Raw genomic sequence first — 57671 nt, 5'->3', positions numbered from 1 at the left:
CTAGCGTGGTCAAATTAATACTGGAAAGACTATTATTGTTTCCAGCAGTAATCAGTGAACTTGAAGCGAGACTACGTCCTAAAACATCGTTAGTATTAGTCAAGCTAGCACCTAATTGTTCAATATCGCGTCTATTTCCTCCAGATATAGTAAGCCTACTTTTCTTATCGATAAGCCATTTACCTGCTATTCCATACTTAAATTGATTATCTCTAAAACCATAGGCTCCATAACCTTCTAATCTCCATAAGTCATTTGCAGAAAAATAGGTTCTTCCACCTAATCTAACTCGCATTCCTTCTACCTGATTAAAACCTAAAAGTCCAAAAACAGGTCCTATATCAAAATTATCTATCTCATAATATCCCGAGGCAAGAATAGTCCCTATGTTATATAGGCGCTTAAACTTTTTATTAGTCTTGAGCGTATCTAGCATAGTGTAGATTTGCTTTTCGTCTTTATTGAGTTTTTCTAGTCGGTTTTCATCCCAGTAGGCTTCATCGCGATCATAAATTTCTGGATCATAGTCGTTAACTCTACGTCTATAAAAATCTTCTTCTTTTTTAATATCAAATTGATAATTATCAAACAAGGTGGTACGTTTACCATAAATCCCCTTAGATTCTTCTTTCTTGTTAAGAGCAAAATCACTCATGAAATAATCCCTAGTGATAAGAAATAAACTGTCATTTAAAACATCATACTCTTGCTCGATGTATATTTCTTTTACCCAATTCACATTAGCACTTTTAGTCGCTTGTAAGTTGATTTCTTTTATTGCGTAGGAATCAGTAGCGACCCAGAAGTCGCCTTTAAAAGTCAACTCACCCTTACGACGTGGATAATAAACGATGTTGTATGCTTCTACTCCATCTACGATCGCAGTATCTCTTAGCACATAATTGTAGGTGTCTATTCCTGCTCTACCTACAGGACTTGTAAAGCTTTTGTCAAAAAATTTCAGGTAACGCTCGTAGACATCGATATCTGCATAGAGATCTTTTACAAAAGCTATAATGGTTTGATTATCTGAAAAACCAGAGTTCTTATTTGCCTTAATAACTTCTTTCTCTTTGTTAGATTCATTATCACCATATACTGATGCTAATGACTCATTTATAAATATAGGCAAATAGGTTTTTCCAGTTACTCGGCTAGTGTCGGCATAATTGAAAATGAACTCCATTCCTCTAAAAAGCTTAGAGTTGATCATGGCACTATCAATAGTGTTCATGTCAAATTCTAGTTTCTCATACTTATCATATTGATATTGTTTGAATTGAGACAGTCCATTTTTACGCCTATTTTCCCATACTTTACGCAATATATCGATGGCTGGATTATTCTTCTTTGAAGTTTTACCAGCATAAACGACAACGGCATCAAGCTCTGCAGTATCGGTTTGCAGGGTAACCTTCATATCTAGGTTCACCTGGCTTTCTAGCTTTACAATTTGCGTCTTGTAACCTACAAAAGAAAATTCCACTTCTTTATAAGTTTTATCTGATTGTAAGTAAAACCTACCATTATCATTAGAAATAGTTCCTTCACTAGAGCCTGGAAAAACCACATTTGCAAATGGAACTGTGTCACCAAAATCGTCATAGATCACGCCTCCTACTTTAGTCTGCGCAATAGAAATTGTTGTTAAAAACAGCAACCCTATCATAATAATGTGATGTGATCTCGCTTTCGCGAAAGCGGAACTCCTATAATTTTTCATAAACTTGTAATGCAAAAGTCAAATGTAGAACTACTCTACTTAAAGTTACTTGTTTAACTTTAAAAAAGTTGTGATATTATTAAAAATAAAAAAACCCATTTTTTTCAAAATGGGTTTTTTACTAATTTTTCTAAAAATATTACTTTCTATACATCACTTTTTTAACACCTTCTACGACATGAGAAGCATTAGGCAACCACTCTGCAAATAATGCTGGAGAGTATGGCGCTGGTGTATCTTGTGTATTGATTTTATAAATAGGTGCGTCTAGATAATCAAAAGCCTCTGCTTGCACCATGTGCGAGATTTCTGTAGATACATTACCAAATGGCCATGCTTCTTCAAGAATAATTAAACGGTTGGTTTTCTTTACAGATTTCAAGATAGCTTCTTTATCATAAGGACGCACAGTTCTTAAATCTATTATTTCGCAAGAAATACCTTCTTTCTCTAATTGGTCTGCAGCAGTGTATGCTTCCTTAATAATTTTACCAAAAGAGACAATAGTTACATCAGATCCTTCCCTTTTGATGTCAGCAACACCTATAGGTAAAACATATTCACCTTCTGGCACCTCACCTTTATCACCATACATTTGTTCTGATTCCATGAAAATTACTGGATCATCATCGCGTATAGCAGCTTTAAGAAGTCCTTTTGCATCATAAGGATTAGAAGGAACAATGACTTTAAGACCTGGCGTGTTTGCAAACCAATTTTCAAATGCTTGAGAATGAGTTGCTGCCAGTTGTCCAGCACTCGCCGTAGGACCACGGAAAACGATAGGACACTTGAATTGCCCACCAGACATTTGACGTATTTTTGCAGCGTTATTGATAATCTGATCAATTCCTACCAGTGAAAAGTTAAATGTCATGTATTCTACGATAGGACGACAACCAGTCATGGTAGACCCTATAGCTACACCAGCAAAACCTAACTCGGCAATAGGTGTATCGATAACACGCTTTTCACCAAACTCATCTAACATTCCTTTTGAAGCCTTGTAAGCACCATTATATTCTGCCACTTCTTCACCCATCAAATAGATAGTCTCGTCGCGTCTCATTTCTTCACTCATCGCCTCGCAAATCGCCTCACGAAATTGTATTGTTTTCATATATGTATGATATAAATAGTATCAAATAATAAAAAACAAAAATAACTTACATAAACTTAGCATACGAGAATTTTGAGGTAAAAAACACCAAAATAAGCTACTATTATTTTAACGAAATCGATCTAGTCATTAAAAAGCTAGAAATAGTAAGACTTCATCAATTTTTAAAAAAAGTAAAAACAATTAAATAATTAAAAATTAAACAAAATTTTATTATGCATGCATAGTTTATTATTTGTTTTTTCTGTATTTTCGCAAACGATTGAAAAAGAAATATAAAGACTCTAAAATATGAAAATATTAGTATGTATCAGCCACGTGCCAGATACCACTTCAAAAATCAATTTTACAGATAATGATACAAAATTTGACACTGCTGGTGTTCAATATGTAATCAATCCTAATGATGAATTTGGTCTTACACGCGCTATGTGGTTTAAAGAAAAACAAGGTGCCAGTGTAGATGTGGTTACTGTAGGTGGCGCAGAAGTAGAACCAACTTTAAGAAAAGCACTAGCCATAGGTGCTGATAGTGCAATAAGAGTAGATACTCCTGCTTTAGACGGTTATCAGGTGGCAAAACAGTTAAGCGCTGTTGTTAAAAACGGTGGTTATGACCTAGTCATTGCTGGTCGTGAATCTATAGATTACAATGGTGGAATGGTTCCTGGAATGGTAGCTGCAATGACAGGTGCCAGTTTTGTAAACACTTGTATTTCTCTAGAAATAGAAGGTGATAAAGCTACTGCGATACGAGAAATCGATGGTGGTAAAGAAACATCTACCGCGACATTACCTCTAGTTATAGGTGGACAGAAAGGTCTGGTAGAGGAAAGCGACTTAAGGATTCCTAACATGCGCGGTATCATGATGGCTCGTAAAAAACCATTGAATGTTGTGCCTGCGACTGAAGCTTCTTCAGAAACAAAGAGCGTTTCCTTTACAAAGCCAGAGCCTAAAGGCGCAGTTACATTAGTAGATGCCGATAATCTTGATAAATTGATTGACTTACTTCACAATGAAGCAAAAGCAATTTAATTCATAAGAATTCATATTGATCTCGCTTTCGCGAAAGCGGAATTACAAATAAAATATTAAGCAAACGTCCTGTTCATGGGCGCAAAAAATAAATTATATGTCAGTACTCGTATATACAGAATCAGAAAATGGTAGTTTTAAGAAAACTGCTTATGAAGTAGCCAGTTATGCTAAAGGTATTGCAGATATGATGGGAACAGATGTTGCCGCTATATCTTTTAATGCAAATGATGCTGGTGAATTAGGAACTTATGGTGTCAATAGACTTCATAATGTAAGTGATTCAAAATTAGATAAATTTAATGCTGCCGCTTATGCAAATGCAATTGCACAGGCTGCAAAAGCCGAAGGAGCAAAAGTGGTTGTTATAAGTTCTAGTGCAGATTCTAAATATTTAGGGTCGCTAGTAAGTGTTCATTTAGAGGCAGGTTACGTATCTAACGTAACAGAACTTCCTTCTAACGCTTCTCCTTTTACGGTAAAAAGAACTGTGTTCACTAATAAAGCATATTCTAATACAGAAATCACTACAGATGTTAAGTTGCTGGGTCTTTCAAAAAATGCTTACGGACTTAAAGAGAATGTAACTGATTGTGCCGTACAAGATTTTGCACCATCTATTGCAGATACAGATTTTAATGTTTCTGTTCAATCTGTAGATAAAGCAACAGACAAAGTAACCATTGCAGACGCTGAAGTAGTTGTAAGTGCTGGTCGCGGATTAAAAGGACCAGAAAACTGGGGCATGATTGAAGAGCTTGCAGACGTTTTGGGTGCTGCTACCGCTTGTTCTAAACCAGTAAGTGATTTAGGATGGAGATCTCATGGAGAACATGTGGGACAGACTGGTAAGCCAGTTGCCTCAAATCTTTATATCGCAGTAGGAATTTCTGGAGCTATACAACATCTTGCAGGTGTTAACTCTTGTAAAGTTAAAGTGGTAATCAATACAGATCCAGAAGCGCCTTTCTTTAAGGCTGCTGACTATGGTATAGTAGGTGATGCTTTTGAAGTTGTTCCTGCTCTAATAGAAAAATTAAAAGCTTTTAAAGCAGCAAATGCTTAGTGTTTTAATTATTAATTAAGAATTTCTTAGATTTAAGGCTGTGCAATAAGAGAAAAACCTCATTTTTGCACAGCTTTTTTTATTTCTAATCATTATACCACAATGAGTCTAAAGCGACTTAACATACGAGGCATTTCCTATAGCCAAACACAAAACGGCGCTTATGCATTAGTGCTCAAGGAAGTAGACGGATCTAGACAACTGCCTATAGTTATAGGTGCGTTTGAAGCGCAAAGTATTGCGATCGCTTTAGAAAAGGAATTGAGCCCGCCTAGACCACTTACTCACGATTTATTTAAAAGCTTTGCGCAACGATTCTCAATTGTTGTTAAACAGGTGATCATTCATAAATTAGTGGATGGTGTTTTTTACAGCAGCCTTATTTGTGAACGAGATAAGATAGAAGAAATTATTGATGCTCGTACTAGCGACGCGATTGCCCTTGCAGTTAGATTTAAAGCGCCTGTTTTTACTTATGAAAATATTTTAGAAGAAGCAGGAATCCAACAGCACATCAAACCAGATAAGGAATTAGTTGTTGAAGAATTTGATAGTGAAGAAATGATAGAAGAATTGATCAACGCAGCCACAGAAGAGGTAGATGATTATAGTAAATATAGCCTATCTGAATTAAACAATATGTTAGGTGAAGCGGTTTCTAACGAAGATTATGAACTTGCTGCTCAAATTAGAGACGAAATATCTAAACGATAACCTTACCAAAAACTATGAATTCTATTATCGCTAGATTTTTTGCTGCAACTATTTTTCTTTTTTTTACTATTCACGTTACCGGCCAGGAGAATACTCTTATAGAAGGAACCTGGATTTTTAACTCTTCTCAAACAGAAAGCAACTCATCTGAGACTGCTTATAGATTGGACAGTATCTCATTCCAACAACAAAACTATAAGTACTTTACTGGAGTGGACAGTTTAAATTCTCAAGGACGATTTATAGTACAAGGAGATTTTATAGCTCTTTATCCTAATGAAGTAGACTCACAATTAAACAAATTTGATTTAAAGAAAATTAACGGTGACAGTTTAATTCTTAAAAACAAAGATATTACCTATACATTTCTTTTAGAAAAAGAAGTTCTTCCTTCAAATAATATAGAAATTAAAAACGACCTTGGATTTAGTCTAGAAAGCTTTTACCGCGGCGTTATTGGCATCATTTTTATATTAGGATTATGTTTTTTACTTAGTAAGAACAAGAAAAAAATAGATTGGAGACTTGTAATAGTAGGTATCACATTACAAATAGTCTTTGCTATATCTGTTTTAAAATTTGAAAGCGTTGCATATGTTTTTGATGCTATATCTACTGGTGTGGTAAGATTTCTAGCCGTAAGTGAGGCTGGTGCCGAGTTTGTTTTTGGGAACTTAATTGATGCAAACAATAGTTGGGGTTACATATTTGCTTTCAAAGTGTTACCTACCATTATATTCTTTTCTGCATTTACCTCGTTATTATACTATTTAGGGATTCTTCAAAAAGTAGTTTACGTTCTTGCCTGGATCATGAGCAAAACCATGCGTTTAAGTGGTGCAGAATCGCTAGCTGCAGCTGCAAACATTTTTATAGGCCAAACAGAAGCACCGCTTGTGGTAAAACCGTACCTAGAGAAAATGACAAAATCTGAAATTTTATGCCTGATGGTAGGTGGAATGGCAACAATCGCTGGTGGAGTTCTTGCTGCATTTATAGGATTTCTAGGAGGAGAAAGTGAAGCCCAGCAAATCTTATTTACAAAGCATTTACTTACAGCCTCTATAATGAGTGCACCGGCAGCAATTGTGATCGCAAAAATGCTTTATCCAGAAGAAAAAACAACAGATGTAGATAGATCTTTGAAAGTTTCTAAAGATAAAATAGGAAGCAATATTCTAGACGCCATTTCACGTGGTACAACTGATGGTTTAAAATTAGCTGTAAATGTAGGCGCTATGTTGCTGGTATTTACTGCATTGATCGCTGTAGTTAACTTTGGTCTTAAAGATATTATAGGAGAATATACTGGACTTAATTCCATCATAGCAGACTCTAGTAGTGGCAGGTACGATGGTTTTTCTATGCAATACATTCTAGGTAATTTGTTTGCTCCTATTGCATGGGTAATCGGTGTTCATACAGATGACATCGTTCTTGTAGGTCAGTTATTAGGAGAAAAAACAATATTAAATGAGTTCATTGCCTATGGATCTCTTAAGGATCTGAAAGAAGCAGGTAAAATCATACATCCTAAATCTATCATTATTGCTACGTACGCGCTTTGCGGATTTGCAAATTTTGCTTCCATCGGTATACAAATAGGCGGAATAGGTGTTCTTGCACCTAGCCAGCGCAAAACCCTTGCTGCATTCGGTATCAAAGCCCTAATAGGTGGTACATGTGCTGCTCTATTAACCGCAACCATAGCAGGTATGCTTTTTGGATAGGCTTTGAATTAATTCTACAGCCTTAATATTTTGTTAATGAAAATTCTTATTTTTGCTTTACATTAACATTTAAGAAAATGCAAAGCGTTGAATTTTAAAAATTCTCAATATCGATTTAATTACACATTTGGCTCCATGTTTTGCTTTGGAACTTATGTAATAGGTCAATTAAATTTAGATATAGTGGTCACCAATGATATTGCTATGCGCATGCTTACTGATATAAATGACTACTACAAAAAGAAGAAAATCATATTCATTTCTAACAGAGAATTTGGACATTCTGTGGATCCCAAAGTATATCAGCTAGTAAATTCAAAAACGATTATAGGCATCGCTATTGTTGGTAAGTCACAAGAACAAAAAGTTCAAGCGACAACAGAACAATCTCTTTATAATGGTCCTTTTGGTTATTTTAATCATATCGATAGCGCCATAGAATGGGCAAAATCATTTACTATAGATTCTCACACCTTATCTGCAGGATAGAAAAATTAGCCTTTTCATCTTTTTTAAAATTAGTTTTCAGTACTTTGTGTTTCTGTTACGCTTTTGCGAAAGCACAGCAAATTACCCTACCTAATTATGAAACAATATCAAGATTTACTTCAAGACATACTAGATAACGGCGTTGATAAAGGCGATAGAACAGGAACTGGTACGCGCAGCTTGTTTGGCCATCAAATGCGATTTGATCTTCAAAAAGGATTTCCTCTTGTTACTACAAAAAAAGTACACCTTAAATCAATTGTGCATGAATTGTTATGGTTGTTATCTGGAGATACTAACATCCAGTATCTTAAAGATAACAATGTGCGTATCTGGAACGAATGGGCAGATGAAGATGGAAATTTAGGTCCCGTTTATGGACATCAATGGCGCAACTGGGATAGTCGAGGCATCGATCAGATCAAAGAGGTCATCAACACCTTGAAAACAAACCCTAATAGCCGTCGCATGATGGTAACCGCTTGGAATCCTAGCGTTATGCCAGACACAAGTAAAAGCTTTTCTGAAAATGTTGCAAATGGCAAAGCAGCATTACCACCATGCCATGCGTTTTTTCAATTTTATGTTGCTAATAACAAATTAAGCTGCCAGTTATATCAACGCAGCGCTGATGTGTTTCTAGGAGTACCATTTAATATAGCAAGTTATGCATTACTTACTATGATGGTGGCACAAGTTTGCGATCTAGAATATGGAGACTTTATACATAGTTTTGGTGACGTACATATCTACAATAATCTTAGAGAACAAGTAGAACTGCAACTTACTAGAGAACCTAGAGCACTTCCACAAATGAAACTTAATCCAGAGATCAAAGATATTTTTGATTTTAAATATGAAGATTTTACACTAGAAAATTATGATCCTCATCCTGCAATCAAAGGAATTGTTGCTGTATAAATCTATTAAAATGAAACTCTTCTTAATTGTATTATTCGTAAGCCCGTTATTTTGCACTTCACAAATTGACATTTATGAAAATTACAGAATGGTTGACACCACGCAGTTCCATTTTACAAAAGCACTCTTCTTATATGATGTTACTTTACAAGAGTCGCATAACGAAGGAAAAGTAATTTTAGAATGGAAAAAGCAGCGCAATATTACCTATCACATGATAGAAATGCGCGATCCATCAACTCAAGAATTGATTTATAGACAAAAGCATTATACAAATATTGCCGAATTTCCACGTAATGGAGAGTTTACCATTTACCCTATTTTCAAAAAGCAAAAAGGCGAGGCTGTTTCCATAAATCTTAAAGATGCCAAATCTAGAAATTTTGAACCTATCAGCCCATCCAGCTACTATAGGTTTGTAGAACAGCAAAATGAAATTGATCAAAAAAAGGCAGCTCTAAAAGAAAGAGAAAAGCAAGAGTTAGAAGCTATTAAAAAATATGAAGAAGAACGTGCAAACAAAATAACACCTAAAGTCTTTCTTCTGATATTAATTGTACTTTTCTTTTCAGTGCTTATCGTGATTGCGATATGGTTAGTAAGATACCTTACAAAACCTAAAGAACTATCCCGTCAAGAAATTAAGGAAAACAAAAAGAAATGGGGCTGAAACAGCTTTTGCTCTGTATGTTTTCCCATTCTTTAATCACTTATCTCTTTCACAAAAGCAAGAAACAGATGGTCTCAAAAATCATTTTCTAGTTAATTTTAAAAGAATGGATTCTTTGAGCAATGCCTACTTTAAACCTTGATAAACCATTGATACTATTCCATACCAAATCCTATATTCTACAAAAGCTAAAGGCTTGGCATTGGAACACAAGTATACCAACACAGCTTCCCTTAATTGGAACCAAGATCCTTCCATTACCTCTTTTCTTATAGAAATGAGATACGATCTTAATAAAAAGCTTTTTCATAGAAAAGTATACCCATCATCATCTATTGAAATACCTAAAAATCAATCTTACACTATCTTTCCTTATCGCAACGGTAGTATAGGTGGTCCTGTGACAAAACATTACAACGACATTGCTTTCAAAAAAGATCCTTATTCCGGTTTTTGGGAAATAATGGCCATTATACCTCTATTTCTTACCGTAAGCACGGCAGTATATTTCTATTTTAAAAAAAAGAAATTTTTGTAAGGATAATAAGACTGCTACACACAATATATTCTTACCCTTCTATACTATTTCAAGGAAAACAAATGGAAAATCAGATTGTTCCATTCATTTAATAACCTAATAATACCGATATTACTCTATAATACATCTAGAAAACTATTTATATCAAAAGCAGCAATCTTTACAGTAAAAAGCGTTCTGGAGATAAAATATTATTAATAAATCTCCATTTAATACGAGATTAACGCTTTCGCGAAAGCGAAATACATAAAAAGATCATAACTTTGAGAAGATGAATTTTAAAGAACAACTTCTTCTGTTTACAAAAACCAGAGCAGATTCTGAACGTATTTGTGAACCGTTACAAACCGAAGATTACGTGGTACAACCTATTGTAGACGTGTCACCACCTAAATGGCACTTAGGTCATACCACTTGGTTTTTTGAAGAGTTTCTACTAGACGGTCACTTCCCTAATTATAAAAGATACCATAAAAACTATGCTTATGTATTTAATAGTTATTATGAAAGTATCGGTAAAAGAGTAGTAAGAACTGACAGAGGCAACCTTTCTAGACCTAGTGTCAAAGATATCTATGAATATCGTGCACATGTGACCTCTCATATGAAAACCTTAATAGAAAATCACCTTACAGAAGAAATGATTCCGGTTCTAGAAATAGGAATCCATCATGAAAAACAACACCAAGAATTATTGCTAACAGATATAAAATACATCTTAGGAAATAACCCATTACAACCTACTTATGGGAAAATCAAAGATGAAATTCTCTTAGAAAAAGGTAATAGTGACTTTACTGAAATGAAAGAAGGCATCTACCATATAGGTCACGATTCAAACCTTTTTTGTTATGATAATGAATTGCCAAAACATAGAGTCTTCTTAGAACCTTATGCTATATCCAACACATTAATAACCAACGGTGACTGGATGGATTTCATAAATGCTGGTGGTTATGAAAACCCTATGTTTTGGCATACAGAAGGCTGGGATTGGGTAAAAAAGAACTCGATTTATGCACCGATGTACTGGCATTTACAAGACAATAAATGGTCACAGTATTTACTTAGCGGCTCACAAGAGATTGAAAATAAAGCAGCAGTAACACATATTTCATATTATGAAGCATTTGCTTTTGCTCAATGGAAAGGAATGAGATTACCTACAGAATTTGAATGGGAAGCAGCACAGTCTCATTTTTCTCATGGTAGCAGATGGGAATGGACAGAAAGTGCCTACCTACCATATCCTAATTATAAAAAACCAGATGGTGCTCTAGGAGAGTACAATGGTAAATTTATGGTCAATCAAAAAGTATTGCGAGGCAGCTCTATTGCCACGCCCGCAAATCATGCAAGACCTACTTATAGAAACTTTTTTCACGCGCCTCTTAGATGGCAATTTACAAGCTTGCGTCTTGCAAAATCATTATGACAAAAACAGAATCGTTCCAGTTAGAATTTGAGCAACATGTTCAAGATGGACTAACTGCATTCCCCAAATTTTTAAGCTCAAAATATATTTATGACGACCGCGGTGACCAGCTATTCCAGCAAATCATGGCGCTTCCAGAATATTACTTAACTAATGCAGAATATAATATAATCGACCAGTACAAAGGCGAATTAAAATCACTTTTTGAAAATCAAAACGGCTTTGATCTTATCGAGCTAGGAGCTGGTGATGGTAAAAAAACTAAAGTACTACTAGAAGAACTCGTACAAAACAATGTAGATTTTACCTATAAACCCATAGACATAAGTCAACATGCAATAGACGAGTTAACCAACTCTCTAACCACACTTTTGCCTGATCTAGACGTTCAAGGGGAACAAGGAACCTATTTCAAGGTATTAGAAAAAATTGCGACATATAATAAACGACCCAAAGTCATTATTGTTCTAGGTTCTAATATTGGAAATCTATCACATAAAGAAGCTATCGATTTTCTAAATCAAATACAGCACAGTATGTCTTCAGAAGATCTATTGTTTATGGGATTTGATCAAAAGAAAAATCCATTAACGATTCAAAATGCTTATGCAGATAAAACTGGTGTCACACAAGAGTTTAATCGCAACCTTTTACATCGTCTCAATAAAGAAATGAATGCAGATTTTGATGTGAATTCATTTGAACATTGGGAAGCATATGATCCAGAATCTGGAACTGCAAAAAGCTACCTTCTTGCTACACAGGAATGTGATGTACATATTAAAAAATTAGATCTTAAAATACATTTTAATAAATGGGAAACCATTCATACCGAAATCTCCCAAAAATATGACGACCTAATAGTTGAATGGCTCGCAAATGAGTCTGGTTTAGAAATCAATCAAATTTTTGAGGATAACAATAAACTGTTTAAAGATTACTTATTTAAAAAGAAATAACCTTATGAAAGCAAAATGGAACAATCAGATCATTGCAGAAAGCAATGAGACAAAAGTTGTAGAAAACAATCACTATTTTCCAGCAAACAGTATCAGGAAGGAATTTTTTAAGAACAGTGATACCAAATCAAATTGTCCATGGAAAGGAATAGCAAGTTACTACTCTTTAAATGTAAACGGATCAGAAAATAAAGATGCCGCCTGGTATTATCCAGACACAAAACATGCAGCCAAAGAAATTGAAGGTTATGTCGCTTTTTGGAAAGGCGTAAATGTAGAAGAATAGATAAAACATACTTAATCAAAAAAGCCTGAATTAATTAAATTCAGGCTTTCTTGATTTAAAATTAAAGCTGCAAAACTAAATCTTTGTATAAGTAGCAATCAAAGAAGTGATATTTCCAGCAGGAGTACCAGCACGACTGGTTATGTATCGGTCTAAATCTTGACCAGTTACTGTAAACTCAAAAGTTGTTGGGGTTAAAGACAGTTGTATGTCTTCAGTTACTGTTCCACCGTTTACATCTACCGTTAAAGTAAGAATGTTAGAAGAATCTAAAATATAAGTACCAGTTTCTGTACCGGTAGGGCATGATAAAACATTCATTGCATCAAACTCAGGAAAAGCAACTGTAGATGTAAAATCACCATTAACCATAAAATCAACATCCATATTTGAAAAACAAGCAGCTTCATTTAATAATTCAGTATCAAATACTCCATCTTGGTTAAAGTCTACAGCCAGGTCAGCTACTAAAGATGTCAATATATACGTGCCGGCAACATTGGTAGTTAAAGCGTTTCTTCCAGCGGTATCGCTTTCACAGCTAGTTAGAATAAACGCTGCAACCATTAAAAATCCAATAAACTTTTTCATTTGCTTAATTTTGGGTTAAATATAATGAATAAGAATTAATGTCTCAAAACCAATAGATTAAAGATAGCTCTCCATATACCGATATAGCAGTTAGCCCGCTTTCGCGAAAGTGAAACAAAATAAAATCAGGAACAAAACAAACGATTATAAGTAAATGAAAGGGCTATTTTTACAACGAATATTTCCAGTTTGAGAAATAATAAATAAAATTAAATAAAGCCGCTTGTTGTTCTAAATTAAAAGATTACATTTGCAGCCCGATTTTAGTTAGTAAAATCAGACAAAAGAATTAAAACTATTTCAAGGTGAATACTTTAAGTTACAAAACAATTTCAGCAAATAGTGCTACAGTAAACAAAGAATGGGTACTGATAGATGCTGCTGAACAGCCACTAGGTCGTATGTCATCAATAGCTGCAAAGTTTTTGAGAGGTAAATACAAGACAAATTTCACTCCACACGTAGACTGTGGTGATAATGTAATTATCATAAACGCTGACAAAATAACGTTAAGCGGTAACAAATGGAGTGAGAAATCATACATAAGACACACTGGCTACCCTGGTGGACAACGTAGTCTTAGTGCAAATGAACTTTTTGCAAAAGACCCAACTCGTGTAGTTGAGCGTGCTGTAAAAGGTATGTTACCTAAAAATAAATTAGGAAGCGCTATCTATCGCAACCTAAAAGTGTATTCTGGCGCAGATCACGGTCATGAAGCACAACAACCTAAAACCATTAATCTTAACGAGGTAAAGTAATATGGAAACATTACACAAAATAGGTAGAAGAAAAACTGCCGTTGCTCGTGTTTACCTTTCAGAAGGTACAGGTGAAGTAACAATTAACAAGAAAGAACTTTCTGATTACTTTCCAACAGGAACGTTACAGTATAAAGTAAAGCAACCTTTTGCCTTAACGGAAACTACTGAGACTTACAATGTAATGGCAAAAGTTCACGGTGGTGGAATCACTGGACAGGCTGAAGCTATTCGTCTTGCAATTTCAAGAGCTCTTGTAGCAATTGATGAAGAGAATCGTAAAACATTGAAGCCAGAAGGACTTATGACTCGTGACCCAAGAATGGTAGAACGTAAGAAATTCGGTCAAAAGAAAGCGAGAAAGAAATTCCAATTCTCAAAGCGTTAATACAACATTATTATCATTCCCGTCTCGATGCTTATCAAGGCGGGATTTGTTCTTTTTTTATTTATATTAATTTGCTGTCACGCCTGGTTGCCGCCAGAGCTCAGTTTAGCATCTAAATAGATAAGGCGATTGAGAAAATCTCATGACCACTTTTCTATTGCTATCGACAGAACGTAAACTAACAATTATGGCAAATAACACAGATGTCAAGTCATTACTTGACGCTGGTGTCCACTTTGGACACCTTACTCGTAAATGGGACCCTAATATGGCTCCTTACATCTACATGGAACGTAACGGGATCCATATTATCAACTTATACAAAACTGCTGCAAAGCTTAACGAGGCGACAGAAGCGCTACGTAAGATAGCTGCGTCAGGACGTAAGGTACTTTTTGTTGCTACTAAAAAGCAAGCAAAGGATATCGTTGCTCAATATGCTGGTGAAGCTAACATGCCTTACATCACAGAAAGATGGCCTGGTGGAATGCTTACTAACTTTGTAACTATCCGTAAAGCTGTTAAAAAGATGGCTACTGTAGACCGTATGAAAAAAGATGGTCGTTATGAAACTCTTTCTAAGAAAGAACGTCTTCAAGTAGATCGTATGCGCGCAAAATTAGAAAAGAACTTAGGTTCTATTTCTGAAATGACACGTATGCCAGCTGCTCTTTTTATCGTTGATACAGTGCGTGAACACATCGCTGTTGCAGAGGCTTTGAAATTAGGTATTCCTATTTTTGCTATGGCGGATACAAATTCAAATCCACGCGTGATTGATTATGTAATTCCTTCTAACGATGATGCTTCAAAATCTATTGAAATCATAGTAAAAGAAGCTGCTGACGCTATCAAAGCTGGTCTTGAAGATCGCAAGTCTGAAAAGAACGCTGAAGAGCAAGCAAAAGAAGCTGCCAAAGCTGAAAAGAAAGCTAAAAAAGCAGACAAAACTGAAGATGCTAAGGAAGCAGCTCCTACCAAAGACGAAGAAGAATAATTAACACAACACTAGTTAACTAGTATAAAACTTATTAAAATGGCTAAAATATCTGCTGCTGAAGTAGGAAAACTAAGAAAAACAACTGGAGCTGGAATGATGGACTGTAAAAAGGCCCTTGTTGAAGCTGAAGGTGATTTTGATAAAGCAATTGAAATCTTAAGAAAAAAAGGTCAAAAAGTTGCTGCAAAGCGTGCTGACCGTGATTCTTCTGAAGGTGTTGTTGTTGCAAATATTAATGAAGGAAACACAAGAGGGATTCTTTTATCCTTAAACTGTGAGACTGACTTTGTTGCAAAAAATGATTCTTATGTAGAGCTTGCTAACAAAATTGCTAGTGTTGCCTTAAACTGTAACACTAAAGAAGAAGTACTTGCTTCTGATTTAGATGGTATGACAGTTGAAGAAAAATTAATCGAGCAAACAGGAGTTATAGGTGAAAAACTTGAAATAGGTGGTTTTGAAGCTTTTGAAGCTCCATTTGTAGGTGGCTATGTACATGGTAACAAAATCGGTGCTTTAACTGGTCTTTCTACTGGAAGCGATCATGCACAAGAAGTTGCAAAATCTGTTTCAATGCAGGTAGCTTCTATGGGAGCAACTACTCTTTCTTACAAAGATTTTGACCCAGCTTATGTTCAGTCAGAAACTGAAGCACGTATCGCTGCTATTGAAAAAGATAACATTGAGCGTGGACGTTTAGGTAAAAACCTATTGAATGTTCCTCTATTTATCTCAAGATCTCAGTTAACTGATGAAGCTCTTGCAACTGCAAAGGCAACATACGAGGCTGAGCTTAAAGCTGAAGGGAAACCAGAAGCTATCTGGGATAGAATTTTACCTGGTAAAATGGATCGTTTTGTAGCTGACAACTCTTCTCTTGACAAAGAGCAAGCTTTATTAGACCAAGACTACATCATGGATGATAAGCAAACTGTAGGACAATATGTTTCATCTAAAGATGCTGAAGTTGTAGGATTCAAAAGAGTTTCTATAGCTTAATTAGATATCCTGATTATATTTAAAAATCCGATTCATTCATTTGAATCGGATTTTTTTTGTCTGAGCAATTCACATTTTGTGAATCTTTATGAAATAATAAATAACGATTCCGCTTTCGCGAAAGCAAAATAAAGAAAAGTAATGTTAGTACTTATAACCCATTAAGATTTACGAACTTTATATCATGAAAAAAATTGCAACCATACTATTACTTTTTCTCATCCATGTAAGTTGTAACACAACAAAAACTAGCCTGTCTACAACAACTAAAAATAGAAGCATAGATTTACTGCATATCAAAAATCTATCTAATGACATCACAGAAACCTCTGGGCTAGAATTCTATAAGAATCTAATGATCACGCATAACGATAGCGGCGACCTACCAACATTATATTTTTTAAATGAACGTGGTGAAATATTAAAACGTAAAACATATACAAATATGTCTAACGTAGATTGGGAAGATATCACTAAAGATGAAGAGTTTTTATACATCGCAGACATAGGTAATAATTATGGAAACCGTAGAGATTTAGTCATCTATAAAATAAGACTAAACGACCTAGACAATGAAAATGCACGAGTAGAAAAATTAATGATTAATTACCCCAACCAGAAAAGCTTCAAAAATGGTAATCAAAACCATCCTTATGATGCAGAATCTCTGGTTGCGATTGATAATGATCTATATGTGTTCTCTAAAGACTGGAAAGATCAAGCTACCATAATTTATAAAATAGACAAAAATAAGACCCAACAATCTGCAGATGAGATTACTTCTTATAATGTAAAAGGTCTTATAACTGGCGCTACTTATAATGGTACCGATACTGTAATGCTTTGTGGTTATAATAGCAATCTCGAACCTTTTATAGTCCTAATAGATTATAAAAATGGAAAGTTCCATTTTCATGAGAAAATAAACATTCCTATTGAGAATGGTGCTCAAGTAGAAGCGATTACTTTCCTTAAAAATAGAAAGAATCAACAAATATATTACATCTCCTGTGAGGCTGTAAATATTAAATTAGGAGAAGATGAGGCAAAAACAGCCGCGCAACTGTATCAATTAAGATACTAATAAACTTTCTCACCAGTTTTAAGATATTTAGACCAGATTTTACCAAAAACATGAACCTTTTCTGTAGGTTCTTCATTTAGATCAAGAACCTCATATCCGGCATCTTTCCAATAAAAGATGCTCCCATATAAATTCTGAACATCAGTAAAGCCTTCTTTTTGCATTTTCTCTCCATATCCTTCAGAACGTATCCCAACAGTACAATAAACCACTATTTTTGAATCCCTTTTAAGCTCTGGAAGTTTTTTTAAATCAAATTTTTCACCTGCCCATATAGCGCCAGGCAAATGACTTACGTCATACTCTTCCTTCTTACGTGTGTCTAGAATTATGTAATCTTCATAATCCATTCTCAACGTTTGAACAGATATATAAGGAACGCTCATTTTATTATAAGCACTCAATAATTCACGTATATCTTCTTGCTGAGAATCTTTACTTTGTGAAAACGTAGCACAAGAAAATAATGAGAACATGATTAATAAAATGAATGAATCTAACTTCATAGGTTATTTCTTTACTCGTTTTTCGTTTTGTTTTACAAAAGCCACCCAACCGGTATAACTTTTACCTACCTCTATCCTACCGCTATTATAAAAATGGCATACCGCCGCAGCAAGACCATCTGTCATATCTAGATTTTTAGGCAATTCTTTTATTCCCAAAAGGCTCTGCAACATCTTTGCCACTTGTTCTTTACTGGCACTTCCTTTTCCAGTTATTGCTTGCTTAATCTTTAATGGAGCATACTCAAAAACAGGAATATCCCTAGATAGTCCAGCAGCCATGGCTACTCCTTGTGCACGACCTAATTTAAGCATAGACTGCACATTTTTACCAAAAAACGGAGCTTCTAATGCGATTTCATCTGGATGGTAGGTGTCGATCAGCTCTATAGTTCGTTCAAAAATACGACGCAACTTAGTATAAGGATCCTTTAGTCTTCTCATGTCCAGCTCATTCATTTGTATAAAACTCATTGAGTTTCCTACCACTTTGATAATACCAAAACCCATGATCGCTGTACCAGGATCTATCCCTAATATGATTTTTTCTGTTGCCAATTGTTGTATTTTTCGCCTATGTCTATCCTGCTTCACAAATTTAAGCAATTCTTAGCTCCGTTGATAAAAATCCTCGTAGTGGTCGTTTGTGTTTACCTACTTTATCTTCAATGGATAGAGCGGCCAGTCCGTTTAGAAACCATAGTAGAATTCTTAAAACAGCTACCGTGGTTTACCATACCTGTGATGATTACTATAAGTTTATTGAGTTGGTTAATTGAAAGTAAAAAATGGCAGTATTTGATAAATGATTTTTATGAGTTACGCTTTCGCGAAAGCGTCTTTCAAAACCTGACTGCACAAGCAGCTAGCTTTACCACACCTTTAAGAATTGGAGAATTTGCTTTAAAACCTATCTTCTTTTCTAAATATTTACGTAAAAAAGTAGTCAGCAGGACTCTTGTTGGAAACGTTTCTCAAATGATTATCACAACGCTCATAGGCATTATAGCAATAATCTTCTATTTTCATGAACGTCTAGAGATAACAACTACTTTTTTATTCATTTTCACTAGTGTTTTACTGTGTTTACTCGTTTTTGTAATCTCTTTATGGGTTCTTAAAAAGTGGGATCACAATGAAATGAAATCACAAAAATGGATAAACACCATACTGTATTCTATGTTAAGGTATTTAGTTTTTGCTAGTAACTGGCTATTTATTTTGTGGCTTCTAGACTATCCAGCATCTACCTTAACGATCATTAGAAACATAGGTATATTTTACCTTGCTGTTTCTGTAATTCCTGTATTTCAACTATTTGATATAGCTATAAGATGGACGGTCGCAGCTTATATTTTTGAAGGATCGCTTTTTAATGCAGACGTGATCTTATTTACCACAACTTTAATCTGGTTTACAAATTCTATAGTGCCTACTATAATAGGTTGCGCCCTATTGCCTTTTCAAAAGCTTAAAACGCAAGAAGAATGATCTGGCTGTTCTTTATCATTGTTTTTGGTTATGCGCTAGTGATTATTCTTTTATCTAAAGAACTGCTCACCTATCCTAAAACCATCATAGATCCAGACAGTGAAAAGCTTCCTTTTACTGTAATTATTAATTATCGAAATGAAGAAGTGCATTTACCTGCACTACTAAAATCCATCAGTAACCAAAGCTATAATAACCAGTTGCTGCAATGGATTTTTATTAACGATCACTCTATCGATCAAAGTCTTACCTTACTAGACACATTTAAAGCAGATCATCCAGAAATGAATATCCTGCTTATTGATAGAATCCCACGTTCTGCTAGTGGTAAAAAAGACGGTATTACACAAGCTATAGAATTAGCAAAATACCATCATATTATTACTACTGATGCAGACTGTACCCTACCCAAAAAGTGGATCTTAAGCTACAATGCAATATATACTGCACAGTCAGACGCTCATTTTATTGCCGCACCTGTTCAATTAGAACAAAAGAATATATTGTTAAGCACATTACAACAGCAAGAAATGACAGCATTGCAATTGATTACTCTTGGTAGTTTTTCCTTTAGACAACCTTTTATGTGCAATGGTGCAAATATGAGTTTTACAAAAAAAGCCTTTCTAGAAGTGAATGGTTATGAAGGAAATAAACACCTCTCCAGCGGAGACGATATTTTTTTGCTTGAAAAACTAGCTGCAAAAGATGTTATGAAATGCCATTACCTTAAAAACAAAGAAGCCGTGGTTACTACTTTTCCTAAACAGCGCTTAAATGAAATCATATCCCAGCGAGCGAGATGGGCGCAAAAAGGTAGTGAAACTAAAAGTTTGCTCAATAAACTAGTCAGCTTTCAAGTATTAATGATGAGTTTACTTTTTATAATCAACCCCATTTTATGGCACTTCTCATGGATAACTAATCAGATGTTTATAGGAGTATTTCTTGTAAAGGGATTTACTGATTTCATCATGTTAGTAATAGGAAATCAATTTTTTGAAAATATAAAATGGAAATATGTACCTATCAATTTTCTAATCTATCCATTTTTAGTCCTGGCAATCACGCTTAAGAGTTTGTCAAAACCACAATGGCATGGGAGAGAAATTAATTTGCAAGAGAATCCACCGGACTAAAAATGATAGGAAGTTTATAAGTTGTAGTTATAGGAATAGACATCTTTCTAGCACTCTCTACAATAGGAAAATCTTTTAATCGGTTCTTAAACACGGTATGAACTTGCTCTCTATCAATACCGGTAGCACATTTATATATGCTATCGTATTGTATGATACCAGTTTTAGAAACGGTGATAGACGCATAGACGCTATCCTTTGAACTTAACCTTATAGGCAAAAAAGGCGATCTTAGTTTATGATCAATTACGGCATGAAGTTCTTTGTAAAAGCAATCTGGTGTGGTAAGCATTTCGTCACAGGCCTTAAATACTGGAAAATGATCTATAGATGTCATATCGATTCTTTCAATTTTATCTAGGGCTAATTGATTTGCCCGAGCATTCTTTTGTTTTTCTGATAAACAAGAAACACAAATCATACTAGCTAAAATTGATAAAAAGATGAAAATCTTCTTCATATAGTAAATGTACAACCTTTCTATTTTTTGGCCGCTAGAAATATTTCTCTTCTTAAATCCTTAGCTCTTGCGTTTGCTAATTCCTGAAAAGAACTTTCTGGATATTGCTTAATGAACTCTTCATAAAGCTCTAACTTCTTTGATTTATCTGCAAAATAATAATCTCCAGATAGCGCATATTGATAACCTATAAAATCACTATCTTTTTTTTCTTGTTTAGCTTTTTTAGTAGCATAAAAAGCATTTTTATAATCTTCTTGCCTTGCATAGACAGCAGCTAGCTGCAAATATTCTTGATGTAATTCTGGCGTCTTAAAGGCAATTGATCGTTCTATATAATCCTGCGCTAGCTTTAATTTACCTAATTTCAAATAAGCCTGAGACATCACAAAATGAACGAGTGAATTTCCTTCTTCATAATCACGATTATAAAGCTCATAATTATCTATGGCCAGTTGCCATTGTCCGTTGTAAAAATAAGACCAGGCTAGATTTTTTCTATTGAATTCAGTATCATAACCTAAACTAAATAGTAATTCAAAATGTTCAATTGCTTTATCATATCTCTTTGCTCCTAAATAGGCCTGTGCGATAAGACTATTGACTTTAATATCATCACTATGTATTTCTAATGCTGGCTGCGCATTTTGAATCGCTTCACTAAATTTTCGTTTTTTAATTAATATTTTAACGAGCTCAACTCTTGCTGCTCTGTAAGAACTGTTTAAGGATACCGCTTTCGTGAAAGCTGAAATAGCAGCATCATCATTGCTCAAATCCTCATGTGCTTTACCCATGTAATAATGATAACTGGCATTATTTGGGTAATCATTAAGAAGACTTGTTAAAGAATTAAATGCCGTCACTGGATCGTTATTACCTAATGCAAGACGCGCGTATTCAATACGAGGTTGCACACTAAGGCTGTCTATTTTAAAACCTTTTTGATAAGAATCAAGAGCAGCATACACATCTCCCATTTGGGCATAAACTCTTGCAACCTTAAAATCACTATCATCATCTAACTGATAGGTCTCAATAGCTTTTTGATATTCTCCTATTTGAACAAGACTATCTGCTGCTGTAGTCTGCGCATTGATCTTAATTGAAACAAAGCACAGTATAAATAAAAAATAATTTTTCATAAGCTAAAGTTAGGCACACTTATTGAAAACATAAAATCTAAACTAATTATTATGAAATATATTACCTTACTTTTTGCTTTGACGATGATCTTGACTTCTTGTGAAGGAGATCAAGGACCTCCAGGATTTAACGGAGCAAATGGAATTAACGGACTAGATGGAGCTGTTGCACAATCCTTTGAGCGAGAAGTAGATTTTTTTGCTCCTGATTACGGAGTGCGAATACCATATCCTCAAACAATTATAAATCAAACTGCTGCTACTGATATGACACTGGTTTATTTGCTTTGGGATACCGTACCAGATAACAACGGTAATCCTATCGACATATGGAGACTAGTACCTCAAGTTAGATATACCAACTTTGGTGAATTTCAATACAATTATGAATTCACAAATATTGACGTAGACATATTTCTAGAGGCTCCAGATCCTCTAACACTTGATCAGCTTCCTGCAGGTGATGTTTTAGGACAAATATTTAGGGTAGTGATCATACCTGTCGATGTTGATTTTAATGCTGTTGACATCACAGATTACAACGCTGTAATGAATGCAGCTGGTCTTACTGCACAAGATATTATTATCGAGTAGTATACTATACTTTTATGAAGAAGGCGGCTCCTTTAGTTAGGGCTGCCTTTTTTTATATATTATCTTTTAACCACTTTGCTACTCCATCTTCTTTATGATGCGCTGTAATAAATCTTGCGGCATTTTTTACTACTTCTCTTCCGTTTTCTACTGCCACACCATAACCTACTACAGCCAGCATTTCTGTATCATTATAGTTATCACCAAAGGCTACAACATTCTCCATATTTATTTCAGGAAATCTAAGCGACAACAATTTGCGTAATGCCACTTCTTTTGAAGTACCTTTTGGAGTAATCTCAGTATACGTGTTTTTAGATCGGTATAAGTGTATTTTAGAATTTAATAATTGTTCCGCTTTCGCGAAAGCGAGATTCATAGCATTTTCATCACCCATAAACATAACCTTATGAGCGCCACCTTTATCGCTTGTGGCGTCAAAATAATCTAAAGTTTTTGAAATATTTTGAACAGTAGGTGTCACTCTTGTATTGTTCTCTTCTCTCAAAGCCCATTGATCCATAACGGGAACAAACCACTCATCATTGCGATAACAAGCAACATGAAGGTTAAATTCCTCACCTATTTCAACTAACTTCTTCAACTCATCAAAAGGAATACTTAATTCATATAACACCTCTGAATTATGAAGAACCAACGCTCCATTATAGCAAACTATAGGACTTCCTAAAATATTTAAAGTCTCTTGAAGATAATACATTGCTTTGGGCATTCTTGCAGATATCAATATTTTTGGAATAGATAATCCTTCTAACACATCACGAGTGTAATTAGAAATAAAACGATGCTTATCTAACAAGGTACCGTCTATATCTGAGGCAAATAATTTTATCATACATCAAATATAACGAGAAGAGAACTTTCCACTAGAACTTCAAAAATAAATCTACCATTGTAATTAAACATCTGGGAAACGGCCCAAACACAATTTACTAACTATCAGAAGTTTAATTACAGTGATGACTTTATTTACCAAGACAACCACTAAAACTTTACATTTTAATCTAAAAAAAGTTTCAAAAGGCTTGCCAATTCGAAAAGGAAAGGTATATTTGCAACCGCTATCGCAGAAATGTGGTAGTTTCGTTCTATATGAACACGGTCTGGTAGTTCAGCTGGTTAGAATACATGCCTGTCACGCATGGGGTCGCGGGTTCGAATCCCGTCCAGACCGCTTTACTTTTTTAAGTAAACAATTCAAGTTGTGTGTCCTCAGAAATACTTGAGGATTTGAGAAGGTGTCACAAGACACTTTTTGAGAAGCTTTTCCGAACAGGAGAGGCTTTTTTGTTTTATAGAGTTTTGATAAAATATTAATAAACCTTTTCTTTTAGTAACGCGCAGCTCCTTAAAGCATAATCTTTATTTATCGTTAGAGATGGAACTGCTAATCTGATCTTTTTAATACACCTCATCAGTTTAAAACACAGTAAAAATAATACCTTAGTTTTGTAGGCTCAATAGACACTTTTTGAAGACTAACCGTTTATACTTTATTGATGCCGTAAGAGCTTTTGCCATTATAATGATGTTGCAAGGACATTTTGTGGACACTTTACTAGCTGTAGAGTATCGAGACGACTCTAATATTTTTTTTCAAATCTGGAAATACTTTAGAGGTATCACGGCACCTACCTTTTTTACCATATCTGGTCTTGTTTTCACTTACTTATTAATGAAGTCAAAAAAGAATGGAACCAGCAAAGTGCGTATTAAGAAAGGAATTACTAGAGGTTTGATGCTTATCGCTATAGGTTATGCATTGCGAGCACCAGTATTTGACTGGTTTCAAGGTGTATTTAAAGACTCTTTTTTAATTATCGATGTACTTCATTGTATAGGACTTTCCATATTAATTACGATCTTAATTTATATCACTACCTTAAGGAAATCTGCTGTGTTTTCTGTTCTCATGCTTATTATAGGAACCACTATATTTTTATGCGAACCCTTGTACAGGTCATTAGATGTTTCTTATTTGCCCTTATTTATAGTAAATTATCTAACTAAATCAAATGGTTCAGTTTTTAATATTATACCATGGTTTGGTTACATGGCTTATGGTGCGTTTATCGCAACGCTATTTTATGGTTTTCTAGAAAAGAAAAAATTTAAGTCTATTTTGATTTCTGGTCTTTTCGTTACTGGAGCCATTTTAATTATGTTTTCCTCTTATCTATTCAATTGGTTATACTTAAAATCAGGCTTTGAACTTTTAAAAGGAATTGCTTATTACAATTACTTATTTACTAGATTAGGAAACGTTCTTGTTTTATTGGGACTCTTCTATGCAATGGAAAAGTTTGTAAAAAGGACTTTAATTTTAAAAATTGGTCAAAAAACACTTTCTATATATGTGATTCATTTTGCAATTATATATGGAAGTCTTACTGGATTCGGATTGTATCAAATTATTGGAAAAACACTTCACCCTTATCAAGCTGTATTAGGTGCACTTTTATTTGTTATGACAGTTTGTGCTATTTCTCTATACGGTGTAAAAACAAATCAATTTCTTTACACTCGTATCAGAAAATTCATTGATAACAGGAGAGACTAAAACTTTTCAACTTCTTTATTTGATTTTAGTCGGTACGTAATCAGAATACTTTAAATAAACCTCTATAATACAACGATTTAATTAGTTTTGTGACCTAATTAAAATAACAAACCATGAAAAAATTATTAGTTGGAGTAGCAGCTCTAGGGTTGATCTTTATCACAAGCTGTAGAGAAGCAGAAGAAGGCATGAACGATGCAAAACAAGGAATGGAAGAAGCCACTAAATCTGTTGAAGATGGTATGAATGAAGCTGGAGAAGCTATCAAGGATGGTGCAAATGAAGCGGGAAAAGCTTTAAATGAAGCAGGTAACTCTATCAAGGATAGTGCAAATGAAGGAATGGAAGCTATGAAAGATGGAGCAAACGAAGCTGGAAACGCAGTGAAAGATGTTGCAAAAGATGGAATGGATAAAGCTGGTAAAGCAGCAGATGACGCAGCGTCAAAAGCTAAAGAGGCAAAAGACAAAGTAACTGCAAATCTTAAAAAGAAAATGAACGGAAACTAATTTTAGTAAGTTCTTATAAAAAAAAACCGCTCTTTGAGCGGTTTTTTTTATAACTATATCAAATAAGGATTGCTTTTACTCTTTTAGAGAATATTAAAATAATGACCTACTTGATAGATAAACAATCCTATTCCAGCGATAATCAAGTATATATTACAAGCCTTAAAAAACGCTTTATAATTCGGTTGTTTTTGCCATAATCGTATCAAAAACACAATAGGTATCAATGCTGCTATCTGTCCTAATTCTACTCCTATATTAAAGCTGATTATTTTCAAAAGAAATTGATCTGCACCTAAATCAAAGGATTGTAATCTTGCAGACAAGCCCGTTCCATGAATCAATCCAAAAATAAGAACCATCAAAAGTAAATTAGGTGATTTTACTTTGAAGTACTTTTCAAAGCCACCCAAATTCTCAAAACCTTTATATAATACGCTTAATGCGATGATAGCATCTATAATATATTCATTGACCTCTATTTTTAAATAAGTCGCTCCTATAAGCATAATACTATGACCAATGGTAAAGACAGTAATGAACTTCAAAATATCTTTGACACTCTTTAAAAAGAAGATCACACCTGCCAGAAATAATAAATGGTCATAGCCAGTAAGCATGTGCTTTGCTCCTACCCAAATATAAGAAAGCAAACCACCGTTATTTAAAATCTCTTGATCGCCAGAACTCACGTCATGAGCAAAAGCCATGGTAGGTAAAAAAAATAGTAAACAGACTATGGTAATCTTTGATAACTTAAACATCTGTCTTCCTTCTATTAAAAATGAAGAAAAGAACTGCCACAATCAACACACTTCCTATCCAAAATAAATAAGAAGGCATCCCTTCATCCTCGTGTTCATGCGCATGATCATCATTTTCATGACTATGACTGTGACTTGAATCACCGTGAGAATGACCTGATCCTATTTCAAAAGTTAATGTAGCCCAATTAGACTCATGGGTTAATCCGTCTTCTATAGATTTTTCCATATGAATAGTTTTTAAAAACCACACACCGCTAGAAGTTATTTCAAAATCTACATCACCATTCTTATCCGTACGTAACTCCATCAATGCATCATGCGTATGTTCTTCTTTGTCTTCCATAGAATGAGAATGCTTCTCTCCATCGCCATGAGAGTGTTCTTCGGTAGAAGAAGTAATAGCATTTTTATTTCCTACACTTACTAACTGATCTTTCAGTGGATTGCCATTTAATAATAAACGAGCTTTAAAGTGATGACCTTTATGCAATTCATAAGGGTTTTCTAAAGGAACAAATTCAATAGGATAGTTCAACACTGTTTTCCAATCATCAGATGTTTTATCACCTACCTGAAAAATGGTCTTTACGTGTTTAGAATATTTCTCTACTGCATCTTCATCCACCTCATTGTTTTCCTTACGATAGTTCAACATATCTACCACACCATCGTGTTCCAAATAATTATTAAACCTATCTGCTTTCATTTCTATATTACGTGCGGCAGTAGAAACTCCTGCTACATAAGTCCCTTCATTTCCAGTCTTGAAATTAAGATAAGTTATTAGATCTTTTTCCATCCATTGTGAAGAGTCTACGACAGTACGTGTACCGTTACTTATCAAACTTACGTCCAGCATTCTATTGCGATCTATAGTATTTTCACTTTCTTCAAATGTTCCATTGAACAATTGGATCGTCGCATCAGAATTAGGCAATAAAAAATAGCTGTCTAACTTCAAAAACATGTCGTGACTGCACAATAATAGAATAGCAACACAGCCTAAAATCAATTTTTTTCTCATAATGTAAGTAATCTTTATCAAGGTAAACACTAATTCAAACAAAGATGCAAAAAATCGATTCTTGGTACAATGTCCTCATAAAAATTTGGTAATAATATAACAACGTTCCATTCAAAAGATGTCAAAAAGTATGATCCTCTTTTATTGAGGTAAAACATAATTTTATCTTTTAGATTATGGTAATCTCGCTTTCGCGAAAGCGGAATTTTAAACCACTTTATTCTAATTACTAATTCTCGAAACAGCTGGATAAGAACGTGAATAAATTACCTGTACTGTATCGCCCAACTGTAAATCCCTAGTGTTATCAATAAAAACTGGCGTAATAAACTCTTCTTGCGCCACCTGGTACAACGCTCTTACCTGCCACTCAGTACTTCTCATACGTTGTGCATGTGTCTGTGCTTTTTCAATAACTCCAGTGGTTAGAATGCCTTGGCTTCCTAAAAGGTAGTCAATTTTTGCCATTTTATAATACTGTAAACTCAATCCAGTTAATAAAGCACTGCAGATGGCAATAAAAAATAATGATTTAACCTGCTTTAAAAGCTGTTTTGAAGCGCAATAAATTAAAATGGGCTGTAGAATGAATAAGGACACATAGATAAATATAGGCCACACAGAATCTTATAGTGATGCCTGAAAATAAGCCAGTGGTATTTGTAAAATTACAGACCATAATACAGCAAGTAAGGTGGCGCAAAAAAAACCGATCAAAGAAGATTTAAACATTAAATTATGGAAGTATTAAGCTATAAATGTAGCAATCTAGACCTGTTTCTTGAATGATTTGTTGCCATGTGCTGTAATTATTTAATAAAATTAGGATGGTAATATAGGACAGAATTCTAGCAGCCTTTAATATTGCACTGTCTAAGAGTGACTACCTTCTGCACATAGGTATGCACCTCAAAAACTTTAGAAAAATGAATGCATGAGTGAATTAGAAATACCCATTACAGATGCCGAAAATTTTATTTATTGCCTTGAAGTGGTCCCAGATGCACAGCAAGAAAAATCGACAGCCGTTATAAAAATCCTTGAAGATATCGCTTTAAATCAAAATATAGCAAGCATTTACAAAGCCTGCGACACTATTGAAGGTCTCGAAGAAAGCATAGGTTATCTTGTAAATGACGATCATAATTTCAAAGATTATGAAATTATCTATCTTGTTCTACCTGGACAAGGCAATAGTATACTTATTAATAATTATTACTACAGTGTGGAAGAAATTGCAGAGCTTTTTGAAGGTAAACTAGATGGTAAAGTCATCCATTTTGCTAACAAAAAGATACTAGATCTTACAGATGAAGAATCTCAGTATTTTCTAGATGTTACCGGCGCAAGAGCCATTTCTGGTTACGAATTTCCTTCTCAAAGTATGTCCAGCGCATTTACCATAGACCGCGTATTTTTCAGCTTTTTTTATGAGAATGACGACCTGAAACAGGTTGTGCGACAGATGTATCATAAGTACAATAAACTGTGTACACTATTAGGCTTTAGATTGTATTATTGAGTAAACACTATCTTACAAAACAAAAAGCCCCTCATTTCTGAAGAGCCTTATTTCTGTGCGGATGACAGGAATCGAACCTGCACGCCGTGAAGCACTAGATCCTAAGTCTAGCATGTCTACCAGTTCCATCACATCCGCATAACCAGTATTCCCTATTTGGGACGGCAAATATACATACTTTTAAGATATTACAAATTCTTTATCAAATAAATTTTCATCCTTTCTTATCTTTACCTCAAACACATATTACATGAATACAAAATCTTACGTAGATCAACATAAAGATCGATTTATAAGCGAACTCATTGAATTACTTAAAATACCTTCTATAAGTGCAGATGCAGACTATAAAGATGACGTTATAAGAACCAGTAAAGTCGTTGCAACATCGTTAGAAAAAGCCGGTTGTGATCATGTAGAAATTTGTGAAACACCTGGCTATCCTATTGTTTATGGAGAAAAAATTATTGATCCTAATTTACCTACCGTATTAGTTTATGGTCACTACGACGTACAACCACCAGACCCTATAAATCTTTGGGACAGTCCACCATTCGAACCAGTCATAAAAAGAACAGATATTCATCCAGAAGGAGCCATTTTTGCTCGTGGTGCCTGTGATGATAAAGGACAGATGTACATGCATGTAAAAGCAATGGAATACATGACTGCAAATAACGACTTGCCTTGCAATGTAAAATTCATGATTGAAGGTGAGGAAGAGGTAGGAAGTGAATCATTAGGTTGGTTTCTAGAGCGCAATCGTGAGAAACTGGCAAACGATGTCATCCTAATCTCTGATACAGGAATGATTGCAAAAGATGTCCCTAGTATTACCACAGGATTACGTGGTTTAAGTTATGTAGAAGTAGAAGTAACTGGACCCAACCGTGATTTACACTCTGGTCTTTACGGTGGTGCAGTTGCAAATCCTATCAATATATTGTGTGACATGATTGCACAATTACATGATAAGAATAATCATATCACCATTCCTGGTTTTTATGATAAGGTAGAAGAGTTAAGCAAAGAAGAACGTGCCGAAATGGCAAAAGCTCCTTTTTCTCAAGAAGCCTATAATAAAGCCCTTAATATCGCTCAAGAACATGGTGAAAAAGGCTATACAACAAATGAACGCAACAGCATTCGTCCTACTCTAGATGTAAACGGTATTTGGGGTGGATATACTGGAGAAGGAGCTAAAACTGTTATCGCTAGTAAAGCTTATGCAAAAATATCTATGCGACTCGTTCCAGATCAAAACTGGCATGAAATCACAGAATTATTTCAAAAACATTTTGAAGATATTGCTCCTAAAAGCGTAAAAGTAAAGGTAAAACCTCATCATGGTGGTACCGCTTATGTTACGCCTATTGACTCGGTAGGTTATCAAGCAGCAAGCGCAGCTTATAAAGAAACCTTTGGTAAAACACCTATACCGCAACGCAGCGGTGGTTCTATCCCTATCGTAGCTTTATTTGAAAAAGAGTTGAATTCTAAATCTATTCTCATGGGCTTTGGTTTAGACAGCGATGCCATTCATTCACCTAATGAACATTTTGGAGTTTGGAATTACTTAAAAGGAATTGAAACTATTCCTCATTTCTATAAACACTTTACCGAGATGAATAAATAGATCTTTGACGATTTGTATTACGATTTTATGAATACAAAAACCCCACTTAGTTAATTAAGTGGGGTTTTTTTATGTTCTCGCTTTCGCGAAAGCGATGTTATTATTGTATTTATCTTACACTTAAATTTTGAGAAAATACAGATAATACATCAGTTCCCGCACCAGTTAATCGAGAAACAAAAACTTCAATTTTATCATCTGGTTCAAGTGAAAGCACACCATTTAAAGCAACATTTTGGATTTGGGTAGTACTATCTATTCGTACTACACTATTTGTTTCTGTTACAATTGAACCATTTTTTGCAATTGAAAACGCGTAAAAGTCTCCATTAGCATTACCTCCTAATAATATATTAGGACCATCAACTCGTATACTCAAAGAAACATTGATTTGAACTTTACGTGCTTTTTTTCCTTTATAAATAACATCATTATTGTTATCATCAGCAATAAATCTAAAAAGACCACTTGCTACAAAATTCGTGGAGCTTTTAATTTGCACTGGTGCATCGTTTGTTATATCCTGTGAGTAACCACTGCTCAAAGTTCCTCCAAAATAAAAATTTGCAGCTGCTACCTGATCTGTTTCAATAGGTATTCCAGAACAGTTCACGTTCCAATCCTTAGTAAAATTAAAACCTGTATAAGAACCAACGGTGTATCTATCTACCGCTAAACCTGCACCTACAAAACTTAACTGTGACAATGTAGCATCATTTCCAATTGTAGGATTTGAACTAACATCAATTCCTTTTTCTCCAGTATCTAAAACTATACGACCACCGTTCATTTGAAGGTCTTGAAACGATCCGGTAAACTCTATAAAGGTTCCAGTATTTGTTTCGGTCCAAAAAATATTACTTACAAAAAAGCTATCTACATCATTTATAGTATAACCATCATTATTACCTAAATATTGAGAAACACTGATAAATACCGTTCCAAAACCATCTATTGTACCAATTTTACTCGCATTTGCCATTACCACATTGTTTATTAAGAGTAAGTCGCTAGACGTTCCAGTTAAATCAAATATGGGTTGCTTAGTTCCTGACGGAATCGATCCCGAGAGTGTAATGTTACGAATACTACCACCTGTAGTTCCCGTAAAGAGAGTTCCTGAAAAATTATTAACTAATGTATCTTCTGTAGAGTCCACACCTTCAATGTAAGCACCGTTCAAATCAATAGGAAAATCAAATATAACAGTCCCATTGATCTCATATAGAAAATCAGTATTCAATTTATAAACAGAACCACCACCAGCAACTAATTCATCTGATAAATCTGATATGTTTTTTACTAATTTATAGTTATCTCTTAAATGAATATCCTCTAAAAAAACCCAGTTTGTACCATTGTAATACTGAAATGAATTTAAATCTGTATCAAAAACGGTAAGACCAGTTGCAGGTGTAGATATAGCCAGCTTTTGTGCCGTTGTCATCCTAGGCATTAAAACACCTTGAGATACAGACTGCACATCAAGTATAGAACTAGGATCGGGATTATCAATATTAATACCTATCTGTGAAAAAGAGATATTGAGTGATAAAAACGTAATGAATAGAATATATTTTTTCATTTTAAGAGGTAAAATTTGATGGAGCAAATCTAAATTTTTCAGGTATAATATTTTTATTAAAAGTTTTAAAAAATGAATAAATGTTAAAGATACTACTAATTAACATTTTTTAACTCTTTTAATCGATAAAATATCTTGTTTAAGTTGCTTTCAAAGAGTCTTGAAAAAAAATAAAAAAAACACCTTATTGGATCAAGACAATGGAATGGTCATTATCTTTTAGATAAAATATATGATTACCAATTATTTTTTTATTGCATCTCAATTTCTATCAGATTGATTACAAGTCAGTCTGGGAAATACTTTTTTGTAAGACTTTCTACCTCTATACTTGTAGAATTGAAATATTATTCTACATTTGTAGAGTTAGTTCTAAAAATGTAGAGATGAAATTATCAAAAAGGGAAGAAGATCTTATGAGTCATTTATGGAAGCTGGAAAAAGCTTTTATGAAAGATTTACTTGAAGAATATCCTGATCCCAAACCTGCAACCACAACCATTGCTACGCTATTAAAACGTATGACAGATAAAGGTTTTGTAGGCTATGAGCTGTTCGGTAAAAGCAGACAGTACAAACCGTTAGTTAAAAAAAGTGATTACTTCTCAAAACATGTTAATGGGTTAATTAAAAACTTTTTTAACGATAGCGCTTCACAATTTGCTTCTTTTTTTACTAAAGAAACAGATTTAAGCAAAAAAGAACTGGAAGAATTAAGAAAAATAATTGATCGCCAAATTGAAAATAAATAATCATGGAACATTTCATCATTAACTCTTCGATTTGCCTATTTGTATTATGGTTAGCTTATAAGTTGTTACTAGAGAATACTTCATGGCACGTATTCAAAAGGTGGTTCTTAATCGCTTCTTTGATTGTCTCACTGTGTATCCCATTCCTTGTTGTACAAACGATTGTGATACCTATTGAAGCAACTCCTTTTGCAGCCTATGATTTAGCTATAGAAGAAACTATTATTGAAAAAACTGCTTTTGAAATGAATTGGTGGTATGTTACATTAGGTATTTATATAATAGGTTTTGCGATAATGTTATGGCGTTTTGGTAAAAACTTGAACTCTTTTAGAATCCAACAAGATGATGAAATCAGTTCTTATAAAACGTATCAGCTTATTTTACGCAAACAAATAACGATACCTCATTCCTTTCTCAAACGCATTTTTGTTTCTAAAAAAGACCACGAGGCAGGCAAAATTCCTACAGTAGTTTTAGAGCACGAGAAAGCGCATTTAGATCAAAAACATTCGCTTGATATTCTTTTCATAGAGGCATTGATCGTACTGTTATGGTTCAACCCAATATTATACATACATAGATATTCTATAAAATTGAATCACGAGTTCCTTGCAGATCAATCGGTTTTGAAGCAAGGAGTTTCTACTACAGAGTACCAACAAACATTATTAGATCACGCCACGACCAGCTACGAGCAGGCAATGGCAAACACATTTACTTTTCCCATCATTAAAAAAAGATTTCACATTATGAAAACACATACATCACATGCAAGTCTAGTCTTAAGAAGTCTATCGCTTATTCCTATTCTAGCACTACTTATAATAAGTTGTGGCAAAGAAGAAACCGAATTTATAGAAATTGAAGAAACCATTATAGTAGAGGACGATACTAATCAAAAATTAATAATAGTTGACCCAAACGATCCTAAAGGGAATATCACAATAAATGGCGAACCTCATACTTATAAAATTAAAGGTGATCAAATAAGTATATATAATAAAGCTGGCGAACTTCAAGATTTTGAAAGCCAAGGCTATGAGGTAAGACAGGCAGAAGTAATAGAAATCATTGAAATTTTAGAAAGTGTCACTCAAAAAAATATTGAAGAATATAATTTTCAAGCAAAAAAACATCAAGAGTTTATAGAAAAAAATGGTCAAGTAGTCGTTTTTAAAGAAGATACAAAACGTATGCAGCTTATTTTCAATTCTATGACAGAAGAGCAGCGCACACAAAATGAACCATGGCCTTATTTGTATTGGGATAATGACCTTACTCCTGGTGATATTCCGCCGCCACCGCCACCAGCAGTATTGCAAACTATCACTTCAAATGATGTAGAAAAATACAATTCTTGGGCAAAACAAATAAATGACACAAACAATAAAGCAAAGAAAACTGGAAGTAATGAATATGCTATTGTCAAAGCAAAAGATGTAAAAATATTTAAATCCATCTATGATAATATGACAAAAGCTCAGAAGAGTAATGCACAGCCATGGCCAAATCTTCCGCCGCCGCCGCCACCAGCCGCACCGAATGCAAACTCCAGTTATATAAAAGTCGACGGCAATATTTACCATTATACATTAAAAGAAAACGACAATAACTTTTATGATCGCAAAGGAAATATTATTGACGTTTATGGAAAAACAGTAGAATACGTTAAAAAAGAAGATCTTCCGCCACCGCCACCGCCAGCTGATCCTTTAGATTACATTAAAGATAAAGGAGATCAAATGAATTATTACATTGACAATGTAAAAGTAAATGCAGCAAAAGCAAAAGCCTTTATCCAAAAAAAAGGAAAGAAAGGTATTGAAATCGGACCAGTTGATGGAGTGTATTCTTTGAAGATGTATACTTCATCAGATGACAAAAGAGTTTACATAGATCAGAATCCCGATAACATTTATGGACCTACTAGGTTAGATCGTGATTTGAAATGCTAGATATTATTAACAAAAATACAATATTTAAATAATGGAGCATTTCTTAATCAATTCTACGGTTTGTCTTTTTGTTCTTTGGCTGTGTTATAAATTATTGCTAGAAAACAGTTCTTGGCATGAATTGAAAAGATGGTATTTATTAGGTGCTTTAATTTTATCATTAAGTATTCCTTTTATAGTGGTGGAAACCGTAATAGTTCCTATTCAAGAAATGCCTTTTGTAAATGTCTATGGAAACAACTTTACCACAGTCACTCCAGCAATTCAACAGATGACTCAAGAAACAGAGTTTACAGTGAACTGGTTTTACGTGGGTTTGATCTTTTACCTCATCGGCGTTGTTGTAATGTTATGGAGGTTTGGTCGCAATTTGTATGTTTTTAGAATTGGTAGAGAAGATATCGTACGCTTTTACAAAAACTATCAGCTTGTATTGCGCAATCAATTTACCATACCACATTCTTTTATCAAACGCATTTTTGTTTCTAGAGAAGACTATGAAACAAATCAAGTTCCAGAAGTCATTCTAGAACATGAAAAAGCACATTTAGATCAAAAGCACTCGATTGATATATTATTTATTGAATTGTTGTTGATTGTATTTTGGTTCAATCCATTGTTATATGTGATCAAGTATTCCATAAAACTCAATCATGAATTTCTAGCAGATCAAGCCGTATTAAATCAAGGTATTTCCACATCAGTTTATCAAAAATTAATTCTTAAACAAGCCACAACTGGTTATCAAAAAACGCTGGCAAACACATTCACTTTTCCTATCATCAAAAAAAGATTTCATATCATGAAAACAAATTCATCAAAAACAAGCCTATTACTTAGAAGCCTAGTTATTGTTCCAATTATAGCAGTTCTAATTGTGAGTTGTGGTAAAGAAAAAACAGAATATAAAAATACAACTGAAGACACTAAATCAACCGAAACCATAAAATCTGAAATGTCTGGTTCCATAACCTCAACAGATGGAATAGAATATTATGTCAAAATAAAAGATAAAGATGAAATTGTTTATTATGACCTAAAAGGAAACCTTCTAAAAGATTTTGACTTGAATTCTGAAGATATAGAAGCATTCACCATGTTTCCAAGAAAAGGACAAAAGCCTAGCAGCTCTGCATCTCCAACAATAGCCTTAATAGAAAATAGCAAAGAAGAGTTGAAATATTTTATAAACGATTATGAAGTAACTAAAACAGAGGCTGTACAAACAATAAAAAATACTGGTGAGGAAGGTGTTGTAATCGACATTGATGAAAACGGTAAGTCATTCATCAAAATAACAATGACTCCAGAAAAGAGAAAGAAAATGCCTCAAATAGGTTCTATGAAGTTAGAAAGTGGCACCATTGTATCATTATCTCCTACTCTTGTCAACCCCAATAAACATAAAGACAACAAGCTTTATCAAATGAAAAGACAGATCGTCTCAGTTGCAGAAATGCAAGAAAAGCCTACTCAATTTTATATCGATAACGAGAAAGTAATCAACAGCGAGATTCATTATTTACTCCACGATAATCCCGATGCTGGTATCTCCATAAAAAATAATAGCGACGGCTCAAAATCACTTTTTTTCACCTCTAAAGAGGAAGAAAAAAGTATTGAACAACTTCAAGAAATTTATAGTGAATTTTTTAAAGATGATATAAAAAGTACAAACCAAACTCTTCAAAAAGTAAACTCTACTTCAAATATTGATAAAGAATTTACAACAGACCCAGAAAGCCAAGATTTTTATTTGAGAAGAGCAATTTTGATGGTTAGCTTAAATCAAAATAACAAGCCAGTTTATCAAATCAATGGTAAAAGCGTTAACATAGAAGCAGTTAAAGATTATAAAGCCAAAAATGAATTTGCCAATATTAATTATAAAGAAGGTGCTCAAAACATCTTAAATTTTAGCGATAATAAGGGGAAGAATATGACCATTAAAGAGATTCAAGATATCGCTAAAGCGATGGCTAAGAATGTACCAGAATAAAAACGTATAACTTTTATATGCAATTAAAGTAAAGCCTCAATAATATTATTTGAGGCTTTTTTAGTTCTAAAAATTTTTGAAAAACCTTACAACACATTCAGCGATGCAGTAGAATAATCTGACAACTTAAAACTTTAATTGAATTTTAAAAACTGTTAGCACTGTAACAAATCTTTAGAAATCACGTTAATAAGGAACAACCTTTTTTCTAATTTCTTTCTTATGCCATCCTTTTTCATTTTTTGTAGTGGTGCTGATGCACAGTTACTTGACCAGTGCAGCGCAGGCGAGCGTAACAAATATGCCGGTATAGGCGCCACCGTTTTCTTTACTGCGCTCCTAGCCTTCTTTGCAGCCAGCTATGCACTTTTTACTGTTTTTGATAGTTACTGGATTGCGACTGCTTTTGGTCTCGTTTGGGGACTTTTAATATTCAACCTGGACCGCTATATTGTTTCTACACTTAAGAAAAGTGATCGTAAGATTAATGAATTGTGGCAGGCTGCACCACGTATTATTTTAGCGGTAATCATCGCTCTTGTTATCTCAAAACCTCTCGAATTAAAGATTTTTGAAAAGGAAATTGATCAAGTATTATTGGAGGAGAAAAATGCAATGACGTTAGAAAATCAGGAGCAAGTGGCATCCTTATTTGCTGTTGAAGAGTCCGCTTTCGCGAAAGCGATACAAGAACTTAAATCTGAAATCACAACCAAAGAAGCCCAGGTCGAGGCGCTTTACACAACCTACATCACCGAAGCAGAAGGAACATCGGGAACCAACAAGCTGGGAAAAGGACCTGTTTATAAAGAAAAACGAGAAAAACACGACGCCGCACTAGCCGAATTACAAGCACTGAAAACTACCAACAATGAAAAAATCACAGCCATAGAATTACAGTTAGTCAATTTAAACACAAAAAAGGCCACACAATTGGCAGCTGCACAGCCCATCATAGAAAACTTTGACGGACTGATGGCTCGAATAGAAGCGCTAAACAGATTGCCGTTTATAACATCATTTTTTATATTCTTACTATTTCTAGCCATAGAAACCTCACCTATAATTGCAAAATTGCTATCACCTAAAGGAGAATACGATTACAAATATGCAGAGCGAGAAGACCTAGTCATTTCATGGGTAACCCAGCAAAAACAGCAACAAACCGTTTTAGTACAAACCGATAAAGAACTCAATAATCGCGTCTACAAAGACATTGCAGACGAGGATGAACTGTACGCGTACAAAAGAAAAATCGCCAGAGAACTCATGCAAAAACAAGCCGATGCTTTTTACAACAAACAGAAAGGAATTTTAGGGTAAAGATTTTTGATTTTTGATTGTCATTCCGCTGCAAAGCGTTATCGGCTATTAATTTCTCTATTTTTTAAAATCTCTATATTCTATCTATGAAATGTTTATTATAGAAATCCTTGGACGTATTTATGATAATTAGAGGATAACTAGCATCTCTCAACCTTTCCGAGCAAAGTTCGTTTTATTCGCATTCCCCACCTTTCCTTTTATAAGGAAAGGAGTTTTTACGGTTTGAAAATTGAAGTACTACTTTGAAGCTCTTTGATAGACTAAGTCTAAGATTTTGTCGAAATCTTTTTTAACTATCCAGGTTTTAAATTTTTCTCGACCTACCTTCATACCTTTGGCAGACAGGCTGCTCTGGATCTAAAATTTTATATCTTATTTTTTTAAGTTTAAATTCGAGTTCAAATTCAAATTCATTAGACAATCCAGCCATTTGCACGTGCATGAACAACGGCTTCTTTAGATTCTTTTACCAGTAACATCGGGCAAATCGTGAATGAATCGGCTATGGATTGTACGCGTTGCATTTTCTTTTTGTGCTCTACAGATCGCAGGTAAATCGCTAGAATACGATCAGGAAATTGTTGTGCGGTATCCTTATAATAATCCACATCATGCTCACCACTATCGCCTATCAAGATAAATTTCATATCTGGATAATGTTTTAAGATATTGAGTAACTCATGTTCTTTATGAGGACGTTTTAATTTAGGCGTTCTGTCCCATGGCGTTGGGAAATCTCTTAGTAAAATAGGCCCTTTAGGAAAACCGTGAAAATCTAGAAATTTCTCTAAGTATTTGTATAAATTCCATGGACTATTGCTTAAATAAAACATGGGATTTTGATCTTTAGAAGATGGCCCGCGATGCAATAACTGGTAAAAACTAGCGGCTCCTTTTAATGGTGACCTACGATCGTAATTTTTAAAAAACGTATTGAATGCGACACGTATTTTCAAAAAACTCGTGACACCGGTATGCATGATCGTATCGTCTATATCGCTTATGACACCGTACGCAGCTTCAGGATATGGGATCAATGTCTCGCCAGTAAACTTATTTGTTTTGAGACGTTTTTGTCTTTTCGCTTTCGCGAAAGCGGAGTTATCTTCATCAAAACTTACCGTAAGTAGCAAGTATCCTTCTTCATCAGTCAGATCATGCAGGTTGAAATCGGTTTTGATATCAAATAGAAAATAACCTTCATGATCTGCTTTTGTCGTAAAAAATTGACCATTAGATAGAGTAAGTCGCACTTGCGCATTTCTTATCTCGTCTGTCTTAAAAGTACGCCAGGTATTACGGAGCGTTTGATAAAGTGTTTGCTGCTCATAATGCTTTAGTGGCTGGTCTTCTAGCGCGCGACCTCTTATGTATAGATGCTTCTCACCGCTATACGTGCGGTAAACATCTAGTATCCAAGGATCGCGTGTAAAAATCGCCATGATGTGAAAATAATGGTTTTATGCCAACTGCCATAAAGAAGCAATGAGAATTAATTTATCAGATATGTATTAATCCTTGGTTCTACTTTGTCTTAAAGCAAACCAGATGGCCATTAAGAACAAAAAACCGAACCATATAAAACTGCGGTTGCGCTCACCATCGGCAATTTTGTAACCTATTATACAAAGGCAAATAACGCACATGGCAATAAGGAGCTTGTAAAACCATTTTGGGATCATATCATTGGGTTATTGGATAATAATTATATTAAAAATAAAAATTTCAACCAAAAAAAGAAATATTAGTAAAAATTCAGCTCCAGTTTTTTCCCTTTTAATAATCGCTCCTCTTCTGGTAGAATCTCCATGTTGTCCCAGATACCAGTTTCTAGAGTTTGCGCATATTCATTAGGCAACTGATTCTTTTTCATCATTTGAATCGCAGTCTCATGATCATAAGAAAGCGGGATATGTTGGTATTCAAAACCCTTAGCATCATCTATAATCATTGCCCATGTACTGGTTTTTCCGTCGTTTGCTGGCATTCCTATCACGCCAGGATTGAGCCATTGCACGGCTGCTTTTTGATCTACAAATGGTAAACCACAATGTCCAGCGATGACAACTTCAGCGTTCAAAGCTTCTAGACTGGTTTGTTTTAATTCCCAGTCGGTAGATTTGAATATGAACTGAGAAACATGATCGTAACTTCCATGTACTACTCCTACTTTCTTCCCAGCATAATGGAATGTTATATGATCTGGCAGTGTTTTAAAGTATTCTTTTGAGCTGGTGTGTAAATTCGCTTTCGCGAAAGCGTACCAAATCTCACTAAAATTATCACAACGAGAGCCTTCTGTAAAATCGCAACCGCAATCATCTTGATCGTCACGCAACTGAATTTCAACATTACCCAAAATACTGTATGCGCCCCAATTTTTAAGAGTATCAAGCGTTTCTTGCGGCTGACCACAATAGCCTATAATATCTCCTGTGCAAATACAATTCTCTGCAGCTACACCATGTTGCTGAGCAACTTGAATCAAACTCTGTAAAGCCTGTAAATTGCTGTAAACACCACCAAAGAGAAGCATTTTGCCAGTTTTATGACCTAGATCTACGATTTTTTTATCCATGCTGGCAATAAGAATAAGATGAAACTAAATGAAATTCCATAAATGTTAATCCACAGTAATGAGGCATATTTTCCTGAGGTAAAAATAAGGCTTTGAGGAAACCATTCAAAGACTAATAATACACCAAAAACAAGCCCACAAATTACCGATAAAAAATAGCTGATGTGTGGTGCTTTCATTTTCCACAATAAAAATACTGGCGTAAGGCCTATGACCATCGTACCACTTATGGTGGTTGCGCTTAGGATTTCGGCATCTAAGAATACAGGAATGGTTCCTAAAACAGCGACAAGAATCATCATCAGTCTACCAAAAGAAACTGTTTTACCTAGGTTTAAATCAATAGTCAACATTTTTGAAAAACTAGAAAAAGTGCTGTCTAAAGTACTTGCTGCGCTGGTGATCATAATAAAATTAATAATGAGCAACAGAACTACTCCAAGTTTTTTGGCTACCTCAACAGCTGCCTGACCTTGTAATCCTGCTTGTTGCGCATACACACCAACCAGACTAAAAAGGACTATACAAACACCACCTAAAACTGCCGCCCATAAAAAGCTTTTGCGAGTAATTTTAGGACTGGTAATAAAACCACGATCGGTCAATACTGGATCGTGAAATGGATAACTAAAACTTTGAAGAATAGCGGCAAAAAATAGGTTTAAACCTAGTTCCATGGACCAAGTTCCAGAAGTGATCATTTCTCCAGCCTTAATTTCTGGTTCTGAAAAAATAACTCCTAAAATTATAATTAACAGAATTGAAAATAACACCATCTGGATCACATCTGTAAAAATGGAACTGCTCAATCCGCCTTTTAAAGTGTAGGCTAATGTCATTAAAGTAAAAACTACAATTGCCACATAATAAGCGGTAGTTCCCATCTCGCCAAAGTACGTTCCTATCACCATAGTATTGGACCATACTTCATTAAACAATCTAAAACTGATTAAAACAGAAAACAAACCAACGGCCCTTTTACCGTATTTATCGGTTAAAAAATGATGGATACTTGTATAATCTCCTTGAGTTCGTAGCTGATAAATTATAATTCCTGCAACTGCAAAAGACAGGTAATAACCTGCATATGCCACACCACCGACGAGACCAAATTCCAGTCCTAAGTTGGCCGCATTGGTAATACTCTTTGCAAAAATCCAAGATATGATCAAACTTCCCGTAAGCATCACCATATTGGGTTGTTTACCGCGATGCTCTGCCTTAAAGAATGTTGCTACATCTTTAGCATACGGCGCTAGTATGAAAAAAATCACACTACTCGCTATAATAAGCAACCATTGTAAGGTTGAGGTTTGGGTTAGGAAATCCACTTTTGAGTTATTGGGTTATTGGGTTATTGGGTTATTGGGTTATTGGGTAAAATGTCAATTCTAGCGCAGTCGAGAATGATTTGGTGGATAGTTTTCAAAAATTATCAAAGCTATGTACATCGGTTTTCCTGTGGTCAAGCCGTTGCAGAACGGCTTCGCTAATTATTTTTCTCGATACATAATCGTTCTCGACTGCGCTCGAACTGGCATAATTTTTCATTTTTAAAGTTCAAATTCAAGTTCAAGTTCGTATTCATCACTCATCCCACCAGACAGGAACATTGATATCATTATCATTTGTGGCGATTGCGGCGACATTATAATTATCGGCATTGAGTGATGCTTCTTCTGCAGGATAAGGCATTCTTACAGGAATGAGATCATTATTAAAGCTTGCGGAAATAGTTTTTAATGCAGGAAAACCTGTTCTTCTATATTCAATCCAACCTTCATAACCATTGATGACGCTCGCAATCCATTTTTGAGTAATAATTTGCTCGATAGGATCATTGCCGTTTAAGCCATAAGCAGCATCTGTTGTTAAGTAGTTTGCTGGTAGTTCTGTATTCCAGTACTCATGTGCTTGAGTCACTCCAGTTTCATACAGTGTTTGTGCAGATGCTGAGATCAATCCTTTTTCTGCTGCCTCGGCAAGTAAAAAGTTCGTTTCCCATGCCGTCATGTAATTAGCATCTAATATTCCAGTATTCTCTCTGAAAATGGTTCCAGCAAGAGAGTAATCGGCTAGAGTGACTGAAGTTGATGACGCATCAATACCGTTTAACAGACCTTCAAAATCATCTCCGTTAGCATTGTTTGCTCTCGGTCTAAAAAGCACATTAATACGCGCATCGTTTAAATCTTCTAAAACTTCTTCCATAGTCTCACTCATAACAAAGTTGTTAAAATCTCCTGCTCTCAATCGCCCCATACGAAAGTTGTTAGGCTCACTATCAGAAAAATTAAATACCGCATTTTGATCGTTTGAAGCAATGTAATTTTGATCATCAAACAAAGTCTGCAGTCTAGCATTTACATTCTCTCTTTCAGAGATACGCATCAGTGCTTTAATTTTCAAGCTATTTGCAAAGCGCACCCAATCAGTTAAATCACCATTAAAAAGTACATCGCCTTCTAAAGCGATTGAACCATTGTAATTTTCTATAGCTGCAATTCCTTGATCTAGATTATCTAGAATTCCGCCTGGTTGCAGATAGATATCTTCTTGAAGATCATACTTAGGCTCTACAATTCCATCCAGTCCACGGAAAGCTTCAGAATAAGGCACATCACCAAAGATATCTGTCAAGCCAGCTGTCATATAAGCTTTAAATATTAATGCAGGACCTTCATAAACGGCAAAGGCAGGTGTTTCTTGAGCTTGATCAATGATGATTTGATTGTCTCTCAAGTTAGTGTAAAAAATAGGCCATGGATTCCCACCTAATTGCGGACTTTTTAATGCATGTCTATCAAATAAATTGAAATCTAAAGCTGTCATGTGCTGGCTTAACAATCCACCAGCGACAAAACCTTCATAAGACATTTCCTCACCGTAATTGTAGATTACTTGTCTTAAAAGCAAACTAGGCTGCACGCTTACTGGTGCATTAGGATTAGTATTTATTTCTTCAAAATCGTTTGTGCAGGATGCGATTGCTAGAACAGCAAAAACAAATACTGCTATATATTTATATTTCATTTTCTTTATTTTGTCATTCCGCTGCAGAGCGGAATAGGTTTGTTTTTTCTCAATTTGTAAACATTCTCAACTGCGCTCGAACTGACATTTCATTATTCATTATTCTTTATTCCTTGTTCGATATTCAATTTCGAGTTCGAGTTCAAGTTCTAAAAGGTTATTCCAGCTTTAACTCCTATGCTTCTTGTGCTGGCATAAGACATATCTTCTACACCACCTACAAAACCTTGTCCTTGAACGGCTAGCTGCTCTGGATCAAAATGTGGAATCTCACTAAAGGCAAATAAATTTCTACCGATTAGTGAAACTCTCATTTCTGCGCCGTCATTGAATAACCCTAAAGCTCCTTCATTTAAACTAAAACTGTAACCAACTGAAAACTGGCGCAGTTTTAAATAGCTGGCATCATAAACATTGTTCTCTTCATGATTACGATCATAAAACTGACGGTAATAACTTTCTGCACTTACAGCTGTAGTATTTTGTACATAAACAGGATTTGCTTCTGTTCCTGTGTTAATAACTCCATTTGCCACAATACCAGCATCTGGTCTGTTTGCTGTATCATTTAACTGTCCACCTACGGCGCCTAATGCTAATGTTCTAGAAACGATAATTCCTCCTTGTCTCCAGTCTAGTAAAAAGGATGCATCCCAGTTTTTATAAGTAAAACTATTATTGAATCCCATAGTGAAATCGGCATTATAATTTCCTAGTTTTCTTAATTCAGGATCTGCAATAAAACGTCCTTCTTGTGTAAGAATAAAATCTCCGTTTTCATTTCTTAAATATCCAGTCCCATAAAGGTCGCCTATACGTCCACCTTCTTCTACTTGATGCCATACCGTTTGATCCTGGCTGTCATATACTCTAGAATAGGCTAGTGTTAAACGGCCATCTTCTTGAGGTAATTCTTCTACAATTGCTCTACTGCTCGCAAAGTTTACCGTAGAACTCCATTCAAAATTATCTGTTCTAACAGGAATCGCATTTAAAACTATCTCTACTCCTTGATTTCTTACAGATCCTGCATTTACCACTTGCTGGCTAAAACCAGATGCTATTCCTATAGGAAGTGACAAAATCTGATCTTCAGTCAATGCGTTGTAATACGTAAAATCTAGATTCAATCGTTGCTTTAAGAAACGTACATCAAAACCTACTTCAACACTAGAAGTTGATTCTGGCCTCAAGTTTTGATTAGGAATAAAATCTTGATTGCTAAAGGTAGGTTGCGAGTTCACATTTACTTGAGAGATAAAAGTTCCTTGTGTCTGGTATGGATCTGTATCATTACCTACTTGCGCATAACTAGCTCTGATCTTTGCAAAGTCAATTTCTTTAGGTAAATCCACTACATTACTAAGTATAAAACTGGTAGAAAAAGACGGATAAAAGAATGAAGTATTATCTGCACTAAAAGGTGTTGCCAGTGCGCTAGACCAATCGTTTCTAGCAGTTACATCTAGATAAAGAAAGTTTTTATATCCAGCTTTTGCAAAAGCGTACAAACTATTAATTCTCTTCTCACTTCTAAATCCAAAACTCTCAATAGGACTCGCTGCATTATTCAAAGAAAAAATACCAGGTTGTGCAAGACTAGTCGTTTGCACTTGCGTGGTAGAAGCCGTTTGCGACAATCTATTTCCTCCAGCACTTGCATCAAAACTAATATCGCCGAATTGCTTTTTGTAATTCAATAAAAAGTCTGTATTGATCTCTCTATAGAACACATCATGCTCTGCATATGCTCCATTTCTAAAACGGTTGGTAGAAAAATTACGGATAAATCGGCGTTTCTCATTACTATAATCCATTCCTGTTCTAATCGATGCAGTAAGTTCTGGTGTTAGCTTTCGCGAAAGCGAGACATTTCCAAACAGTCGATCACGACCAAAACTATTGCGATTTTCTTGTAATATAAAATACGGATTATCAAAGAATGTATAGTTAAAAGAGTACTGTTGAACGCCTTCTAATCCAGGCTGCCAGTAGTTTCTCAAGTTATCAATATTCAAAGATCGTGGTCCCCATGCAACGAGCGAATAGTTCACATTCTCACTACCGTAACCATTTGACGGTCTATTTCCAGATGCACTATTCACATAGTTGATACTGGCTCTAATTTTAGTCTTATCGTTAGGTGTAAAATTTAATTTTGCAGCAACAGTCTGTCTATCGAGATCAACTCCTGGAATAATGCTCTCACTACGCAAATCGGTGAAACTTAATCGGTAATCACCGTTTTCAAAACCATCTGTAATAGCGATGTTATTGATAAATGTATGACCAGTATTATAAAAGTCTTTCAAATTATCTGGATTACTGCGGAACTCTGTAGGTGTAATAGGTAAACCGCTGTATAATGAGGTATCGCCACCACGCACTACAGTACCATCTGGCAACGTCACTGGACTATCAAATTGTGGTATTAAAATCCCTTGATCCAATCGTGGACCCCAAGAATAGGTAATATTATCACTAACGCCACCGCCTAAACCGTCGACAAATTCAAAAACTCCACCTTGACCTTGACCGTATTCATTTTGAAATTCTGGCAACTTGAAAGCCGTATCTACAAAGAAACTGGTGTTGTAGGATATCCCAAGACCCTTTTGTTTACCACCATTTTTAGTTTCAATAATAATTGCACCATTTGCCGCACGAGTTCCGTAAAGAGCTGCTGCCGCAGGACCTTTAAGAACGGATACACTTTCTATGTCGTCTTGATTTACTTCTCCAGCGCCATTTCCAAAATCTACTTCCTGAAAACCTGCTGCTGCTTCATTAGAAAAATTAAATACCGTATTGTTATTTATAGGTGTTCCATCCACAATAAATAGCGGATTGTTATTTGAAAAACTTGCCTCGCCACGAATAGTAATTTTTGATGAAGAACCAACACCAGTCGCTCCAGGCGTCACTGTTATCCCAGCAACTTTACCTTGCAAGTTATCAATAAAATTAACCGCTTTTACTTCTTGAATTTGTTCTGTATCTAGCGTTTGAACGGCATAACCTAGTTCTCGTTCTTGACGTTTTACACCTAATGCTGTAACAATAACCTCATCTAATGAGTCGCCTTCTTGTAAAATTATATTTACTACAGTTTCATTCTTAACTGGAACTGTCGCGGTTTGATAACCTATAAAAGACACCACTAATGTTGCGTTATCTGCAACGGTAATTGTATAATTACCATTGCCATCTGTGGTTGTGCCATTTTGAGTACCTTTCTCTGCAACGTTTGCAAAGGGTATGGGATCGCCAGCGCTATCGCTGACTTTTCCTGTAATAGAAATTTGAGCTGCTCCTATAAAACCGCATAGGAGTAGCATGAGTAGAGTAATTCTCTTCATGAAATAATATAAAAAATGATTGAAATGGCGTTAAGGCTTGAGCTTTGATGATTAAGCTGCCTTTGGCGATCCTTTATTCAAAGGAAGAAGAGAAATAACAGAGGTGGTCTGTTTATGAAAGTATTGGTAATGAGTTTGCTTTCGCGAAAACGTGCATAAAAGTAATCTTATAATAGAACGACGAGCATCTTTTCCAGAAAGAAAATCTTCAAGATCTTGTTCTGTATCCAGATCTGCTAGAGATTCTAAAACTTCTAACTCTTGATTTTGAACAGCAATGTATTCATGGAAAGAAGTTGCCAAATTTGACGTTTGCCAAGGTAAATCTTGAAAAGCAGGTGCGTCAAAATTATTCTTATTTATGGCAATGAGATAAAGACCGCCGTCCAAAGATTTTCCCTTTACAGCTTTGCCTTTTTTGAGAGCATCGGCAGCGTCTTGTATCAATTTAACCGTAAGTAAAGGCGTGTCGTTTCCTAAACAAATAACAGAATCATAGCCTTTATCAAAAACATCTTGAATACTATTAGTAAACCTAGTACCAAATCCTACACCTCGCTGCTCAACTTCCGTAAAATGATAAAAATCAAAACCAGAAGCTTTTGCCGTTTTGGTAACCTTCTCATTAAGCACATCCATCAATGCGCCATTGTGTGCGAGAGGCTTATATAAAGCATCTGCCTTTGCAGTTTGTGCAAAGAGAAGAATGGCGGTATTTAGACGTGGTTTTTGTATCATGAATTAAGCAACTACACCTTGACAACTACTTCCTGCACCAGCGGTACAGCCGTAACAATGTTGAGAGATCTGGATATTGCGATCGTTTAATAGATCTTCATTGTAATCTTTAATGTGTTGGATTTTATTATCTACTTTAAGGTCTAGCATCTGATTAAAATCACAATCGTACAGCCAGCCGTCCCAAGAAATAGAAATAGTATTCTTACACATTACTCCAGAGACTGCAGCTGGATTGTAAGCTTCTACTAGCGCATACATATAATCTTCATAGTTTTCGCTTGCTACCAGATAGTCTAAGAAACGAGCGATAGGCAAATTGGTAATCGCAAAAAGACTGTGAAATTGAATACCGAAATCTTCTAGCAAAGCAGCTTTCATCTCTTTTTCCATACTCGCTTGATCACCTGGTAGGTAAGCACCGCTAGGGTTATACACTAAATCCAGCTTTAAATCACTACCTGGCATTCCATAGCCACGATTATTGAGTTCCTGTAACGCTTTGATTGATTTATCAAAAACACCATCACCACGTTGCTTATCTGTCTTTCCTTTAGTCCAGTGTGGCATCGAGGAAACAACATGAATATTATGTTTTTTAAAGAAATCAGGCAAGTCGTGATATTTAGGGTTTGCTCTAATAATAGTTAAGTTAGAACGAACAATAAAGTCTTTAATTCCAGCCTCTGCAGCTTGTTCTACAAACCATCTGAAATCTGGATTCATCTCTGGAGCGCCACCAGTAAGGTCTAATGTGTGAGCACCTGTTGTTTTTATTACATCCAGTATTTGTCCCATAGTATCACGAGTCATGATTTCTTTACGATCGGGACCAGCATCTACATGACAGTGTGCACACACTTGATTACACATGTAACCTACGTTTACTTGAAGAATCTCCAGTTTATTGGGTCTTAATGGTAACTCGTTGATTTCTTTCAGTTTCTTTGCAAATGAAGGCAATTCGTCATTAGAAAACGGTTCTCCATTAAGGATTTGCATTTGCTTATTTATGTTTGCTAAGTCTGAATCTCTCTTCTTTAAAGAGGTTTTTGTATTTACAGCCATATTTATGGTGTCGATTTTTCAATTATCATAAGTACGCAAATATGCTACTAGTGGTTTGCATAATTAGTGACTATTTCTCACAAAACTGTCACTTTATACACATATATCTTTGTAAAAAGGAATAATATACAAGGTAACAGGATGAATATGTAAAATTATCATCTCAGTCTATGATTTTACCGGAAATACATTGCAAACAGCAATTTGCAAAATAGTGGTAACTAACACAAGAATTCAAAACAATAAGATCCCATAAAAGTCGCTGCTACGATTTTATATGATAGCAATTCTAGCGATTGTGCTCCAGCAAAAGAAATTCTTTTGATACTTCAGATTCCTGATAAATTGCTATCATACCATTTCAGGAAAGCAATACTATATTATTGATTTAGTAAATTGTCTTGAAAAACTTATAGATCCTGATCAATCTGTTACCACAGATTATCGTGATAAGCGATACGTAAAACTTTGCTTAGGCAAAGTCAACATCCCGTTTACATCTCTAGTTTATTCACCTTATTCATCATTTGTACTCCATGGACAAGTGTTGCGCCACCTTTTATAGCACCGGCAACATGAACAGCCTCCATCATCTCTTCTTTTGTTATACCTCTTTTAAGTGCATCACCAGTGTAAGCATCTATGCAATAGGGACAATGAACTGCATGAGAAACAGCAAGTGCCATTAAAGACTTTTCTCTTGCACTTAGTGCGCCTTCTTCAAATACTTTACCATAGTAATCAAAGAATTTTGTTCCCAACTCTTCACTCCATTCTGTTATTTTACCAAATTTTTTTAAGTCCTTAGGATCGTAATAAGTCTTTTGCATCATATTTTATTTTAGACCTCTAAAGTACTATCTATTTATCTCATCCTGGATTTAAGATGCATTAAATTGCTAAAACGTCAAAAGAAAAGGCTTGCCGAAATAGGAAAGCCTTTGTAACAATTAATTTTCTAATTGTATCTAACTCGTGCTAAAAATACCTGTGTGTTATTTCGACACTTTTAAGATTCTGTATCCATAAGGTGGAAGGTCTAATCTGTTTTCTTCTGTAAAATCGACAGATCCACCTCTCAATGCATCAGTGAGTCTTCCTTTCATACCATTCACTTTTGGTCTTGATCGGTTTTTTGAAAAATTAGCAACATAGTATACGGTTTCACCATTTTTTTCTCTTTTTATTGCATAAATACTTTCATCATCATTCGTTTTAAGTCTGGTATAAGTGGCTGCATTTTTCCCTCCATTTAACGCTGGATTATTAACTTTAAGCTCTCCTAATTTTTTCAAGAGATCCCAAGTTTTTCCTTTCGTTTTAGGAATTGTATCTTTTTCAAAGAACTTTAAACGGTAATCCATATCATACTCTTGACCAGAATAAATTAATGGCATTCCTGGAATCATGTATGAAAAAGCTAACAAGGTTTGTCCTTTATCACCCATTCTTTCTTTTACAGATCCATTCCATGAATTTTCATCATGATTAGTTATGAAATTCATGAGAATATCGTCTTCTTGGTAGTTCTTTGCATTGCGTTGCATGTATTCATCCCATTTATTTATGGTTGCTGTTCCTTGAGCTAATTCATTCATAATATGGTGTCCTTCCCAATTATATCCCATATCAAAAGCTTCTTTAAAAAGATCTTTTTTCTCACTTTCTGCTAGCATGAGTAATGGTTTTTGATCTTGTAATTCTTTGGTCGCATAATTCCAAAACTCGGTTGGAACCTCATGCGCCACATCGCATCTAAAACCATCAACATCAAATTCAGCGACCCAATACATCATACTCTTAGTCATCACTTCCCATAAATCTCTATTATCATAATTGAGATCTGCGGTATCTGTCCAGTCGGTACCTTCAGGATGCATCATGTTTCCCTTTTCATCCCTTGTGTAAAATTCTGGGTATTTCTCTATCCAGACATTATCCCAACCAGAGTGGTTTGCCACCCAATCCAAAATTACATACATACCATTGTCATGTGCTGTCTGAACTAACTTTGTTAAATCTGCACTGGTCCCTAGATCTGGATTTACTTTTTCATAATCAGCAACTGCATAATAACTACCTAAGTATTTCTCTCTTTCTTTAGGATTTTTAATATCCTCAACAAGCAAATCTCCTTTTGCTTTTCTATTTTTTTCTGAAATAGGAAAAACTGGCATCAACCAGATCACCTTGACACCTAACTCCTTAAGCTGTGGTATATCTTTAGTAAACTCATTAAAAGTTCCTTCTGGTGAATACTGTCTAATGTTTGCCTCATAAATGATAGCGTTTTCCAGATCTTCATCCTGTATAGGCCTGTAATCTTTAATGATGGTTTCTTCAACAACTAATTCTTCTTTATTGTCGTCTTTACAAGCAAAAACTAGACTTAATACTAATAATGCTAAAATGTATTTTTTCATTGATCAATTATTGTGATTATAAATTCTTTTCAAAGTTACTAGTAAATCAATCTTTAGATTACTCTTTTTTAGTTTTCATTTGCAATATCATAAAATTACCAGGCTTTATCTGGATGTTTTTTTCAGTCACGATAGCATTAATTGCGGTTCCGCTTTCGCGAAAGCGATTATTATTTCTAGCCATGTTTAAAATGAGACTTGTTTCATTAAAATAAACGGTTGTTTGCTCTCCAAAATAACTGCGCTGGATCGCTAAAATACCGTCATTTTCTGAGACAATTTTTGTTGTCCCATATAATAAAGACATAGAATTACGTCTTAATTTAACAAGCACTTGCACTAGTTCACACAAGTTTTTTTCACGATCAGAAAGGTTATCAAACTTCATCATCCTGCGGTTATCTGGATCGTTTGCACCTATAGAACCATACTCATCACCATAATAAATAACTGGCACGCCTGGCATAGTCATATTAAACGCCTGCAGCATTCCTAATCTATCGTATGCGGTAGAATCACTCATGACTATATCACGAGTCCAACCGGCTTTTTTTGCGTCTTCATCAAATCTCACATCACCACTTGCATAGCTTATGAACCTTGCGCGGTCTTGATTTCCTGAAATATTACCCATCAAATGATGATGGCCATAATATTCCAATCCTTTTTTTAAGGTTTCTGTCAGGTTTGCATAATCACTATCCGCTTTTGCGAAAGCGGAAACAGCAGCATCATACTGATTAAAATCAAACTGCGCATCTAGCATTCCTGTGCTTACATAGCTTCTAATCAAATCGTAAGAACCGTAAGTTTCTCCTATTTGATAAATAGGCCTGTCGGTATTATTGCGTACTTTTTGAGTCAACGTTCTCCAATAGGCTTCTGGTACGTGTTTAGTCGCATCATGACGGAAACCATCCAGTTTATATTCAGTTACCCAATACAAAGCACTATCGGTCATTTTTTCTACCACTTCTGGTTTAGAAAAATCTAGTGTAGGCATAAAGGTATCAAACCAAGTAGTCAACCGTTGATCGTCCCATCGCTCTGTATTTAAACTTCCATCTTCAAGATATAAGTTAGTCGCCCATTCTGGATGATTTTTATAAACTGGATGCTCTTCATGTACATGATTTGCCACATAATCAAGAATCACATTCATATCGCGATTGTGCGCTTCTTCAATGACCTCTTTCATGAGTTTTTCATCACCAAAACGGTAATCTACTTTAGTATTTGAAACAGGCCAGTAGCCGTGATATCCGCTAAATTTTGTCCTTGGTTCTGGCCATAAACCGTAAGCACCTTCTGGGTTTTGAGTAATAGGCGATAACCAAATGGTGTTGATTCCCATTTCCTCAAAGTAGCCATCATTTATTTTTTCCAACACACCAGCCAGATCGCCACCCATATAATTGGCTGCGGGCAAAATCTCTGGATCTGGAACTGGTTTAGTATTGGATGTGTCGCCATCTAGAAAACGATCTACCATCATAAAGTACAATACTTGAGTATGGAAATCGCTTCTAGCTAGTTTTGTTGGGTCTATTACAACTTGGTTGTCTTGTACTGGAATTAATAGATCGTTTGTGCGGCCATTTTCATCGCTGGCAAAAACGCGTACGAGTTGAGTTTTAGAAATACGGTCAGAGAAGTCTACTTTGGGTAATTGTACTGTATAAGTATTACCATCTTTTTGAGCTTCTATTTTTTGGTTTTCATAAAGAACAACCACGTTGTCTAAACCACCAGTAGATTTAAAAGTAAAACCTTGTTTGAGGATTTCTCCGTAGGATAATTGTGCTGGATTTGCTTTACGGCTGTTATCAATAACACGATTAAAACCGCCCATTCCATTACTAACAACGTTAGGCTCGTTACCTGTTAGTTTTTCTTCATTTCCGCCTTCTAGAAACAGGTACTGAAACTTCCCTTGTGGAACTGTTGCTCGATAAATGATTTTACCGTCAACCACTTCTGTATCTTGAGGTGCCCAATTAGTAAACTCGCCTTTGATTTGGACGTTTTTAAAATTCCCAGAATATGGAATCTCTATTGTTTTACTGGCACTTTTAAAAACAGGAATATCGTTTCTTATTCCACCTGTCCATAGGGTGATATGGGAAAGTGATGGAGCATTTTCTTCAAGAACTATAATTTCAGAATTAAAGTCTGCAGTTTTCATTTCCTTATGAAGGATACCTTTCCCGTAGGAAATGCTATCAATAGATTCTGTGTTTGAAATATAATCAGAGAATAACACTTTGGTATCACCTTGATTTGCATAAACGGGCGTAGTCATCACCTCGATAACACTGGCTTTTGCTAACTCCTCTTCTTTTTTAGTATCGCAGCTTATCATTGAAATGATGATAAGTAAGCTTAGTAGTTTTTTCATTTATATGTTATTTCTTGTGTCGTTATCAAACTCATAAGACATCTCAAGTCTTTTGAGGTCTGATGGTCACTTTTTTTTAAAAACTATATTCAATCACCATACTCGTTTTCCCATCCACCTTTAACTTTCCTCTTAAACTTAGTTTTTTATCAGTTAAGATATCTGTTCCTTCTTTTGCGGTGTAAATACCTTCTTTAAAACGATTCAAATCTAAAGTTACTGACCCTGGATTATTGTTGATCACCACCATCACACGACTGTCTTTATCATACCTAAAATACACATAACAATTGTTCTCGGGAACATACTGAAGTAATTTGCCCTGATGAAGTACTTCTTTATTCTTTCTGTAATTGAGTAATTTTTTAGTGAAGTCTTGATAAGCTTTTTGCTCTTTTGTTGGTTGATCAAATGCGTTTACAGCATCGCCTTGCCAGCCACCAGGAAAATCTCTACGTATATCGCCATCTCCATCCGTGTCTCTATTTCCACCCATTCCTATTTCATCACCGTAATACAATTGTGGAATTCCTCTAGTGGTTAAAACTAAAGTCATGGCTAGTTTGTATTTGGCAAGGTTACCGTTATACAATCCGTTGCCGTTGATGCGATTGGTATCGTGGTTTCCTGCAAATACTAAGATGTTGTCGATATCTGGATACAAGAAGTCATTGACAAAATTCTCATACACCTTTGACATTCCTTTGTCCCAGCCTTGTTCATTTTCATTAAAAGCGCTCATAATAGCATCATGCAAAGTAAAATCCATAACACTAGGTAAATGTGTATTGTAATCTTGAATAGCGGCAATTTTAGAATCTTTTTGCCAGTAGGCGATTTGCGCTTGATCGTGTAACCATGTTTCTCCTACGATATTGAAATTAGGATATTCGTCCATAATGGCTTTGGTCCATTTTGCAATACCTTCTTTCTCATTATAAGAATACGTATCTACTCGCAAACCGTCTAGTCCAGCATATTCAATCCACCAGATGGTATTCTGAATCAAATAATTTAATGCTAATGGTTCAGTTTGATTGATGTCTGGCATGGTACTTACAAACCAACCTTTTTCTGCATATACAGCATCTTTTCTACTTACGTTAGGATCCATTTGTGTGGTTTGTCGGTAAGAAGAGTTAGCATATCCAGCAACTGGAAAGTTCTTACCATTATTATCATCAAACTGATGGATCCATGTTTGTGTAGGTAAATCTTTCATCATCCAGTGCGTTGCGCCCCAATGATTGGTCACATAATCCATGATCAATTTCATATCACGTTTATGCAACTCATCGCCTAATCTTTTATAATCAGAATTAGTTCCATAACGAGGATCGATTTTGTACAAATCACTTTGTGCATAAGTATGATAGGAATAGCGTGCGTCATTATCTTCTAAAAGTGGTGTACTCCAGATTGCTGTTGCTCCTAACTCATCGATATAATCTAGATGATCGATAATTCCTTGAATATCGCCACCATGACGGCCACCTTTAAAATCTCGATTTACTTTTTCTATCGTGTCATCTGTACTGTCGTTTGATGGATCGCCATTTGCAAAACGGTCTGGCATGATTAGGTAAATCGCATCGCTAGAGTCAAAACCTTTTCTATGTCTTGAATCTGACTCTCTTTTTTTTAGCTCAAAAGTTACAACCTCAGGATCAACGGCTAATTCATGTCTAAAAAATAAATCATACTTGCCTGGCGTCGCATTTTTTGTTTCAACTGTTATAAATAAATAATTTGAATTCTCTGTTTTTCTTACAGACAAAATCTCAAGGTCAGATCGAAACTCAGAAGCCAAACCTATTTTTTCTCCATATAACATTACCTCAACCTGCGAATGCTCCATTTCTGCCCACCAAAAAGGCGGTTCTATTCTCTCTATAGATTGTGCAGTTACCGCTTTCGCGAAAGCGAAACAAACCGCTATACCTAAAATAATAGACAGTTTTTTCATAGTTTATGCATTGACCATTTGAGGTTCTAAAGTAATATGCTCGCCATTCAAAATAATATCCTGAGGCAGATCACCCTCGAGTGTTACTTTAGTACCAAAATTAGAAACATGAACGTCTAAAATCTGATTTCTGAAGTTAATTTTGAAACTAAATCCGTCCCATTGTTTAGGAAGTTTGGTAGTGAAACTAGGTTTATCATCAATGATTTTTAAGCCACCAAAACCTTCTACAATACTCATCCAGGTTCCTGCCATACTTGTAATATGACAGCCTTCTTCTACTTCTTTGTTATAATCATCTAGATCGAGACGTGAGGTTCTTAAGTAAAACTCGTAAGCTTGATCCATACGGTCTAATTTTGCCGCTTGAATACTGTGAACGCATGGAGATAGTGAACTTTCATGAACGGTAAGTGGCTCATAAAAGTCAAAGTTTTTTGCTAATTCTTCCTTACTAAAGTGATCTTCAAAAAAGTAAAAACATTGAAGAACATCAGCTTGTTTTATATAACAACTTCTAAGAATACGATCCCAGGACCATTTTTGATTGATAGGTCGTTGCTCTGCTGAAAGGTCATTTACTGGAATTATTTCTTTATCTAAAAATGCATCTTGTTGTAAATAAACGCCCAGTTGTTCATCAAACGGCTCGTACATATTATCAGCGACTTCTTTCCATGCGCTGATCTCTTGATCTGCCAGTTCTGTCTTTGCAATGATTCTATCGTAATCTGCTTTATGGTCAGCTTTTACTTTGTTGATATTTTCAACAGCGTAATTGATGCACCATTTTGCTAGATAGTTTGTGTACCAGTTGTTATTTACGTTATTTTCATATTCATTAGGACCAGTAACTCCTAGAATCATATATTTATTAGCTCGTTGCGAATAGGTCGCGCGCTGGTGCCAGAATTTTGCTATAGCAATCATCACCTCTAGTCCCATTTCTGGAATGTAGCTGTAGTCGCCCGTATATCTTACATAGTTGTAAATGGCAAAAACCATGGCGCCATTACGGTGAATTTCTTCAAAGGTAATTTCCCACTCGTTGTGAGATTCTTCTCCATTCATGGTAACCATAGGATATAGAGCAGCTCCAGAAGAAAATCCTAGTTTCCCAGCATTCTCAACGGCCTTGTCTAGCTGCTCATATCTATATCTTAATAAATTACGTGCTACCTGTTGATCTTTAGTAGCCATGTAGAATGGAATACAATAAGCTTCTGTATCCCAATAGGTAGAACCTCCATATTTCTCTCCTGTAAAACCTTTCGGTCCAATGTTAAGACGAGAATCCTTACCTGAATAAGTTTGATTCAATTGGAAAATATTAAAACGGATCCCTTGCTGTGCTTTAAGATCACCATCAATTGTAATATCTGCCATGGCCCAAATTTGCGCCCATGAGTCTGCTTGCAATTTAAGCAAAGTTTCATAACCTTTTTCTGTTGCTTGCTGTAAAACTGATTTTGCTGCAATAAAAAGGTCGTTTGAATCATGGTTAAGACTTGATGTATAACCAGCATACTTTCTAAGAGTCACGCTTTCACCTTGAGCGATATCGCAACCAGCATGGTGTCTTATAACGGTATTATTCTGATC

51 protein-coding genes and 2 tRNA genes (2 of these 53 running past the window's edge) are annotated in these 57671 nt (G+C 35.1%); 28 read left to right on the top strand and 25 right to left on the bottom strand.

Going from position 1 to position 57671, the window contains the following annotated elements; translation table 11 throughout:
* Together ACTF54_RS08160 and ACTF54_RS08155 are read right to left on the bottom strand one after the other, a co-directional pair.
* Window positions 1–1723: the 5' portion of a DUF5686 family protein gene (locus tag ACTF54_RS08160; RefSeq protein WP_438969122.1), read on the bottom strand. Its footprint begins 803 nt before the window's first position; the window shows 1723 of its 2526 coding nt (coding positions 1–1723); it begins with the start codon at window positions 1721–1723; its stop codon lies off the left edge, out of view.
* A 139-nt stretch (window positions 1724–1862) separates the two neighbouring features.
* Window positions 1863–2843 carry a pyruvate dehydrogenase complex E1 component subunit beta gene (locus tag ACTF54_RS08155; RefSeq protein WP_347197032.1) on the bottom strand — a complete coding sequence of 327 codons (981 nt, stop codon included), beginning with the start codon at window positions 2841–2843 and terminating at the stop codon, window positions 1863–1865.
* Window positions 2844–3134: 291 nt separating this feature from the next.
* Between ACTF54_RS08155 and ACTF54_RS08150 the strand changes: the two genes are divergently transcribed.
* The 11 genes from ACTF54_RS08150 (at window position 3135) to ACTF54_RS08100 (ending at window position 12689) form a co-directional block, all read left to right on the top strand.
* Window positions 3135–3881 (top strand): electron transfer flavoprotein subunit beta/FixA family protein, encoded by a 747-nt coding sequence (locus ACTF54_RS08150; protein ID WP_347197033.1) that lies wholly within the window; start codon window positions 3135–3137, stop codon window positions 3879–3881.
* A gap of 97 nt (window positions 3882–3978) precedes the next feature.
* Window positions 3979–4947 (top strand): electron transfer flavoprotein subunit alpha/FixB family protein, encoded by a 969-nt coding sequence (locus ACTF54_RS08145; RefSeq protein WP_347197034.1) that lies wholly within the window; start codon window positions 3979–3981, stop codon window positions 4945–4947.
* A gap of 102 nt (window positions 4948–5049) precedes the next feature.
* Window positions 5050–5661: a bifunctional nuclease family protein gene (locus tag ACTF54_RS08140; protein ID WP_347197035.1), complete on the top strand. Its 612-nt coding sequence runs from the start codon at window positions 5050–5052 to the stop codon at window positions 5659–5661.
* Between the two features lie 14 nt (window positions 5662–5675).
* Entirely contained in the window at window positions 5676–7391 is a 1716-nt protein-coding gene (locus ACTF54_RS08135; protein ID WP_347197036.1) for a NupC/NupG family nucleoside CNT transporter, read from the top strand.
* Between the two features lie 87 nt (window positions 7392–7478).
* Window positions 7479–7880 carry a thymidylate synthase gene (locus ACTF54_RS08130; RefSeq protein WP_347197037.1) on the top strand — a complete coding sequence of 134 codons (402 nt, stop codon included), beginning with the start codon at window positions 7479–7481 and terminating at the stop codon, window positions 7878–7880.
* A gap of 96 nt (window positions 7881–7976) precedes the next feature.
* On the top strand, window positions 7977–8801 hold the full coding sequence (locus ACTF54_RS08125) for a thymidylate synthase (protein ID WP_347197038.1): 825 nt from the start codon (window positions 7977–7979) through the stop codon (window positions 8799–8801).
* Window positions 8802–8811: 10 nt separating this feature from the next.
* Window positions 8812–9471, top strand: a complete 660-nt coding sequence (locus ACTF54_RS08120) for a hypothetical protein (protein ID WP_347197039.1) — start codon at window positions 8812–8814, stop codon at window positions 9469–9471.
* Between the two features lie 202 nt (window positions 9472–9673).
* The gene (locus ACTF54_RS08115) at window positions 9674–10009 is read left to right on the top strand and encodes a hypothetical protein (RefSeq protein ID WP_438969121.1); all 336 of its coding nucleotides are present in this window, start codon (window positions 9674–9676) and stop codon (window positions 10007–10009) included.
* A 271-nt stretch (window positions 10010–10280) separates the two neighbouring features.
* Window positions 10281–11444: an ergothioneine biosynthesis protein EgtB gene (egtB, locus tag ACTF54_RS08110; protein WP_347197041.1), complete on the top strand. Its 1164-nt coding sequence runs from the start codon at window positions 10281–10283 to the stop codon at window positions 11442–11444.
* Window positions 11441–12403, top strand: coding sequence for an L-histidine N(alpha)-methyltransferase (locus ACTF54_RS08105; protein WP_347197042.1), 963 nt, complete (start codon window positions 11441–11443; stop codon window positions 12401–12403). Before egtB ends, ACTF54_RS08105 begins: the two co-directional genes overlap by 4 nt.
* A 4-nt stretch (window positions 12404–12407) precedes the next feature.
* Complete coding sequence (locus tag ACTF54_RS08100) at window positions 12408–12689, top strand: DUF427 domain-containing protein (protein WP_347197043.1); 282 nt, start codon at window positions 12408–12410, stop codon at window positions 12687–12689.
* A gap of 75 nt (window positions 12690–12764) precedes the next feature.
* Here ACTF54_RS08100 and ACTF54_RS08095 read toward each other — a convergent pair whose 3' ends face one another.
* Window positions 12765–13280 carry a hypothetical protein gene (locus ACTF54_RS08095; RefSeq protein ID WP_347202173.1) on the bottom strand — a complete coding sequence of 172 codons (516 nt, stop codon included), beginning with the start codon at window positions 13278–13280 and terminating at the stop codon, window positions 12765–12767.
* Between the two features lie 305 nt (window positions 13281–13585).
* Between ACTF54_RS08095 and rplM the strand changes: the two genes are divergently transcribed.
* The 5 genes from rplM to ACTF54_RS08070 all read left to right on the top strand — a co-directional run bounded on the left by rplM (window position 13586) and on the right by ACTF54_RS08070 (window position 17512).
* Window positions 13586–14041, top strand: coding sequence for a 50S ribosomal protein L13 (gene rplM, locus ACTF54_RS08090; RefSeq protein ID WP_347197045.1), 456 nt, complete (start codon window positions 13586–13588; stop codon window positions 14039–14041).
* A 1-nt stretch (window position 14042) separates the two neighbouring features.
* On the top strand, window positions 14043–14429 hold the full coding sequence (gene rpsI / locus ACTF54_RS08085; protein ID WP_347197046.1) for a 30S ribosomal protein S9: 387 nt from the start codon (window positions 14043–14045) through the stop codon (window positions 14427–14429).
* 187 nt (window positions 14430–14616) lie between these two features.
* Window positions 14617–15426: a 30S ribosomal protein S2 gene (gene rpsB, locus ACTF54_RS08080; protein WP_347197047.1), complete on the top strand. Its 810-nt coding sequence runs from the start codon at window positions 14617–14619 to the stop codon at window positions 15424–15426.
* A 39-nt stretch (window positions 15427–15465) separates the two neighbouring features.
* Complete coding sequence (tsf, locus tag ACTF54_RS08075; RefSeq protein ID WP_347197048.1) at window positions 15466–16428, top strand: translation elongation factor Ts; 963 nt, start codon at window positions 15466–15468, stop codon at window positions 16426–16428.
* A gap of 184 nt (window positions 16429–16612) precedes the next feature.
* A complete protein-coding gene (locus ACTF54_RS08070; protein WP_347197049.1) occupies window positions 16613–17512 on the top strand; it encodes a hypothetical protein in 900 nt (299 codons plus the stop codon).
* Here the strand turns inward: ACTF54_RS08070 and ACTF54_RS08065 are convergent.
* Together ACTF54_RS08065 and ruvC are read right to left on the bottom strand one after the other, a co-directional pair.
* Window positions 17509–18018 carry a rhodanese-like domain-containing protein gene (locus ACTF54_RS08065; protein ID WP_347197050.1) on the bottom strand — a complete coding sequence of 170 codons (510 nt, stop codon included), beginning with the start codon at window positions 18016–18018 and terminating at the stop codon, window positions 17509–17511. The genes ACTF54_RS08070 and ACTF54_RS08065 overlap by 4 nt on opposite strands.
* Window positions 18019–18021: 3 nt before the next feature.
* Entirely contained in the window at window positions 18022–18576 is a 555-nt protein-coding gene (gene ruvC / locus ACTF54_RS08060) for a crossover junction endodeoxyribonuclease RuvC (protein ID WP_347197051.1), read from the bottom strand.
* A 60-nt stretch (window positions 18577–18636) separates the two neighbouring features.
* Here ruvC and ACTF54_RS08055 point away from each other — a divergent pair, with 60 nt between their 5' ends.
* Both ACTF54_RS08055 and ACTF54_RS08050 read left to right on the top strand, forming a co-directional pair.
* Window positions 18637–19509: a lysylphosphatidylglycerol synthase domain-containing protein gene (locus tag ACTF54_RS08055; RefSeq protein WP_347197052.1), complete on the top strand. Its 873-nt coding sequence runs from the start codon at window positions 18637–18639 to the stop codon at window positions 19507–19509.
* Window positions 19506–20648 (top strand): glycosyltransferase, encoded by a 1143-nt coding sequence (locus ACTF54_RS08050; RefSeq protein ID WP_438969120.1) that lies wholly within the window; start codon window positions 19506–19508, stop codon window positions 20646–20648. Before ACTF54_RS08055 ends, ACTF54_RS08050 begins: the two co-directional genes overlap by 4 nt.
* On the opposite strand, the gene ACTF54_RS08045 is transcribed toward ACTF54_RS08050, so the two are convergent.
* Together ACTF54_RS08045 and ACTF54_RS08040 are read right to left on the bottom strand one after the other, a co-directional pair.
* Entirely contained in the window at window positions 20620–21108 is a 489-nt protein-coding gene (locus tag ACTF54_RS08045; RefSeq protein WP_347197054.1) for a hypothetical protein, read from the bottom strand. The genes ACTF54_RS08050 and ACTF54_RS08045 overlap by 29 nt on opposite strands.
* 20 nt (window positions 21109–21128) lie before the next feature.
* Complete coding sequence (locus tag ACTF54_RS08040) at window positions 21129–22253, bottom strand: tetratricopeptide repeat protein (protein ID WP_438969119.1); 1125 nt, start codon at window positions 22251–22253, stop codon at window positions 21129–21131.
* Window positions 22254–22304: 51 nt separating this feature from the next.
* Between ACTF54_RS08040 and ACTF54_RS08035 the strand changes: the two genes are divergently transcribed.
* Complete coding sequence (locus ACTF54_RS08035) at window positions 22305–22847, top strand: dihydrolipoamide dehydrogenase (RefSeq protein WP_347197056.1); 543 nt, start codon at window positions 22305–22307, stop codon at window positions 22845–22847.
* Window positions 22848–22899: 52 nt separating this feature from the next.
* On the opposite strand, the gene ACTF54_RS08030 is transcribed toward ACTF54_RS08035, so the two are convergent.
* The gene (locus ACTF54_RS08030) at window positions 22900–23703 is read right to left on the bottom strand and encodes an HAD family hydrolase (protein ID WP_347197057.1); all 804 of its coding nucleotides are present in this window, start codon (window positions 23701–23703) and stop codon (window positions 22900–22902) included.
* A gap of 265 nt (window positions 23704–23968) precedes the next feature.
* On the opposite strand from ACTF54_RS08030, the gene ACTF54_RS08025 reads away from it, so the two are divergent.
* The 3 genes from ACTF54_RS08025 (at window position 23969) to ACTF54_RS08015 (ending at window position 25937) form a co-directional block, all read left to right on the top strand.
* Window positions 23969–24042, top strand: a tRNA-Asp gene (locus ACTF54_RS08025).
* Between the two features lie 297 nt (window positions 24043–24339).
* The gene (locus tag ACTF54_RS08020) at window positions 24340–25428 is read left to right on the top strand and encodes a heparan-alpha-glucosaminide N-acetyltransferase domain-containing protein (RefSeq protein WP_347197058.1); all 1089 of its coding nucleotides are present in this window, start codon (window positions 24340–24342) and stop codon (window positions 25426–25428) included.
* Window positions 25429–25541: 113 nt separating this feature from the next.
* On the top strand, window positions 25542–25937 hold the full coding sequence (locus tag ACTF54_RS08015) for a hypothetical protein (protein ID WP_347197059.1): 396 nt from the start codon (window positions 25542–25544) through the stop codon (window positions 25935–25937).
* Between the two features lie 83 nt (window positions 25938–26020).
* On the opposite strand, the gene ACTF54_RS08010 is transcribed toward ACTF54_RS08015, so the two are convergent.
* The 3 genes from ACTF54_RS08010 to ACTF54_RS08000 form a co-directional block, all read right to left on the bottom strand.
* On the bottom strand, window positions 26021–26701 hold the full coding sequence (locus ACTF54_RS08010; protein WP_347197060.1) for a HupE/UreJ family protein: 681 nt from the start codon (window positions 26699–26701) through the stop codon (window positions 26021–26023).
* Window positions 26694–27728 carry a DUF4198 domain-containing protein gene (locus ACTF54_RS08005; RefSeq protein WP_438969118.1) on the bottom strand — a complete coding sequence of 345 codons (1035 nt, stop codon included), beginning with the start codon at window positions 27726–27728 and terminating at the stop codon, window positions 26694–26696. Before ACTF54_RS08005 ends, ACTF54_RS08010 begins: the two co-directional genes overlap by 8 nt.
* Window positions 27729–27950: 222 nt before the next feature.
* Window positions 27951–28196: a hypothetical protein gene (locus tag ACTF54_RS08000; RefSeq protein WP_438969117.1), complete on the bottom strand. Its 246-nt coding sequence runs from the start codon at window positions 28194–28196 to the stop codon at window positions 27951–27953.
* A 466-nt stretch (window positions 28197–28662) separates the two neighbouring features.
* Here ACTF54_RS08000 and ACTF54_RS07995 point away from each other — a divergent pair, with 466 nt between their 5' ends.
* Window positions 28663–29250, top strand: coding sequence for a DUF6642 family protein (locus ACTF54_RS07995; RefSeq protein ID WP_347197063.1), 588 nt, complete (start codon window positions 28663–28665; stop codon window positions 29248–29250).
* 56 nt (window positions 29251–29306) lie between these two features.
* Here ACTF54_RS07995 and ACTF54_RS07990 read toward each other — a convergent pair.
* Window positions 29307–29388 (bottom strand) — tRNA-Leu (locus ACTF54_RS07990).
* 112 nt (window positions 29389–29500) lie between these two features.
* Here ACTF54_RS07990 and ACTF54_RS07985 point away from each other — a divergent pair.
* Window positions 29501–30886, top strand: a complete 1386-nt coding sequence (locus tag ACTF54_RS07985) for a dipeptidase (RefSeq protein WP_347203116.1) — start codon at window positions 29501–29503, stop codon at window positions 30884–30886.
* Between the two features lie 109 nt (window positions 30887–30995).
* On the opposite strand, the gene ACTF54_RS07980 is transcribed toward ACTF54_RS07985, so the two are convergent.
* Window positions 30996–32471, bottom strand: coding sequence for a cell wall anchor protein (locus ACTF54_RS07980; protein ID WP_438969116.1), 1476 nt, complete (start codon window positions 32469–32471; stop codon window positions 30996–30998).
* A 386-nt stretch (window positions 32472–32857) separates the two neighbouring features.
* Between ACTF54_RS07980 and ACTF54_RS07975 the strand changes: the two genes are divergently transcribed.
* The 4 genes from ACTF54_RS07975 (at window position 32858) to ACTF54_RS07960 (ending at window position 38503) form a co-directional block, all read left to right on the top strand.
* Window positions 32858–33223, top strand: a complete 366-nt coding sequence (locus tag ACTF54_RS07975) for a BlaI/MecI/CopY family transcriptional regulator (protein ID WP_347197066.1) — start codon at window positions 32858–32860, stop codon at window positions 33221–33223.
* Between the two features lie 2 nt (window positions 33224–33225).
* On the top strand, window positions 33226–35181 hold the full coding sequence (locus ACTF54_RS07970) for a M56 family metallopeptidase (protein WP_438969115.1): 1956 nt from the start codon (window positions 33226–33228) through the stop codon (window positions 35179–35181).
* A gap of 31 nt (window positions 35182–35212) precedes the next feature.
* Complete coding sequence (locus tag ACTF54_RS07965; protein ID WP_438969114.1) at window positions 35213–37180, top strand: M56 family metallopeptidase; 1968 nt, start codon at window positions 35213–35215, stop codon at window positions 37178–37180.
* Window positions 37181–37402: 222 nt separating this feature from the next.
* Window positions 37403–38503 (top strand): DUF4407 domain-containing protein, encoded by a 1101-nt coding sequence (locus tag ACTF54_RS07960; RefSeq protein ID WP_347197069.1) that lies wholly within the window; start codon window positions 37403–37405, stop codon window positions 38501–38503.
* Window positions 38504–38919: 416 nt separating this feature from the next.
* On the opposite strand, the gene ACTF54_RS07955 is transcribed toward ACTF54_RS07960, so the two are convergent.
* The 12 genes from ACTF54_RS07955 to ACTF54_RS07900 form a co-directional block, all read right to left on the bottom strand.
* A complete protein-coding gene (locus ACTF54_RS07955) occupies window positions 38920–39948 on the bottom strand; it encodes an App1 family protein (protein WP_438969113.1) in 1029 nt (342 codons plus the stop codon).
* 302 nt (window positions 39949–40250) lie between these two features.
* On the bottom strand, window positions 40251–41084 hold the full coding sequence (locus tag ACTF54_RS07950) for a metallophosphoesterase family protein (protein ID WP_347197071.1): 834 nt from the start codon (window positions 41082–41084) through the stop codon (window positions 40251–40253).
* The gene (locus tag ACTF54_RS07945) at window positions 41066–42415 is read right to left on the bottom strand and encodes a sodium:solute symporter family transporter (RefSeq protein WP_347197072.1); all 1350 of its coding nucleotides are present in this window, start codon (window positions 42413–42415) and stop codon (window positions 41066–41068) included. The genes ACTF54_RS07950 and ACTF54_RS07945 overlap by 19 nt, the downstream gene beginning before the upstream one ends.
* 256 nt (window positions 42416–42671) lie before the next feature.
* A complete protein-coding gene (locus tag ACTF54_RS07940; RefSeq protein WP_438969112.1) occupies window positions 42672–44117 on the bottom strand; it encodes a SusD/RagB family nutrient-binding outer membrane lipoprotein in 1446 nt (481 codons plus the stop codon).
* Window positions 44118–44266: 149 nt separating this feature from the next.
* Window positions 44267–47476, bottom strand: coding sequence for a SusC/RagA family TonB-linked outer membrane protein (locus ACTF54_RS07935; RefSeq protein WP_438969111.1), 3210 nt, complete (start codon window positions 47474–47476; stop codon window positions 44267–44269).
* 51 nt (window positions 47477–47527) lie between these two features.
* Window positions 47528–48214 (bottom strand): TIGR04282 family arsenosugar biosynthesis glycosyltransferase, encoded by a 687-nt coding sequence (locus ACTF54_RS07930; RefSeq protein ID WP_347196534.1) that lies wholly within the window; start codon window positions 48212–48214, stop codon window positions 47528–47530.
* 3 nt (window positions 48215–48217) lie between these two features.
* Window positions 48218–49282, bottom strand: a complete 1065-nt coding sequence (gene arsS, locus ACTF54_RS07925) for an arsenosugar biosynthesis radical SAM (seleno)protein ArsS (protein WP_347196535.1) — start codon at window positions 49280–49282, stop codon at window positions 48218–48220.
* 494 nt (window positions 49283–49776) lie between these two features.
* Window positions 49777–50112 (bottom strand): arsenosugar biosynthesis-associated peroxidase-like protein, encoded by a 336-nt coding sequence (locus ACTF54_RS07920; RefSeq protein WP_347196538.1) that lies wholly within the window; start codon window positions 50110–50112, stop codon window positions 49777–49779.
* 165 nt (window positions 50113–50277) lie between these two features.
* On the bottom strand, window positions 50278–51705 hold the full coding sequence (locus ACTF54_RS07915; protein WP_347196536.1) for an alpha-amylase family glycosyl hydrolase: 1428 nt from the start codon (window positions 51703–51705) through the stop codon (window positions 50278–50280).
* A gap of 58 nt (window positions 51706–51763) precedes the next feature.
* Window positions 51764–54103, bottom strand: a complete 2340-nt coding sequence (locus ACTF54_RS07910) for an alpha-amylase family glycosyl hydrolase (RefSeq protein ID WP_438969110.1) — start codon at window positions 54101–54103, stop codon at window positions 51764–51766.
* Between the two features lie 76 nt (window positions 54104–54179).
* Window positions 54180–56069 carry an alpha-amylase family glycosyl hydrolase gene (locus tag ACTF54_RS07905; RefSeq protein ID WP_438969109.1) on the bottom strand — a complete coding sequence of 630 codons (1890 nt, stop codon included), beginning with the start codon at window positions 56067–56069 and terminating at the stop codon, window positions 54180–54182.
* Window positions 56070–56072: 3 nt separating this feature from the next.
* Window positions 56073–57671 carry the 3' portion of a glycoside hydrolase family 65 protein gene (locus tag ACTF54_RS07900; RefSeq protein ID WP_438969108.1) on the bottom strand. Its footprint extends 705 nt past the window's final position, so only the last 1599 of its 2304 coding nucleotides appear in the window; its start codon lies off the right edge, out of view; it ends in the stop codon at window positions 56073–56075.

This window comes from Nonlabens sp. (assembly GCF_965657255.1).
Classification (GTDB): domain Bacteria; phylum Bacteroidota; class Bacteroidia; order Flavobacteriales; family Flavobacteriaceae; genus Nonlabens.
Note: the sequence above shows the minus strand (reverse complement) of the source record. Positions and strands in the feature narration are given on the sequence as shown.

What these genes read in the sequence shown, in the direction of transcription:
- ACTF54_RS08155 (WP_347197032.1), bottom strand. Translation starts at nt 2,843, where the DNA reads ATGAAAACAATACAATTTCGTGAGGCGATTTGCGAGGCGATGAGTGAA.
- ACTF54_RS08150 (WP_347197033.1), top strand. Translation starts at nt 3,135, where the DNA reads ATGAAAATATTAGTATGTATCAGCCACGTGCCAGATACCACTTCAAAA.
- ACTF54_RS08145 (WP_347197034.1), top strand. Translation starts at nt 3,979, where the DNA reads ATGTCAGTACTCGTATATACAGAATCAGAAAATGGTAGTTTTAAGAAA.
- ACTF54_RS08140 (WP_347197035.1), top strand. Translation starts at nt 5,050, where the DNA reads ATGAGTCTAAAGCGACTTAACATACGAGGCATTTCCTATAGCCAAACA.
- ACTF54_RS08135 (WP_347197036.1), top strand. Translation starts at nt 5,676, where the DNA reads ATGAATTCTATTATCGCTAGATTTTTTGCTGCAACTATTTTTCTTTTT.
- ACTF54_RS08125 (WP_347197038.1), top strand. Translation starts at nt 7,977, where the DNA reads ATGAAACAATATCAAGATTTACTTCAAGACATACTAGATAACGGCGTT.
- ACTF54_RS08120 (WP_347197039.1), top strand. Translation starts at nt 8,812, where the DNA reads ATGAAACTCTTCTTAATTGTATTATTCGTAAGCCCGTTATTTTGCACT.
- egtB (WP_347197041.1), top strand. Translation starts at nt 10,281, where the DNA reads ATGAATTTTAAAGAACAACTTCTTCTGTTTACAAAAACCAGAGCAGAT.
- ACTF54_RS08105 (WP_347197042.1), top strand. Translation starts at nt 11,441, where the DNA reads ATGACAAAAACAGAATCGTTCCAGTTAGAATTTGAGCAACATGTTCAA.
- ACTF54_RS08100 (WP_347197043.1), top strand. Translation starts at nt 12,408, where the DNA reads ATGAAAGCAAAATGGAACAATCAGATCATTGCAGAAAGCAATGAGACA.
- ACTF54_RS08095 (WP_347202173.1), bottom strand. Translation starts at nt 13,280, where the DNA reads ATGAAAAAGTTTATTGGATTTTTAATGGTTGCAGCGTTTATTCTAACT.
- rpsI (WP_347197046.1), top strand. Translation starts at nt 14,043, where the DNA reads ATGGAAACATTACACAAAATAGGTAGAAGAAAAACTGCCGTTGCTCGT.
- rpsB (WP_347197047.1), top strand. Translation starts at nt 14,617, where the DNA reads ATGGCAAATAACACAGATGTCAAGTCATTACTTGACGCTGGTGTCCAC.
- tsf (WP_347197048.1), top strand. Translation starts at nt 15,466, where the DNA reads ATGGCTAAAATATCTGCTGCTGAAGTAGGAAAACTAAGAAAAACAACT.
- ACTF54_RS08070 (WP_347197049.1), top strand. Translation starts at nt 16,613, where the DNA reads ATGAAAAAAATTGCAACCATACTATTACTTTTTCTCATCCATGTAAGT.
- ACTF54_RS08065 (WP_347197050.1), bottom strand. Translation starts at nt 18,018, where the DNA reads ATGAAGTTAGATTCATTCATTTTATTAATCATGTTCTCATTATTTTCT.
- ACTF54_RS08050 (WP_438969120.1), top strand. Translation starts at nt 19,506, where the DNA reads ATGATCTGGCTGTTCTTTATCATTGTTTTTGGTTATGCGCTAGTGATT.
- ACTF54_RS08045 (WP_347197054.1), bottom strand. Translation starts at nt 21,108, where the DNA reads ATGAAGAAGATTTTCATCTTTTTATCAATTTTAGCTAGTATGATTTGT.
- ACTF54_RS08040 (WP_438969119.1), bottom strand. Translation starts at nt 22,253, where the DNA reads ATGAAAAATTATTTTTTATTTATACTGTGCTTTGTTTCAATTAAGATC.
- ACTF54_RS08035 (WP_347197056.1), top strand. Translation starts at nt 22,305, where the DNA reads ATGAAATATATTACCTTACTTTTTGCTTTGACGATGATCTTGACTTCT.
- ACTF54_RS08030 (WP_347197057.1), bottom strand. Translation starts at nt 23,703, where the DNA reads ATGATAAAATTATTTGCCTCAGATATAGACGGTACCTTGTTAGATAAG.
- ACTF54_RS08015 (WP_347197059.1), top strand. Translation starts at nt 25,542, where the DNA reads ATGAAAAAATTATTAGTTGGAGTAGCAGCTCTAGGGTTGATCTTTATC.
- ACTF54_RS08010 (WP_347197060.1), bottom strand. Translation starts at nt 26,701, where the DNA reads ATGTTTAAGTTATCAAAGATTACCATAGTCTGTTTACTATTTTTTTTA.
- ACTF54_RS08005 (WP_438969118.1), bottom strand. Translation starts at nt 27,728, where the DNA reads ATGAGAAAAAAATTGATTTTAGGCTGTGTTGCTATTCTATTATTGTGC.
- ACTF54_RS08000 (WP_438969117.1), bottom strand. Translation starts at nt 28,196, where the DNA reads ATGGCAAAAATTGACTACCTTTTAGGAAGCCAAGGCATTCTAACCACT.
- ACTF54_RS07995 (WP_347197063.1), top strand. Translation starts at nt 28,663, where the DNA reads ATGAGTGAATTAGAAATACCCATTACAGATGCCGAAAATTTTATTTAT.
- ACTF54_RS07985 (WP_347203116.1), top strand. Translation starts at nt 29,501, where the DNA reads ATGAATACAAAATCTTACGTAGATCAACATAAAGATCGATTTATAAGC.
- ACTF54_RS07980 (WP_438969116.1), bottom strand. Translation starts at nt 32,471, where the DNA reads ATGAAAAAATATATTCTATTCATTACGTTTTTATCACTCAATATCTCT.
- ACTF54_RS07975 (WP_347197066.1), top strand. Translation starts at nt 32,858, where the DNA reads ATGAAATTATCAAAAAGGGAAGAAGATCTTATGAGTCATTTATGGAAG.
- ACTF54_RS07970 (WP_438969115.1), top strand. Translation starts at nt 33,226, where the DNA reads ATGGAACATTTCATCATTAACTCTTCGATTTGCCTATTTGTATTATGG.
- ACTF54_RS07965 (WP_438969114.1), top strand. Translation starts at nt 35,213, where the DNA reads ATGGAGCATTTCTTAATCAATTCTACGGTTTGTCTTTTTGTTCTTTGG.
- ACTF54_RS07960 (WP_347197069.1), top strand. Translation starts at nt 37,403, where the DNA reads ATGCCATCCTTTTTCATTTTTTGTAGTGGTGCTGATGCACAGTTACTT.
- ACTF54_RS07955 (WP_438969113.1), bottom strand. Translation starts at nt 39,948, where the DNA reads ATGGCGATTTTTACACGCGATCCTTGGATACTAGATGTTTACCGCACG.
- ACTF54_RS07950 (WP_347197071.1), bottom strand. Translation starts at nt 41,084, where the DNA reads ATGGATAAAAAAATCGTAGATCTAGGTCATAAAACTGGCAAAATGCTT.
- ACTF54_RS07940 (WP_438969112.1), bottom strand. Translation starts at nt 44,117, where the DNA reads ATGAAATATAAATATATAGCAGTATTTGTTTTTGCTGTTCTAGCAATC.
- ACTF54_RS07935 (WP_438969111.1), bottom strand. Translation starts at nt 47,476, where the DNA reads ATGAAGAGAATTACTCTACTCATGCTACTCCTATGCGGTTTTATAGGA.
- ACTF54_RS07930 (WP_347196534.1), bottom strand. Translation starts at nt 48,214, where the DNA reads ATGATACAAAAACCACGTCTAAATACCGCCATTCTTCTCTTTGCACAA.
- arsS (WP_347196535.1), bottom strand. Translation starts at nt 49,282, where the DNA reads ATGGCTGTAAATACAAAAACCTCTTTAAAGAAGAGAGATTCAGACTTA.
- ACTF54_RS07920 (WP_347196538.1), bottom strand. Translation starts at nt 50,112, where the DNA reads ATGCAAAAGACTTATTACGATCCTAAGGACTTAAAAAAATTTGGTAAA.
- ACTF54_RS07915 (WP_347196536.1), bottom strand. Translation starts at nt 51,705, where the DNA reads ATGAAAAAATACATTTTAGCATTATTAGTATTAAGTCTAGTTTTTGCT.
- ACTF54_RS07910 (WP_438969110.1), bottom strand. Translation starts at nt 54,103, where the DNA reads ATGAAAAAACTACTAAGCTTACTTATCATCATTTCAATGATAAGCTGC.
- ACTF54_RS07905 (WP_438969109.1), bottom strand. Translation starts at nt 56,069, where the DNA reads ATGAAAAAACTGTCTATTATTTTAGGTATAGCGGTTTGTTTCGCTTTC.